This window comes from Parvibaculum sp. (assembly GCF_049651025.1).
Lineage (GTDB): Bacteria > Pseudomonadota > Alphaproteobacteria > Parvibaculales > Parvibaculaceae > Parvibaculum.
Window position 1 is genome coordinate 1 of sequence record NZ_JBASBH010000033.1, and the last position, 46,112, is coordinate 46,112.

A 46,112-nucleotide genomic window follows, 5' to 3' on the forward strand; every position below is an offset into this window, starting at 1 on the left:
TAACGGTTCTGAGCTTCCGCGCCCAATGCATCGCTCACGCCCGCTTCCACGAGGAAAGAGAGCAGTGCGGCTGCCTCCTCGCGCGTCAGCGTTTTGCTGGACTGTTCAAATTGCGTCATGGCGCGAGCGGTTTTGTTCCGGGGCAATCGTGGGTCTGTCTGATCTAATCTAGCACGGCTTGCCTTGATGTTGACCAATCTACGGCGAGGCACCATAAAGTGGCCCGGTTGATAAGACGATCAATGGCTTGGCCATATGGGCAAGCTGCGAGGAGAGACGCGAAATGAGCGAAGAAACTGTCGAACGCGAGTTCATGGAATATGACGTCCTGATCGTAGGCGGCGGCCCTGCGGGTCTTTCCGCGGCGATCCGTCTGCGCCAGCTCGCAGCCGAGCAGGATTTCGACATCTCCGTCTGCCTGATCGAAAAAGGCTCGGAAGTTGGTGCGCATATTCTTTCGGGCGCGGTCATCGATCCGATCGGCCTCGACAAGCTCATTCCCGACTGGAGGGAGCAGGGCGCACCGCTCGACACGCCGGTCGTGTCCGATCATTTTATCTATCTGGGCCCGGCTGGCAGCCTCACCATACCGAGCTTTCTTTATCCGCCGCTGATGAACAATCACGGCAATTATATTGGCAGCCTTGCCAATCTCTGCCGCTGGCTTGCGACCAAGGCGGAAGAACTCGGCGTTGAAATCTATCCCGGTTTTGCCGGTGCCGAGGTCCTCTATAACGAGGACGGCAGCGTGCGCGGTGTCGCCACTGGCGACATGGGTGTCGCAAAAGACGGTCACCACAAGGACAGCTATACGCGCGGCATGGAACTGCGCGCCAAATATACGCTGTTCGCCGAAGGCGCGCGTGGCTCGCTGACCAAGGAACTGACCCGCAAATTCAAGCTCGATGAAGGCCGCGATCCGCAGAAATACGGCATCGGCCTCAAGGAAGTCTGGGAGATCGACCCGGCGAAGCACCAGAAGGGCAAGGTTCAGCACACGCTCGGCTGGCCGCTCAGCGACGACACCGGCGGCGGCTCGTTCCTCTATCACTTCGGCGATAATCTCGTCTCCGTGGGCTTCGTCGTCCATCTCAACTACAAGAATCCCTATCTTTCGCCCTTCGATGAGTTCCAGCGCTTTAAGATGCATCCGGCGATCCGCGACACTTTCGAAGGCGGCAAGCGCATCGCTTATGGCGCGCGCGCCATCACCGAGGGCGGCTTCCAGTCCGTGCCGAAGCTCACCTTCCGGGGCGGCGCGCTGATTGGCTGCTCGGCAGGCTTCGTCAACGTGCCCCGCATCAAGGGCAGCCATAACGCCATGCTCACCGGCATGATGGGCGCGGAAGCGGCCTTCGACGCGGTGAAGGGCGGGCGCGCGGCGGATGAACTGACCGCCTATGCAAAGGCCTATATCGGCAGCCCCGTCTACAAGGACCTGAAGCGCGTCCGCAACGTGAAGCCATTCTTGTCGCGCTTCGGTACCTTTTTCGGCATGGGCTTCAGCTTTGTCGACATGTGGATGAACCAGCTCGGCATCGGCTTGCCCTTCACCCTGAAGCACGGCAAGGCGGATCACGAAACGCTGAAGAAGGCGTCCGAGTGCAAGCCGATCGACTATCCCAAGCCCGATGGGAAGATTTCCTTCGACAAGCTGTCCTCGGTCTTCATTTCGGCGACCAACCACGAAGAAGACCAGCCGATCCATCTGAAGCTCAAGGATCCGGCGATCCCGATCGCCTACAACCTGCCGACCTTTGCCGAGCCCGCGCAGCGCTATTGCCCGGCCGGCGTTTACGAGGTCGTTCTGGATGCGGAAGGCAAGAATCCGCGCTTCCAGATCAACGCCCAGAACTGCGTCCACTGCAAAACCTGCGACATCAAGGACCCGACGCAGAACATCAACTGGACGGTCCCGGAAGGCGGCGGCGGCCCAAATTACCCGAACATGTGAGCGGTATTCACCAACACCCCACATATCGCGGCCACATTTTATAGGCTAAGCTGAACATCAGGGGCCGGCATTCACCGTGGATGCCGGCCTCGTTGTGCCTGCGCTTGGGCGCGGGGGATGCAGCTTTGCGTGTTCAGAGGCTAAAAGGGTGATGGTATCTAAAGGCTATATCCCGTCCTGGCGGGCAATTGCTGCGGCCACCATATTGCTGACGCTTCAGGGTTGTGCCGGGTTGAGCAATCTCACTGGCGGCAGCCGCGGAGGAGAGACGCCTTACGGCGACTATCTGGCCGCGCGCTATGCGAGCGCCGTTCACGAGACGGATGAGGCAAACAAGTATTTCGACAAGACGCTCGCCGTCGATCCCGACAATCCGGTCGTCATCGAACGCGCCTTCATGGTGTCGCTGAATGGCGGCGACATGGGTCGCGCGGTCAGGCTTGCCCGTCGACTTATCAAGATTTCCCCCGATCACCGGATGGGGCGTCTCGTCCTCGCGCTCAACGACATCAACAATCGCGATTACAAGGATGCCCAGAAGCAGATCGGCAGCGCCGAGTCGGGCGTTTTCGTCGCGCTTGTCGGTTCGCTGACGCAGAGCTGGGCGGCCGCCGGAGACGGGGACAAGGATCTCGCGCTTGCCAAGCTCAAGGCTTTTGAGAACAAGCCCGCCTTCGATCTTTTCCGCACCTACCACAAGGCGCTCATCCTCGACATGCTTGGCGATGCCAAGGAGGCCGAGGATTCATACAGGCAGGCGATGGATTCGAGCGGCGGCACCTCCATCCGCATCGTCGAATCCTATGCAAGTTTCCTGTCGCGCCAGGGACGCCAGAACGAAGCGCGCGCCGCGCTCGATCAATATGCAGCCCTCGCGCCCGATCATCCGCTTGTCCGTTCGGCGCTTGCCCGGCTCAACAAGGGCGATGTGCTGAAGCCGCTGGTTTCGACCGCAGCGGAAGGCGTCGCCGAAGCGCTATATGGTTTGGGAAGCGCACTGGCGCAGGATTCCGGCAACGAACTTGCCGGTCTCTATCTCCAGCTGGCAATCTGGTTGCGTCCGGATTTCAACGTCGCGCATACGCTGCTCGCCGATACATATGAGCAGAAAAAGCGCTGGGCCGACGCCATAGCCGCCTATAGCAGGGTGTCGAAGGATTCGCCCCTCTATCAGAACGCCCGCATTCAGACCGCGCTCGATCTGGATCGCCTCGACAAGCAGCCCGAAGCCATTGCCGTGCTGCGCGCCTATGCTGCCGACAACCCCAATGCCATCGAGCCGATGGTTGCGCTGGGCGACATCTATCGCAGCAAGGAGAACTATGCCGAAGCTGCCGCGCAATACAGCCATGCGATAGAAGTGGCGGGCAAGACTGCGCCGTCGCATTGGTCGCTCTATTACGCGCGTGGCATCTGCAATGAGCGTCTCGGCAAATGGTCCGACGCCGAACGCGATCTGAAAACGGCGCTCAAGCTGTCCAGCGATCATCCGCTCGTTCTCAACTATCTCGGCTATTCCTGGATCGAACAGGGCGCGCATCTGAAAGAAGCGCTGGCCATGATCGAAAAGGCGGTCGAGCTTCGCCCCACCGATGGTTTCATCGTCGACAGCCTCGGCTGGGCGCATTACCGGCTCGGGGATTACGCAAGGGCGGTGCAGGTGCTTCAGCGCGCCGTTGAACTCGAGCCCGATGATTCAACCATCAACGATCATCTGGGCGATGCCTTCTGGAAGGTCGGTCGCAAGATCGAAGCGCGTTTCCAGTGGAGCCATGCGCTTGAAATGAAGCCCGAGAAAGACCGCATCGAGGTTCTGAAAGCGAAGCTCGAATTCGGTCTCGAAGCCGGCGAAGCGACGCAGCGGCATCAACCGCCCACCGCTCCGCGCGGCTCCTGACGCTCATGCTGCCCATGCGCGAAAGGGCCCCGGCGAAAATCAATCTCTCCTTGCTGGTGCGCGGCCGCCGCGGCGACGGCTTTCACGATCTCCAAAGCCTCGTTGTTTTCGCCGATTGCGGCGATGTGCTGAGGGGCGAGCTTGCGCCCGCTCTGGCGCTCGACGTTACCGGCCCGTTTGCCGGCGCCCTTGGCGATAAAAGCAACAATCTCGTTCTGCGCGCGGCAACGGCGCTTGGCGATTGCCTGGGGCGAAAGCGCGGGGCGCGGCTGACGCTGGAAAAAAACCTGCCCGTCGCATCCGGCATAGGCGGCGGATCGGCTGACGCCGCTGCTGCCTTGCGCCTCCTCGCGAAACTCTGGGAAGCCTCCGTCGAGCCGGAGGTTCTCGCCTCGCTTGCGCTTCGTCTCGGCGCCGATGTGCCCGTATGCCTCGACAGCCGACCCGCGCTGATGTGGGGCATAGGTGATCTGGTCGTCCGCACGGATGCGTTGCCGCCGTTCTGGCTCGTGCTCGCAAATCCCGGCATTGCCGTTTCCACCGCGCAAGTCTTCAAGGTGCTGAACGCTTCGCCTCTCGATGAACTGGGTATCGGCCCGAAATTGCCCGCCATGACAGGGCTCGACGCGCTCATCTCCTGGCTCACCGCGCATGGAAACGATCTCGAAGCGCCTGCGCAAAAGCTCGCGCCCGTCATCGCCGATGTGATCGCGGCGATCGGCAAGACGAAGGGGTGCCGTCTCACCCGAATGTCCGGCTCGGGCGCAACTTGCTTTGGAATCTATGCAGGTGAGGCCGAAGCGCGCGCTGCCGAAGCGGAGCTTAAGGCGAAGCAGCCTCGCTGGTGGATAGCTGCCGCAAACAGACTTTAGACAATCCATCTCGCTGCAAGTGCAGCCCGAATTGCCACGCTCTCCGGTCCCGCAATAAAGATCAATAAGTCCGGCTGATGCAGAAATCAACGAGATCGATCAGTGCCTGCCGGTAGTCGCTTTCCGGGAAGATCGCCAGCGCGTCTTTTGCAATCGCGCCGTAATGGCGTGCTCGCGCGATCGTGTCGTCAATGGCGCCATGTCGCGCCACAAGCTGTGTCGCATGTTCCAGATCGCCGTCGCGCTGGTCGCCCTCTTGCAAAGTCCGCTGCCAGAAGGTGCGTTCCTGTTCGTCGCCGCGCCGGAAGGCGAGCACGACGGGAAGAGTGATCTTGCCCTCGCGGAAATCGTCGCCGACATTCTTGCCGAGCGACGCCGCGCGACCGCCATAATCGAGCGCATCGTCGACAAGCTGGAAAGCGATTCCGAGGTTGCGGCCGTAGGACTCAAGCGCCGCCGCCTCATTCGGGCTGCGCTCTGCGATCACGCCGCCGACTTCGGCAGCCGCAGCAAAAAGCGCCGCCGTCTTTGCCTGAATGACGCGCATATAGGCGTCTTCGGTCGTGCTCGTGTCCTTTGCCGCTGCAAGCTGCATCACTTCGCCTTCGGCGATGATCGAGGCTGCATTGGCGATGATTTCAAGCGCGCGGAGCGAGCGCGTCTCGACCATCAGGCGGAAGGCGCGGCCCAGCAGAAAATCGCCGACCAGAACGCTGGCCTGATTGCCCCAGAGCATGCGCGCAGTCTTCTTGCCGCGCCGCAAATCGCTCTCGTCGACCACATCGTCATGCAGCAGCGTGGCCGTGTGCAGGAACTCGACGCTGGCCGCAAGCTTGATGTGATCCCGGCCTGTATAGCCGCAGATGCGCGAGGCCGCGATGGTCAGCATGGGACGAAGCCGCTTGCCGCCTGAATTGATCAGGTGGCTCGCAAGCTCGGGGATCATGGGGACGTCAGATGCCATCCGTTCACGGATGAATTCGTTGACATCGTCCATATCCTTGGCGACCAGCGCCTGCAACTGAGCAACGGCGTTCTGGCTACGCCCTCGTTCCTCATCGAGTGGGACAACAACTCCCAATATTCGCTCCTGAAAATACGGGCCGCATATGTGTTAATCTTTCAGTGGAGCATAGGTGGGAGGTGCATTCGCGGCAAGTGTTGCGCATGCGCCGCAAGTGACGGGAAAGAGCATGAAAGAGCTGATCCGGACGAACGATATGGTGCTGATTTCCTATCTCGAGCACCGCCTGCGCGAAGAAGGCATTGAGCCACTGACACTCGACGGCCATATGAGCGTGCTCGAAGGCTCGCTCGGCGTGCTCCCGCGCCGTATCATGGTGGCTGAAGAAGACCACAGTCGGGCATGGGACATTCTGGACGGCGTGAAGCAGGATCGGGATAGGCAATCATGAACGAAGCAAGCGAATCGACTATCGGCGCGGACCTGGCGGGTTCAATTGATGCCGCTCACACCGATGACGGATTTCTCGGCAGCAGGCTTCAAATGCTTCAGCCCGCGAAAGGTTATCGCGCTGGCATAGATGCTGTGCTGCTTGCGGCTTCCATTCCGGCGCGCAAGGGCGAGCGCGTGCTGGAAGCAGGGTCCGGCGTCGGCGTTGCGAGCCTTTGCCTCGCCACGCGTGTTCCCGGCGTCGATGTCTGCGGTCTCGAGCTTCAGGAAGATCTCGTGCGCCTTGCGCGCGAAAATGCGCGGCGCAATGCGCTGCAAACGCGCGCGACCTTCGTCGAAGGCAATGTCGGCATGCAGGTGCGTGATCTTGTCACACAGGGGCTTGAGCCGCAGAGCTGGGACCATGTCTTTGCAAACCCGCCATTTTACGATCCATCGAGCAATTCCTCTTCGCCCGATGCGAGCAAGGCCCAGTCTCACCTGACACTGGGTTCGGAACTTGGCGACTGGGTGCGTTTTGCCTGCACCATAGTGCGCCCGAAAGGTACTGTGAGCTTCATTCACCGTGCCGATGCGCTGGGCGATCTTCTGTCCTCAATTCGCGCCCATCTCGGCGGCATCGAAGTCTTCCCGCTATGGCCCGCGCTCGGCAAACCCGCAAGCCGGGTAATCCTGCGTGGAACGCGCGGCTCCAGAGCGCCGCTGACGCTTCGCCCGGGCCTTGTGCTGCATGACCGTGACGGTCGTTTCAGCGAAAAGGCAGACAGTATTTTGCGCCATGCGGCACCGCTTCTTCTCGATCAACCGACTTGAGTGAATATTTCAGACATGAAGAATTTGATTGCGCCTCTTTTGCCTTCGCCGCTCCGCCGCCGCGCCTTTCCGAATTACACGTCTCCGGCGGTCGTTGCCGTGGTGCGTCTGAACGGCGTCATCGGCGCAGTCTCGCCCCTGCGCGGCGGCATCGACCTCGCATCGGTTGCTGGCGCGCTGGAGGCGGCCTTCACGATGAAGGGCGTGAAAGCCGTTGCGCTGTCGATCAATTCGCCGGGCGGCTCGCCGGTGCAATCCTCACTCATCTATAAGCGCGTGCGTGCGCTCGCCGCCGAAAAAACTCTCCCCGTATTTGCGTTCGCGGAAGATGTCGCCGCGTCCGGCGGCTATATGCTCGCCTGCGCAGCCGATGAAATTTATGCCGATGAAAGCTCCATCATCGGCTCGATCGGCGTCGTCTCGGCGGGCTTCGGTTTCACCGGCCTCATCGACAAGCTCGGCGTCGAGCGTCGCGTGCATACGTCAGGCGAGAGCAAGTCGATGCTCGATCCCTTCAAGCCGGAAAATCCCGATGACGTGGAGCGCCTCAAGGCGCTTCAGCACGACGTCCACGAAAACTTCAAAAGCCTTGTCCGCCGCGCGCGGGGAGAAAGGCTGGCGGAGCCGTCCGATGGTCTTTTCACCGGTGAGTTCTGGGCGGCCTCCGGCGCACTCTCGCGCGGCCTCATCGACGGCGTCGGCGATCTGCGCAGCGTCATGCGCGAGCGGTTCGGAAAAGAAGTTCGCCTGAAGCTTGTCGGTGGCAAAAAGCCCTTCTGGCGGCGTGGAATTGGGCTGACCAGCGCCTCGGCTTCATTTGCCGAACCGTCCCATCTGGGCGAGGGCTTTGCGCAAGGATTGCTCGGCGCGCTCGAAACTCGTTCCATTTGGAATCGTTTTGGCCTTTAATGAGTTGTTACGTCGCGTTGGGCGCCGTTCCCCATATGGAATGTGACCCCTTGGAGGGTGAAAGCATGAGCAAGCTCGTCTTCGCCGCTGTTTTGATGGCGGCCTGCTACACGGCCTATAGAGCCATTCTCCGCGCTGCAGAGCGTCAACGTGACAGCATGGTTCGCGCTCGTGCCCAGTCCCGCGTCGAACCGCGCGACCTCGGCACGCTCCGTGAAGTCGAAGACGGCCTCTATGTGCCGGACAATCGCCGCTAAGCGGTCCGCCCTCTAGCGCTTCGTCATACTGCCCAGAATCGAGCGGAAAATGGCTCGCCCGACCTGCGTTCCAATGGAGCGCGCGACGGATGACGCCATGTTGCTGACCACCTTCTCTGTCGTGGAGGCAGTTTGGCGCGCGCGCGGCGCAGGCTCCGCCCGTTCACGCCTCTGTGCGGGCGCAGATTGATCCCAGGGCGAGGTGGTGGGGACCGATGAGGCGGCGGCAGGTGCGGCCGCCGCTTTCGTCGCTTCGCTGCGTTTCTGCAGCATTTCGTAAGCCGAATCCCGATCGATCGTCTTGTCATAGCGCCCGCGCACCGGGCTTTCCGCGATTATCGCCTGCCGCTCCGCTGCGCTTGCCGGTCCGACGCGGCCCGATGGCGGGGCGATCAGCGTCCGCTCCACCATTGTGGGCGATCCCTTGGCATCGAGCGTGGACACCAGCGCCTCGCCGACGCCAAGCGCGAGGATTGTTTCTTCCGTTTTGAAAGCCGGGTTCTGCCGGAATGTATCCGCGGCCGCCCGCACGGCCTTCTGGTCGCGCGGCGTGAAGGCACGCAACGCGTGCTGCACACGATTGCCGAGCTGCGCCAGCACCTTGTCGGGCACGTCGAGCGGGTTCTGCGTCACGAAATAAACGCCGACGCCCTTGGAGCGGATGAGCCGCACGACGCGCTCGACCGATTCCACCAGAGCCTTTGGCGCATCGTTGAAGAGGAGATGCGCCTCGTCGAAAAAGAACACGAGCTTGGGCTTTTCAAGATCGCCGACTTCCGGCAGTTCCTCGAAAAGCTCGGACAGAAGCCACAGCAGGAACGTCGCATAGAGACGCGGATTATCCATCAGCCTGGTGGCAGCCAGAATATTGACGATGCCGCGCCCTTCGCGATCGGTGCGCATCAGATCGCCGATCTCAAGCGCCGGTTCGCCGAAGAAATTCGCACCCTTCTGGTTTTCCAGCACCAGCAATTGCCGCTGGATCGCGCCGACGGATTGCGTCGAGACATTGCCATATTGCGCGCTGAGCAAAGAGGCGTTCTCCGACACGAAGGCGAGCATTGCGCGCAGGTCCTTCAGGTCGAGCAGCAGCAAGCCCTGCTCGTCGGCAACCCGAAAGGCGATGTTGAGCACGCCTTCCTGCGTATCATTGAGATCGAGCAATCGCGCCAGCAGCAGCGGCCCCATCTCCGAAATGGTGGCGCGGACCGGATGGCCTTCCTCGCCGAACACATCCCAGAAAACCGTTGGAAACCTGTCAGGCACATAGTCGATGCCGATATCCCTGGCGCGCTTCACGAAAGGGGCCGCTCCGTCCCCCGCCTGGCTCAATCCCGAAAGGTCGCCCTTGATGTCGGCGGCAAAGACCGGCACGCCCGCATTGGAAAAGCCTTCCGCCAGTACTTGCAGGGTCACGGTCTTGCCGGTGCCGGTGGCTCCGGTCACAAGCCCGTGCCGGTTGGCGAGACGGAGCAGCAAAACCTCGGGCTTGCCGCTTTTACCGATCAGAATTTCGCCATCCGCCATAAGCAAGCCCTTCTGCACATATATTGGGTCGCTGGACCCGGCCTTTGCCGACTATAAGTGGTCGCGAGCGAACCGGACAATGCCGGGGCGCTTGCTTGACCCCCCATAGGCCATGCCGCTAGGTTGCGCCGCAAAAGAGGGCGCGAGCCCTCACGATTCCGCCGCCCGCAAATATTACTGCCCGCAAAGTCTACTGAAAGCATCGGCTGACAATGACGGCCAAACCCGACAATTCGTTCCAGTCCCTGATCCTGAAGCTCCAGACCTACTGGGCGGGGCAGGGCTGTGTGATTCTCCAGCCCTATGACATGTCGATGGGCGCAGGCACTTTCCATCCAGCAACGACCTTGCGCGCGCTCGGCCCCAAGCCGTGGAAAGCCGCCTATGTGCAGCCCTCGCGCCGCCCCACCGACGGGCGCTACGGCACCAATCCGAACCGCTTTCAGCACTATTACCAGTTTCAGGTCATCCTGAAGCCGAACCCGGACAATCTGCAGGAGCTCTATCTCCAGAGCCTCTATGAACTCGGCATCGACCCGAAGAACCACGACATCCGTTTTGTCGAGGACGACTGGGAAAGCCCGACGCTCGGCGCCTGGGGCCTCGGCTGGGAAGTCTGGTGCGACGGCATGGAAGTCTCGCAGTTCACCTATTTTCAGCAGGTCGGCGGCTTCGACTGCAATCCGGTTGCGGGCGAGCTGACCTACGGGCTTGAACGCCTCGCCATGTATATTCAGGGCGTCGACAACGGCTATGACCTCGATTTCAATGGCGCGACCGGCGAAGACCGCGTGACCTATGGCGACGTCTTCCATCAGGCCGAAGTCGAATTCTCCGCGCATAACTTCGAACATGCGGATACGGAAATGCTGTTCCGCCACTTCGCGGACGCCGAGAAGGAATGCGCCTCATTGCTCGACAAAGGTCTCGCGCTGCCCGCTTACGACCAGTGCATCAAGGCGAGCCACAACTTCAATTTGCTCGATGCGCGCGGCGTGATCTCCGTCACCGAGCGCCAGGCCTATATCGGCCGCGTCCGCGCGCTCGCCAAGGGCTGCGCTGAAGCCTGGCTGAAAACGCCTGCGGGGAGCGGCGCATGAGCGAGCTTCTCCTCGAACTTTTCTCCGAAGAAATTCCCGCGCGCATGCAAGCGCGTGCGAGCGACGATCTGAAGCGCCTCGTCACCGATGCGCTGAAAGCGGCCGGTGTTGAGAGCGCGAATGCGCGCGCCTTTGCGACGCCGCGTCGTCTTGCGCTCGTTATCGACGGCCTGCCGGACAAGACGCCGGACGTGAAGGAAGAGCGCAAGGGCCCCAAGGTCGGCGCGCCCGATCAGGCAATACAGGGCTTCCTCCGCGCCGCTGGCCTCACATCCATCGATCAGGCGACGGTTCAGGAAGACAAGAAGGGCGCCTTCTATATCGCCCTCACCGAGAAAAAGGGTCGCGCCACGGCGGATCTGATCGCGGAGATTGTGCCTGCCGTTGTTCGCGCCTTCCCATGGCCGAAGTCGATGCGCTCAGGCCGTCATGAATTGCGCTGGGTTCGCCCGCTGCATTCGATCCTCTGCATCCTTGGCGGCAAGGTCGTGCCGTTCGAGATCGAGGGCATCGCGTCTGGCGACACGACACGTGGTCACCGTTTCATGGCGCCTGATGCGTTCGCGGTCACGGGCTTTGCCGACTATGAAAAGAAACTCGAAGCCGCAAAAGTGGTCCTCGATCCGGCAAAGCGTGCCGCGTCGATCAAGGAAGGCGCGCTGAAACTCGCCGCCGATGCGGGGCTGAAACTTTTCGAAGACGAAGCGCTGTTGAACGAAGTCGCCGGCCTCGTCGAATGGCCCGTGCCGCTGATCGGCAAGATCGACGATCAGTTCATGGAAGTGCCGCAGGAAGTGCTGACCAGCACCATGCGCGCCAACCAGAAATATTTCGCGCTGACGGATGCGAAGGGCAAGCTCGCGCCGCGCTTCATCGTCATCGCAAACCTGATCGCGGAAGATGGCGGCAAGGCCATCATCAACGGCAACGAGCGCGTGCTGCGCGCCCGCTTCGCCGACGCCCAGTTCCTCTGGGAGCAGGACAAGAAGGTCACGCTTGAAAGCCGCCTGCCGAAACTGGAAGAAGTCGTCTTTCAGGCCAAGCTTGGCACCGTGCGCGAAAAGGCCGAACGCATTGCAAAGCTTGCGCGCGAAATCGCCGCCTTCGTTCCGGGCGCTGACGCGGACAAGGCGGAGACTGCAGGTCGCCTCGCCAAAGCCGACCTCACCTCAGGCATGGTCGGGGAGTTTCCTGAACTGCAAGGCTTGATGGGCGGCTACTACGCTCGCAATGACGACCTTGGCGATGATATCGCCATTGCAATAGCTGAACACTATTCGCCTCTCGGCCCGACCGATTCTATACCGGCGTCGACACTTGGTAAGGTTGTCGCACTTGCTGACAAACTAGACACGCTGGTTTGGTTCTTCGGAATTGGTGACAGACCTACCGGATCCAAAGATCCATTCGCCCTCCGCAGATCGGCTCTTGGAGTGATAAGGACTGTATTGGAGAGTGGAATTCGATTGGATGTCGGAAGTATCGTCGAAAAAGCATGGGAAGCGCTTGCGGACGATTTCTGGAAAAAGCGCCTGTCTCATGGGGAGTACGAACGCGTTCTCGATACATGGGGAGATTGGACGTCAGCGTATATGCGATATGAGGAGAAGCTCGAGTTCTTTCTCGATCCTATTAAAAAGCACGACGATTTTTTCGCGTTTGGATGGGATGTGGAAGCTCAGATTTCTGAGTTCTTCGATGATCGCGTAAAGGTCTACCTGCGTGATCGCACCATGCGTTATGATATCGTTGATGCCACATTGGGAGGAGTGAGCGATCTCGTTCTCTTTGTGAAGCGCGTTGAGGCGCTGTCGTCATTCCTTGCAACAGATGACGGCAAGAACCTGCTCGCCGGTTACAAGCGCGCAGTAAACATTCTCAAGATCGAAGAGAAGAAAGACGGCAAGTCTTTCGACGGCATTCCCGATCCCGCGCTGTTTCAGCAGGACGAGGAGCGTGCACTTTTCGATCGCATTGAAGAAGCGCGCGCCGAGGCGGCAAATGCCGTTGCGCGCGAAGATTTCGAAGCCGCCATGGCCGCGCTCGCAAAACTGCGTGCGCCGGTCGACGCCTTCTTCGAACAGGTCACTGTGAATGCCGACGAATTGCCGCTGCGCGAGAACAGGCTGAAGCTTCTCGCGCAAATCCGCTCGGCGCTCCACACAGTCGCAGATTTTTCGAAAGTCGAGGGGTAGAACCCTCACCCGGTCCTGCCCCCAAGGGGGAGCGGGCAAGTAAGTGCGGACCTCTCTTTACCCTCTCCCCCTCGGGGAGAGGGAAGGGTGAGGGGGTGTCCCAACCAGAGGCGCAAGCGATGACCACGACGAAATGGGTCTATTCCTTCGGTGACGGCAAGGCAGAGGGCGCGGCATCGATGCGCAACCTGCTGGGTGGCAAGGGCGCAAACCTTGCCGAGATGTCGAATTTGGGCTTGCCCGTGCCGCCCGGCTTCACCATCACCACCGAGCTTTGCACAGCCTTTTACGACAATGACCGGCAGTACCCGGACGATCTTTCGCCGCAGGTCGACGCTGCGCTCGCGCATGTCGGAAAGACGGTCGGCGCGACATTCGGCGATAAACAAAATCCGCTACTCGTTTCGGTTCGCTCCGGCGCGCGCGCGTCCATGCCCGGCATGATGGATACGGTTCTGAATCTCGGCCTCAACGATGAGACAGTGCTCGGCCTCGCTGCGCGCGCGGGCGATGAGCGTTTCGCCTTCGACAGCTATCGCCGCTTCATCCAGATGTATTCCAATGTCGTTCTCGGCGTCGATCATCACAATTTCGAAGAGATCCTTGAATACTATAAGGACGAGCATGAGCTGACGCTCGATACTCACTTGAAGGCGGATGACTGGCGCGACGTGATTGCGCGTTACAAGAAACGCGTTACGGAAGAGCTGGGCCGTCCCTTCCCGCAGGATGTGAACGAGCAGCTCTGGGGCGCCATCGGCGCGGTCTTCGGCTCATGGCGCAATGCGCGCGCGGAAACATATCGCCGCCTCCACAACATTCCCGAAAGCTGGGGCACTGCCGTCAACGTCCAGGCGATGGTCTTCGGCAATATGGGCGAGACATCGGCAACCGGCGTTGCCTTCACGCGCAATCCCTCGACGGGCGAACACGCGATCTATGGCGAGTTTCTGGTGAACGCGCAGGGCGAAGACGTGGTGGCGGGCATCCGCACACCGCAATCGCTGACGAAGAAGGCGCGCCTTGAAGCCAAGGACAACAAGGCCTCGATGGAAGAGGCGATGCCCGAAGTTTTCGACGAGCTGATCGCCGTCTTCGCGCGCCTCGAAAAACATTATCGCGACATGCAGGACGTCGAGTTCACGGTGCAGGACGCCAAGCTCTGGATGCTGCAAACCCGCGCAGGCAAGCGTACGGCGAAAGCCGCGCTGAAAATCGCCGTCGATATGGCGCATGAAGGCTTGATCGACGAGAAGCTTGCGATCCTGCGCGTCGATCCCGCATCGCTCGACCAGCTTCTGCATCCGACGCTCGATCCCGATGCCGCGCGCGACGTGATCGCGACGGGGCTTCCCGCCTCGCCGGGCGCCGCCTCCGGCGAAGTCGTCTTCTCGTCCGACGAAGCCGCCGCAGCAAAGAGCGAAGGCCGCAGCGTCGTTCTCGTGCGCATCGAAACAAGCCCTGAAGATATTCACGGCATGCATTCCGCCGTCGCCATTCTGACGACGCGTGGCGGCATGACGAGTCACGCGGCGGTTGTCGCGCGCGGCATGGGCCGTCCTTGCGTCTCTGGCGTCGGCTCGATCCGCATCGACTACAAGGCCGAGCAATTCACCGTGATGGGCGTCACGGTGAAGAAGGGCGACATCATCACCATCGACGGCTCGACGGGCCAGGTCATCAAGGGCGAAGTGCCGATGCTCCAGCCGGAGCTTTCGGGCGACTTCGCAACGCTGATGGGCTGGGCCGACAGCCACCGCCGCATGAAGATCCGCACCAATGCCGAAACGCCGTTCGACGCGGCCACGGCCCGCAAATTCGGCGCGGAGGGCATCGGCCTTTGCCGCACCGAGCATATGTTCTTTGACGACTCGCGCATCGTCGCCGTCCGCCAGATGATTCTGGCCGACGACGCCAAGGGCCGCCGCGCGCCGCTGGAGAAAATCCTGCCGATGCAGCGCGACGACTTCCGCCAGCTCTTTGTCATCATGAAGGGCCTGCCGGTCACGATCCGCCTGCTCGACCCGCCGCTGCACGAGTTCCTGCCCAAGACGCCGGAGGAGATCGAGCAGGTCTCCGTCTCGACCGGCATAGCGGCAGACAAGCTCGCCCGCCGCGTTCAGGACCTGCATGAGTTCAACCCCATGCTCGGCCATCGCGGCTGCCGTCTGGGCATCACCTACCCGGAAATCTACGAAATGCAGGCCCGGGCCATTTTCGAGGCCTCCATCGAGGCGGCCAAGGAGACCGGCGAGCCTGTGATTACGGAAATCATGATCCCGCTCGTCGCCATGAAGGCCGAACTGGACCTGCTGAAGGGCAAGATCATCGCGGTCGCCGCAGCGGTCGAGAAAGAGAAGGGCACGAAGCTCGTCTACCAGATCGGCACCATGATCGAATTGCCGCGCGCCGCCCTCATGGCCCGCCAGATTGCCGAGTCCGCGGAGTTTTTCTCCTTTGGAACCAACGACTTGACGCAAACGACCTATGGCATCAGCCGGGACGATTCCGCTTCGTTCCTGAACGATTACATGGCCAAAAAGGTCATTTCCCAGGACCCCTTCGTCTCGCTGGATACCGAAGGCGTGGGCGAACTGGTGCGAATCGCGGCCGAAAGAGGCCGCCAGACCCGCCCGGACATCAAGCTCGGCATTTGCGGCGAGCATGGCGGCGACCCGGCCTCCATCGCCTTTTGCGAGGAGCTGGGCCTCTCCTATGTCTCCTGCTCGCCCTATCGCGTGCCGATCGCCCGGCTCGCCGCCGCCCAGTCGGCGCTCTCGGTCACGACCGAGCGGGACGTCTGACGGACAAGACCAGCCCCAAAACGGGACTGCGGAAGGGGCCTTTCGGGGCCCCTTTTTGCTGTCCGAAATTAACCATTTTGCGCCCGATTTTCCCCCGTTTTCTCCCGTTTTTCGGCCTGGGCGAGGGGTGAATTCCGGCGGTTCGCGCGCGTGAAAATCTTCTCGCTATAAACTCACATATTCCGTATAGGGAATATTTAATCTCTATGCAGAATGAAAATATAAACCGCATACGGAACATATAAATTCGCCTTCGAAGTGTGTGCTGGAGAGCCTTCAGGTGACGTAGCGTAAACTATTGAAAAATCGATTTCATGCATGGCGCATCGATATTATCTCATCGTCAGCGCGCCACTTTTTTGCCTTATTGCGCGTGAGGCGTCATGAATCGGTCTGTGTACAAATGCACGAGCTGCGACGATTCCACGCAAGATATCGACACATAATCTCGTAATTGCGGGATATTTTCATATTCGTTAATCGCAGAAAACGTCGCTAAACCAACGACATAGAAAAAACACGCTGCGCCAGTGGAACGAAACGGTTGTCGCCTCGCTAGGCATGTGTTAATTCGGCGCCTCGTTAAGTGTGTGAATGCCCAGGTGTCGGGACGGCATCGGGCTCTGGCACGTACAGCAGCGCTGTCCGCAGCGCCTCGGAAGACCCATACGGGGTTAGGCAAAACCGCAAGTTGCGCGGGGGTGCTCCGAGGCCTGATAGAACAACAAAGCGGTCGGATTGGAGAACGATGCGAAGACTTCTGGAATGGCTCGATGTGAGCCATATGCTTTCAGGCACGGCCCATGTCGCGGTTGGTTTATTTTGCCTTACCGTGGTGTCCGGCGCCCTCATCAGCAGCATGACTTCCACGGAAGCCATGACGAGCGTGACGGCGTTGGGAAATGTCGCTGCCGCTGAACCCATGCACGATGCGCGCGCCATGCTGGCGAGCGTCTCCGACACACCCTCAATTGCCGTACCCGCCGTATTCCGCAGCGCGGACGCGACCGCCACCTTGCTTCACAGCGCCGTCGTCGTGTCGCCGCCGGTCCTGAACATCAAGCTGGGCGATCTTGAAAAAGAACGCCGTTGCCTGACGGAAGGCATCTATTTCGAAGCGCGCGGCGAGAGCGCCATCGGCCAGCTCGCCGTCGCGGAAGTTGTTCTCAATCGCGTCATGTCGGGCCGCTATCCGGCCAGCATCTGCGGCGTGGTTTTCCAGGGCGCAAAGTCGAACCAGTGCCAGTTCTCATTCGCCTGCAATGGCGACATGAGGAAGCCGCGCGATCCCGTCGCCTGGCGCAAGGCGCAGCGCCTCGCGCATTACGTGCTTGCAGGCAAGGTGCGCAATTCCATCGTCGGTTCGGCAACCTATTACCACGCCTCTTATGTGAGCCCCTATTGGGCGCCACACATGGTGGAAGTCGCAAAGATCGGCCAGCATATTTTCTACCGCACTGCCGACGCTGTTCCCGATCCGCAGTCGTAGGCAATCTCATCGCATTAAAAAAGGCGGAGCTTGATGCTCCGCCTTTTTGCATTCATGCGCTTCTGTGTCAGCCGTTCGATTTGGCCTGCGCGTCTGCGATCATCTTTGCAATCGGTCCTGTCGTGGCGATCTGTTCACGGACGACTTCGGGCATATTGCCGGCCGCCTTGTCGAGTTCGCTGAGTTCCGGCGGCACGTACCAATGCAGCTTGTCGGACGAGTAGGCTTCCCACACGACCTTCGCCACTTCCATGGGCGGGATGGCGCGGAACATGCCGTCCTTCGGCGCATTCTTGACCGCTTCAGGCGGCAGGATCGGCGTGTCGATGAGACCCGGCAGCACGTCGGCGGCGCGCACGCCATGGCGACGGAATTCGATGGAGAGAGCTTCGGTCAGCCCCTTCACCGCATGCTTGGTCGCGGAATAAACGGCGATGCCCGGCATGCCGTAAGTTGCCGACGATGACGAGGTGGTGAAGCAGAGCGACCCCGGCGTGGCCTTCAAAAGTCCGATGGCCGAATGAATGCCGTTCAACACGCCGACGAAGTTGACCTGCACGACCTTCAGAATGTCTTCGAAAGGCTGCTCGTCGAAGAAGCCGCCCGCGCCGATCCCGGCATTGTTGAAAAGAATATCCATCTTGCCGTCCGTGGCGGCGCCGAATTCCGCGATCGCTTTTTCGTAATCGAGCTTGTCGGTCACGTCGAGACGGCGGATGAGGCAGTTATCGGCCCCAAGTTCCGCTTCGAGCGCTTTCAGCCCTTCGCCGTTCTGATCGAAGGCGCCGACAAACCAGCCCTTCGAGTGAAAGAGCCGCGCCGTTTCCCGGCCCATGCCCGATGCCGCGCCGGTGATGAAGATGGACTTACGTCCGTTCGCGCTTCCCATTGTGCCTCCCATTGGTTTCTTGGAATTTTGCTGTACCGCATTCTAGCGAACGAGGCCCGGGAAATGCCAGCAGGAAGCCAGTGATGAGGCGCCAGAAGGGCCCTGGAAGGCCTCAGGAAGCCGTCAGGGCGTCAAAGTCGAGCCCGAGGTCGAGGCAGGGCGCTGAATGCGTGATCCAGCCGCAGGAGATGAGGTCCACCCCCGCCGCCGCAATGGCCGGCGCAGTCGCCGCCGTCACCCGGCCCGATGCCTCTGTAATGGCTCGGCCCGCGACGAGCTTCACGGCATGGGCAAGCTGCTCGGGCGTCATATTGTCGAGCAGAACGACCTCGACGCCCGTCGCAAGGGCCTCTTCAAGCTGATCGAGCGTATCGACCTCGACCTCGACCTTGACCATGTGCCCGGCCCGCCTCCGCGCCCGTTCAATGGCCTCGCGCACGCCGCCTGCAACGGCGATGTGGTTATCCTTGATGAGAACGGCATCATCGAGCCCGAAGCGGTGGTTCATGCCGCCGCCCGCGCGCACTGCGTATTTTTCCAGTGCCCGGAGTCCCGGCGTCGTCTTGCGCGTGCAGCAGACCCGCGCCTTGGTGCCTTCGATGGCGCGCGCGATCTCGCGCGTTGCCGTGGCGATGCCCGACAGATGCCCGAGGAAATTCAGCGCCACGCGCTCGCCGGTGATGATCGCCCGTGCCGAGCCTTCAATGGCGGCGACAATGTCGCCCGGCATCACGTCTGACCCGTCGGGCAACTGAACCGCGACGCGCAAGTTCGGGTCCATCAGGCGGAACGCCATGCGTGCGCAGTCGAGCCCGGCAATGCGGCCATCCTCGCGTGCGCGGATGACGACGCGTGCTTTTGCCTCCACCGGGATCGTCGCTTCAGTGGTGATGTCGCCCGCGCGGCCAAGATCTTCGGCAAGCGCTGCGCGTACCGCCGGCTCGATCAAAAGCGAGGGCAGGGGCTCGAGAGCGATAAGTGTCATGCACAAGAGCCTTTTTGAGTGGCGACGCTGCTGGAGGCCGCTTCGTCTGAAATGAGCGCCGCATCGGCGAGGGTGAGAAATGTTCTGTGGCGCCAGCTCTCGCGCGGCTCGGGGAAGTCGCTGCGGAAATGCCCGCCGCGGCTTTCTTCGCGCGCCAGTGCTGCGGCCGCAATGAGCTTTGCCGTAGTAGCGAGATTGATGAAGAGATTGATGCTGCCGCTTGCTTGCTCAAGCCGGGCAATCTCGCCCAGCGCATGCGTGAGCCCGTCGCGATTGCGGATCACGCCGACGGATGCCGTCATCAACTGGCGAAGCTGCATCACGAGACGGGGCGACATGGGCGTCGAGGAAACAAGTTCTGTCGTTTCGGTGGCAGGACCGGCATGCCCTAGCGATGCGCCCGCAATATCGCGCGCGATGCGCGCGCCATAGACGACGGCCTCAAGCAGCGAATTCGACGCCAGCCGATTGGCGCCATGCGCGCCGGTTGACGAAACCTCGCCGCAAGCCCAGAGCCCGTCGAGGCTCGTGCGGCCATCCGCGTCCACTTTGATGCCGCCCATGTGGTAATGCGCGGCTGGTGCGACAGGGATCGGATCGCGCACTGGGTCGATCCCCATGCTGACGCAATTTTCGTAAACCGTGGGGAAGGCTTCCGGCAGCCTCGCGCCGAGCACCGCGCGCGTGTCGAGATAGACGTTCCGCCCCGCCGCGATCTCGCGATAGATCGCGCGGGCAACGACATCGCGGGGCGCTAGTTCGGCATCGGGATGCACGGCGGGCATGAAGCGGCGGCCCTGGGCGTCGATGAGGATCGCGCCCTCGCCACGCAATGCTTCGGTGACGAGAGGGGCAGGGTCGCGCGTGCCTGCAATCGCAGTCGGATGAAATTGCACGAATTCCGTATCGGCAAGCACCGCGCCTGCACGCGCCGCAATGGCAATGCCTTGCCCGCGCGCTTGCGGCGGATTTGTCGTCACCGCAAAAAGCTGCCCGACGCCGCCCGATGCGAGCACCGTCGCACGTGCCGTCACGGTGAGCGAGCGCCCCTCCGCGTCATGAGCATGAACACCCGCGACGCGAGATCCGGCCATGACAAGTTCGTAGGCTGAGTAACCCTCGATGATGCGAATGGAAGGCGTTGCCCGCACGGCGGCGACAAGCGCCTCCATGATGGCGCGGCCCGCGCGGTCGCCGCGCACGCGCACGATGCGCCGGTGGCTATGCGCCGCCTCGCGCCCGAGCGACAGCTTGCCCTCCAGATCGCGATCGAAAGGAACGCCGAGCCGCAGCAGGTCTTCGATGCGGTCGCCCGCCTCGCGCGCGATGGAAAGCATCGCTGCTTCATCGACAATGCCCGCGCCTGCCGCAACCGTGTCGGCCGTGTGGGATTCCGGCGTATCGCCCGCATCGACCGACGCCGCGACGCCGCCTTGCGCCCAGGCGCTCGACGCGCCGTCGCCCAGCGGCGCGGCGGCGAGCACCGTCACCGCACGAGGCGCAAGCTTCATCGCCGTGAAAAGCCCGGCAAGACCCGCACCGACGATCAGGACGTCGCCGGCATCGACGAAGTTACGCTGAGACATGGTGCGCCTTGGAGCCCTTGCTGTGGCGTCAGTTCTTGAGATTGATCATCCGCTCGACGGCCAGCCGCGCGCGGCCTGCGATGGCCGGATCGACCATCACTTCCTCACGCATATAGACGAGGCTGTCGAGAATGTTCTTGAGCGAGATGCGCTTCATGTGCGGGCAGAGATTGCAGGGGCGCACAAATTCGACATCGGGGTTTTCGACCGCGACGTTGTCGCTCATCGAGCACTCGGTCACCATGACGACGCGGGCGGGCTTGTTCTTCTTCACCCAGTCGATCATGCCGCTGGTCGAGCCCGAGAAGTCGGCTTCCGCGACAACGGCGGGCGGGCATTCGGGATGCGCGATGATGACGATATTCGGATCGTCCTTGCGATACTGGCGCAGCTCTTCCGGCGTGAAGCGCTCATGCACTTCGCAATGGCCCTTCCAGGCGATGACCTTCACCTTGGTCTGATTGGCAATGTTCTGCGCGAGATATTCGTCGGGAATGCAAAGCACGCGATCGACGCCGAAGCTCTCGACAATCTTGAGCGCATTGGACGAGGTGCAGCAGATGTCGCTCTCGGCCTTCACCTCGGCTGACGTGTTGACATAGGTGATGATCGGCACGCCGGGATATTTCTGACGGAGAAGGCGTACGTCCGCGCCCGTGATCGAGTCGGCAAGCGAGCAACCGGCCCGCACATCGGGAATGAGAACGGTCTTCTGCGGATTGAGCAGCTTCGACGTCTCGGCCATGAAGTGCACACCGCATTGCACGATCACCGAGGCGTCGACCTTGGTCGCTTCCTTGGCAAGCTGCAGCGAGTCGCCCGCAATGTCGGCAACGCCGTGGAAGATTTCCGGCGTCTGATAATTATGCGCGAGGATGACCGCATCGCGCTCTTTCTTCAGCCGGTTGATGGCGTGAATATAGGGGGCGAAGAAGGGCCACTCGATGGAGGGCACAACATGCTTCACCTTCTCGTAAAGCGGCGCCATCTCCTTGGCGAGGCCGGGCGTGTATTCCAGCTCGGGCATGTCCAGTGGCTTGAACGTGCGAGCCGCCGGTTTGCTCAGCGCCGTATCGCGCTGCAATTCGCCTGCGAGTGCCATCTGCCTCATCTCCTAATAATGCTCACATTGAGCATATTATTGGGATCAAAAACGCCGACGCCTCCAGCGAGGGGTCGGGCTCGGATTAAAGATATGCTACGACTGAGCATTATCAAGCGTCAACCGGAATATGACCGGGCGTTGACGCATTTATTTGGGCTGTGGCGCGGCACGAATAACCTAGCGTTTATATGATCTTAGCCAAATATAGCCGCCAAGGACGCCAAGCAGGGGATTTGCCGCAAGTATCAGAAGGCTGGAAATCTGTACCGGCACGAGGAAGATGAGGCACACAACGCCCCAGGCGACATTGAGGCTCGACGACAATGCGCCGTGCAATATGGCCGCCCGTTTGGCCATCGCGGCGGCGAGATAGCCCGCGGCAACGGGCGCGACAAGCGCAAGCATGGAAAGCCATGATGCCTCGAACGCGACTGAAACTTCTGTTTCGCTGGCAGGCGCACCGCCCGTGGCGGAATATTGCGACGCGAATATCGCCGCCAGAACCATGATCAGGATGACCATCAACACAAAGTTGAAGATCGAGCTGACCACGACTGCCTTGAGTGAAATCTCTCTCATCTGGCTCGCATCGCTGGAATATCTCTGTACCGACGATCAACTATTGGCACGGCTCTTTGATGGCGCAAGCCTTAATCCGGGCGCGGGTCGTTCGTTCAATACTTCGCGGCGGAAACGGAATTGCTCGGCGGGGCGGCCGCCTGTGCGTGTCGTCATGCGGCCTGTGCGCTCCACGAGCCCGCCTTTCTCGACAAGGCGGCGGAAGTTCTGCTTGTGGACATGCAGGCCAAGGAGCGCCTCGACCGTCTTCTGCAACTCGTAAAGCGTGAAGGCGGGGGGCATCAGCTCGAAAGCGACGGGGCGGTATTTGAGCTTGGCGCGCAGTCGGCTCATCGCGGTGGCCAGAATGCGCCGATGATCGAACTGCATCGGCCGCCCGAGAACCGGATCACCGGTTTGCGCTTCGCTCGTCATGCGAGCGTTCTGCCGTCCGTCGCGCGCCGCCTCGCGCAACAGGCCTGCTTCATAAAGAAGCTCATATCGCTCAAGCACTTTTTCGTCGTCCCACTGAACGCCGTCGAGGCCGAAGCAGAGCCGCATACGGTCGCGCCGCTTGCCGCGTGTGAGTTCTTCGGGGCTTGCATCGGCCTGTTGAGCCGCCCATTCGCGCAGGAGCGGTGCAATCGTCTGCTCGATCACCGCAGGCTTGCCATCGCGCCAGTCTTCCCAGGGGAAGTGCTGATACCAGTCGCGCCAGGCCGCGCCTTCAAGCTCGCCATCATGCGTGCGTGTCAGCGCCAGATAACCGACGGAAACGACATGCTCGCCAGCTTCTTCAACTTCGAGCGCGTTGCGCCCGCGATCGCCGAACGTATAAAGCTGCTCCACATAGCCGAGCGCCAGATGCGTCTGCTCCTGCACCCAGTCGCGCAGGCCGATATCGAGCGTGCGATGGCGCAAGGGATCGAAGGGACCGAAGGGCAGCGCGTCCCAGCTTTCGGCATTGGCGCCGCTTCCGCTCGCCTGCGGCACGACGAGAATTTTCGGCTGGTCTTCCGAGACGGTAACGATGGCGGCGTTCAGGCCGATGACAACGGCCTTGCTGGCAAGCTCTCCCCGCGAAACCGAGCCGAGAGGTTGCGGCGTGCCCCTTTTCTCTGCGCTGGGTCCACCGGGCTTGCTCATATGTCAGCTCCCTGGATGAACAGGCAGGGCGAAAAGCTCGCCTTCCCACGTTGCCCGCGCGGGCCCCAGGGCCTCCACGGCCGCGCGCATGCGACCCTTTCGCCCGAGAATATCGTCGGCAAGCCGCACCATCAGCCGGTTTGGATAGGCATGAGAGCCCCGTGCGCGCACCAGCCGCGCCAGATCGTCTTCCGGGTGGTTTTCGTTCAGCGTACAGAGCGCAATGAAGGCCGCCGCCGTCGACCGGCTGATCCCGGCCCAGCAATGAACCAGCATCGGGCTCCTCTGATCCCAGCGACGGATGAAGCCGATGAGTTGCGAAACATGCGCCTCGCTCGGGCTCACCAGCATCTCGTTCGGCTCGGCAATGTCGTTGACCGACAGACGCAAATGCCGTGCCGCATCGATGCCCTGCGGCGTGTCGATCATTGTTTCAGGATCGAGCAAGCTGACCAGATGCGACGGACCGACAGTCCGAATGGCGTCCGCAACGCCGCTGAGGGGGCTCACGTAAATCATGGAACAGGAATAGCACAAATCTGTGAAAAGTACCGGCGAAATGCCGCTGCAACAGCAGTTTAACCGATTCGCAGGAGAAAATTATGACGCTGCGCTTACTCGCCCGCCAACTCCGCGAACCGCTTCAGAAACCGCGCTTGAGCCTGCCCGGTCGCCAGAGGTTTCAGCGATACGGGTATAAGGCCGCGCGGCCGCCCGAAAATCTGCGCGCCTTCCTCGTCTGAAAATCCGGCGATCTGTGTCGCCTCGAAAAACGCAGAGGCCTTGTCCGCGCGCTTGATGATGTCTTCGACCGTATGGGGCAGGTCGGCGGGAAGGCCGAAGCGCATATGGATTGCAGCGGCAAGTCGATGCTCGAAGGCCTTGTAGTCGATTCCCAGCGCCGCCTTGAACGGGCTGATCATGTCGCCGATCACATATTCAGGCGCGTCATGCAGCAGTGCGGCAAGACGCCAGCGCTTGGGCCAGCCGGGCCGGATCGTCGTGCAGATATCGGCAACCAGCACGCAATGTTCGGCCACTGAATAGGCGTGCTCGCCAGTTGTCTGTCCGTTCCAGCGCGCAACGCGGGCAAGCCCGTGTGCAATATCCTCAATCTCGATGTCGAGCGGCGAGGGGTCGAGCAGGTCGAGCCGCCTTCCGCTCAGCATGCGCTGCCATGCTCTGGGTTTTCCGTCTTTGCTGCGGCTTGGCACGGCCATGCTTTTCCCTCTCGTTAGGAGCCGGGCAATCTAGGATGGGCGTCGTAAAACTGTAAGCGGTTTTGCAGAAGCCGCGCGGGATTTGCCCTGCCATGCCGAGAGTCATAGACTCGCCAACCGTAACAAGATTTCAGGACAAGCATGGCCGTCGATCCGATTCCCGCGGAACTTCTTTATCGCGCCTGCGATCTCTCTCCGTTCGAATTCAAAACAACCGCAGAACTTGAGGATTTGCCGGGCCTTGCCGGGCAGGAGCGCGTGCTGGAGGCGTTGCGCTTCGGCACGGCGATCCGTCGCCATGGGTATAATCTATTCGTGCTCGGCCCCGAGGGTGCAGGCAAGCACGAAGCCGTGACCAGCTTTCTTGCCGACGTCGCGGTCCGCGAACGCGCGCCGTCCGACTGGGTCTACGTGATGCGCTTTGCCGCGCCGAACCGCCCGATCGTGCTGGAACTTGCTGCGGGCAGCGCTGCGGCGTTGAAGGAGGGCATGGCCCGCCTCATCGACGATCTGAAGGTCACGGTGCCGGGCGCCCTTGAAAGCGAGGAATATCAGAACCGCCGACAGACCATCGACGAGGAATATCGCGAACGTCAGGAACAGGCATTTGAAGGTCTGCGGACGCGCGCCGAGGGTCAGTCCGTCGCGCTGTTGCGCACGCCTGCCGGATTCGGCCTCGCGCCTGTGCATCATGGCGACGACCATCAGGGCGAAGTGCTGAAGCCTGAAGAGTTCAATGCGCTGCCGGAGGCCGAGCGCAAGCGCATCGAAGGTGTGGTTCAGGGGCTGCAAAAGGAATTGGCCGACACGCTCGAGCATATGCCCGCTTGGGAAAAGGAACATCGCGAACGCTTGCGGCTGCTCAACCGCGAAGTCGCCGAGCGCCTTGTGGAGCGCGCAATGCGCGAGTTGCGGCAGCGTTTTGAAACTATGCCGGCAGCGCGCGACTGGCTTGCCTCCGTCGCGACAGATCTCGTGGACAATGCGGGCATCTTCGCTGTCGTCGGAGACGTTGAGCAGCAGCAGGCGGTGATGGTGCAGGGGCCAATGGGCCAGCCCGTGCCGCTGGGCGCGATCAACCCCTTCCGCCGCTACGAGATCAACGTCATCGTCGGCACCAATGGCGTGCCCAAAAAACCTGCCGCCTCGCCCTGGAAGGCCGAACCGCTTATCGATGCGAGTGGCTATATCGGCGGCGGCGCGCCGATCATTTACGAGGATCATCCGACGTTGCAAAACCTCGTCGGTCGCGTCGAGCATATTCCGCAAATGGGCGCGCTCATCACGGACTTCACGCTCATCAAGGCGGGCTCGCTTCATCGAGCGAATGGCGGCTATCTGCTTGTCGATGCGCTGAAGCTGCTGCGCGAGCCGCTGGCCTGGGAGGCGCTGAAGCGCGCACTCCGTCGCCGCAAGATCGTCATCGAGTCGCCCGGCGAATTCATGAGCCTCGTGAGTACGGTGACGCTGGAGCCCGATCCCATACCGCTCGACCTGAAAGTCATCCTCTTCGGCGACCGCTATCTTTATTACATGCTCTCGAATGCCGATCCCGAGTTTGGCGAACTCTTCAAGGTCGCCGCCGATTTCGAAGATGTGGTCGACCGCGAAAGCGAGAACGATCTGCTTTATGCTCGTTTCCTTGCCGGGCTCTGCCGCCGCGAAGATCTGCTGCCGCTTGATCGTACGGGCGTTGCGCGCCTTGTCGAGCGCGCGTCGCGCCTTGCCGAAGATGCGGAGAAGCTCTCGACCGCCGTGCGTCCTATCGAGGACCTGCTGCGCGAAGCGGACTTCATCGCCCGCACGAAAGAGGCAAGCCTTATCACCGCTTTTCATGTCGATGCCGCGATCGATGCGCAGATCGGCCGTGCGGACCGCATGCGTGAACAGAGCCTTGAGATGATCACGCGCGACATCATCATGATCGATACAGAAGGCGAGAAGGTCGGGCAGGTGAACGGCCTTTCCATCCTGTCGATGGGCGCGATCTCCTTTGGTCGCCCGAGCCGCATCACCGCGCGTGTGCGCATGGGGCTTGGCAGCGCGCGTGTGCTCGACATTGAGCGCGAGGTCGATCTCGGCGGCCCGATCCATTCCAAAGGCGTGCTCATTCTGTCCGGCTATCTTTCGGCAACCTTCCTGCCCGAAATTCCGTTCTCGATGAGCGCGAGCCTCGTTTTCGAGCAATCCTATGGCGGCGTCGATGGCGACAGCGCATCGTCCGCCGAGCTATACGCGCTGATTTCCGCGCTTGCCGAAGTGCCCATCGCACAAGGCTTCGCCGTCACCGGCTCGGTCAACCAGCTTGGCGAAGTGCAGGCAATCGGCGGCGTCAACGACAAGATCGAAGGCTTTTTCGACATCTGTATGCGGCGCGGCCTGACAGGCGATCAGGGTGTGCTGATCCCGGCTGCGAATGTGAAGCATTTGATGTTGCGCCAGGACGTTGTCGACGCTGTGGAGCGCGGCATGTTTGCGGTCTATCCTGTGGAGACGATCGAGGGAGGCGTCGAACTGCTGATGGATATGCCCGCCGGAACACGCGGCGCAGACGGTAAGTTCACACCCGGTTCGGTCTATGCGAAGGCGGAAGCCCGGCTTGCCGCCTTTGCCGATAATCAGCGCCGCTACGCGCAGCAGCGTATCGACGATAGTGGGAAAAGGTGAAGCCTGATGGCGGCACGAAAGCCCGATCCGCAATCCACTACCCGTGAGGAAGACGGGAAAGCGCGCTTGCGTCGCCGCATCGTTGTCGGCCTTGATACGAATTTCATGGCCCGCGAGGCGCTGGCGCTCGCCGCGCGTGTCGCCGCTTCGGTGGAGGCGAACCTTTGCGGCGTTTTCGTCGAGGACGAAGACCTGCTGGCCATGTCATGCCTTCCATTTGCTCGTGAAATTTCCTTTTCGGGTGAAGTGCGCGGTCTCGACGAGCGCGGCATGCTCCGCGCCATGCAGGCGCAAGCCGAGACGATGCGGCGGATATTGGAGCGCACGGCAAACGATGCCCATGTTCCGTGGAGTTTCAACATAGCCCGTGGGCGTCCGTTCGCCTCGCTCGCCGCTACGGCGGGCGCGCAAGACACGCTGATCATTCGCGCGCATGCGGCAAACCCGCGTGACCTTGGTCGCGCTGTGCGTGCCGCGACGCGGGATGCGCGTGCTGACGTATTGCTTGCCGGGCACGGTGTTGCGGTGAGCGGCGCTTTCGCCGCGTCCCCCGCCGTTCAGCAAGGTGCGGCTTCATCCATACGTCCGCTTGCCGCAATTGATGAGGGTTCGAGCCTTGGCGAAAACTGCGTCGCCTTTGCCGAGACGCTGGCGCGACGCATCGGTGCGCCGCTTCGCCGTATTTTCGCGCGCGGCTTTGGGCCTGCCGATGTGGCTGCGGCGGCGCGCAATGCCGGGGCCGGATTGATCGTGGTGAATGCCGCCTGGCTCGGCGACGATGACGATGCTGCGCGTCTTTCTGCCGCCGCTGGTTGTCCCGTCTTGCTTCTGGGCAGCGAGCATGACCTAAGTGGTAAGCCTGCGGCGAAAACTGAAGGGTAAAGATCATGTCTGTGCGCAAGATACTTGTTCCGCTTTCTGGTGCTGCATCGGAAGCATCGGTCATCGGCACCGCACTGACCGTTGCGCGAACTTTCGGCGCGCAGGTCGTCGGCCTTTTCGTCCGGGCCGATCCCACCGAAGCCTTGCCCTATCTCGGCGATGGTGTTTCAGGCCAGGTGATCGAGCAATTGATGCAGGTCGCAAAGGAAGGCGCAGACGCTGCCTCCGATCGCGCCCGCACGATGTTTGCCGATGCCGCCGCCAAGGCGAATGTCGCGCTGGTGCAGGATGGAGGCGCCGAGCGGCTGCCCTCCGCACGTTTTCTCGACGTATCCGGCCATCGCGACGACATCGTTGCCGCACATAGCCGTCTCTCCGACCTCGTCGTATTCGGTGAAGGCAATGCGACCGCGGCGGGCGGCAGCACGCTCGAGGCCGCATTGATGAGTGCGGGTCGCCCCGTTCTGATCGCGCCGAAGGCCTGCGCCATTCACGTCGCCGGTGTGGTTGCCATCGGCTGGGATGAAAGCCCCGTGGCTGCTCATGCCGTCACCGCCGCGATCCCCTTTCTCGGCAAGGCAAAAAGCGTCACCATCCTCTGCATCGGCAACAAGGAGCTGGACCCCAAGCCCGGCGGCCTGGTTGCCGACTATCTATCACTACACGGAATATCTGCCGGTGTGCATCTTGTGGAGGCGCAAGGCCGCTCTGTCGGCGGCGCGCTTCTCGATCAGGCCGAAAAAATGGGTGCCGATCTTCTCGTCGTTGGTGGCTATGGCCATTCGCGTCTGCGTGAATTCATCATCGGTGGCGCAACCCAGCACATTCGTTCCCACGCCACGATCCCCGTCCTGATGGCGCATTGAAGCGCGTCGCGCTGCTCGCCAATTGTTACGACAACGAGGAGGAGAATGCCTATGGCTCTTTACCGTGTTCGACTGACGCTCGCTCGCAATGAGGACTATCCCGCCGGTTCGGCGGCGCATGGGTACGACCTTGTCGTGCCGCTCGACAAGGCGATGCGGCTGGATGCGGAGGGCTGGAGGGCAGAGGCCAAGAAATGCGTCGTGCGGCGCTTCTGGGAGGGCGAGCCCGATCAGGTCGGCCTGCTGCGCCATATCGGCCGCGGCTGGGCGATCGACTATGATGCGAAGACGATTGAGGCCGATGAGCCTTTTTTCAAACTCGACCGTCACGAATTTCAGAACGGCGAATATATCTCCGTTACCGAGCAGGACGGAGAGATGCAGACGTTCCGCATCGTCTCCGTCGAACCGGTATAGGTCTCAGGCCCGTTTGCGCACCAGCACGTTGCCGGCCGAATAGCCCGCACCGAAGCTGCAAATGAGGCCGAGATCGCCAGGCTTCAGGTCTTCGCTGTGCTGGCTGAAAGCGATGATCGAACCGGCAGAACTGGTGTTTGCATATTCATTGAGAATATTCGGCTGCTCTCCCGCGACCGGTTCGCGGCCCAGCACCTTGCGACCGATGAAATCGTTCATGCCCTTGTTCGCCTGATGCAGCCACATGCGCTTCAGGTCCTTCGGATCGAGCCCTTCATCGGCCATATGGTCGAGAATGAGCTGCGACACCATCGGCACGACTTCCTTGAAGACCTTGCGGCCTTCCTGCACGAAGAGCTTGTCCTTCGCGCCGATGCCTTCGGGCGCGGTGCGGTTGAGGAAGCCGAAATTGTTGCGGATATTGTTGGAGAACTTCGTCATCAGGCGCGTGCCGAGAATTTCCCAGGCGCCCTTTGCCGTGCAGCTCTCTTCGCGTTCCATCACGATGGCCGTGCATACGTCGCCGAAAATGAAATGGCTGTCGCGGTCGCGGAAGTTCAGATGGCCCGAGCAGATTTCAGGATCGACGATCAACACGCTGTTGACGGAGCCTGAACGCAGCATGTCGTAGGCCGTCTGGATTGCGAAAGTCGCAGAGGAGCAGGCGACGTTCATGTCGAAGCCGAAGCCCTCGATGCCGAGCAGGTCCTGCACTTCGACGGCGATGGCAGGGTAGGGGCGCTCAAGGTTCGAACAGGCGACAAGCACGGCGTCGATATCGGCGGGCGTCTTGTTTGCCCGCGCCAGCGCTTTCTTCGCTGCGTCGACCGCCATTTCGGCAAGGATCGACGGCTCGTCATTGGAGCGCTCGCGCAAGATCGGCGTCATGATCTCGGGGTCGAGAATGCCCGTCTTGTTCATCACATAGCGTGACTCGATGCCGGAGGCCTTGTGAATGAATTCTGCGCTCGATTCCTGCAAGGGCTGCACTTTGCCACTGGCGATTGCGCCCTCATGCTCCGCATTGAATTTGCGAACATAGGCGTTGAAGGATTCGACGAGTTCCTGATTGCTGATTGAGTTCGGCGGCGTGAATACACCGGTCCCGCTAATGACGACTTTGGTCAATTTCTCACCTGGTTATTTTTTCGACCGAACGCAAGCGCCCGCGAGTATTGCCTCTCGCGCCGTCTCCGCTCACAGCCCTCCCTTGGCCATGCCCTAAATTAGGCCAGCGGCGCGCGAGATTCCACTACCTAACGCCAAACTGGACAAGCCAAAGGGCCCGGTGCCCGTAAACGGACCCGGTTTCCCTTCAAATTAACCCTGCTAGTGAGTTCGGCCTCAGGCCGACGCTGCTGTGTCGCCCTTGCGTGCGGTCGCGGCCGCGCCTTCGGTCGACTGGATTTCGCCGCTGATCTTGCCGCCTTGCTCGACCTTCAGCTCGCCATAGCGAACCGTGCCGGTGATCTTGCCGGTGGCATTGATGGTGAGGCATTTCTTGACGGTCAGCGTGCCGTCGAACTTGCCGTTGATTTCCGCCTGCTCGACGGTTGCTTCGCCGCGCACTTCGCCGGTTTCGGTGATGGTGAGCGTGCCGCTCTCGATCGTTGCCTGCACGTCGCCCTCGATGACAAGGCTGTCGCAGGACTGAATCTTGCCCTCAAGCTTAAGACCTCTGCCGACATGCAGATTGGCAGTCGTAGCGCCTGCGTTGTTTTGGGTATGTGTCTGCAACGTACGCACGGCTGGCTTCCTTGCTTCATAAGATGGGGTCACGACACGATTGGCAGATGTTTCGCCCTCGCTCTGTGCAGTTTTTTCGATGATGCGCGCACCTGTCGGCAGCGGCAACGTATCTTTGTCAGACGAATTTGAATCCGTGTCCTTCGGGCGTTTGAACATCGTCCTGGCCTCCCTCCGCGTTTATGGAACAAGTGGCAACATTACCGCCATAACTTGACCTGCTCGCGTCCATATTGTGGCGAAAGAGTGGGACAGGCGAAAGAAACTTCGTTCAACTTCGTTTTGATTTCGCAAGTCGCGCGCATTCGCGATGGCGTGGGCAACTCACCATGTGATCATTGACCATGCCGACAGCTTGCGCGAAAGCGTAAACGATCGTCGGTCCGCAAAAGCGAAAGCCTTTGGATTTCAGAGATTTCGATAGTTTCGCACTCATCTCCGTTTCGGCGGGCACCTGCTTCATATGCGTGAAGGCATTCTGCTGCGGCTTGCCGTCGACGAAATCCCACAGGTAACCCGAAAACCCGCCATCTTGATCCATGATGTCGAGCCAGGCGCGTGCATTGGTAATCGTGGCTTCGATTTTTCCGCGATGGCGGATGATGCCCTCGTTCTTCAGCAGCTTTTCGACCCTGGCTGGCGTGTAGCGAACGACGCGCTCGGGATCGAAGCCGTCAAAGGCCTCGCGGAAATTCTCGCGCTTGCGCAAGATCGTGATCCAGGAGAGTCCGGCCTGAAAACCGTCCAGCACCAGCTTCTCGAAAAGCGCCCGGTCATCATATTCCGGCACGCCCCATTCCTGGTCGTGATAGGAGACATAAAGCGGATCGGTGCCCGGCCAGATGCAGCCGATGCCCTCTGCCTTTTTCGGGTCGGCTTCAGGCATTGTCATCTTCTTCGGCGCCTTCGAGCTCGAATTTCGCCCAGCTCGGCTTGTGCGGCGTGAGGCTCGTTTCGCCGATTTCGAGCGGCGCGCCATTGAGAAGGTCGAGCCTGAGCAGAGCCAGCACGCGCCCGCCTTCCTTGTCGACCGAGAACACGGTACCGACTTCGCGCCCGACCGAGCGGACCGGTGTATGCGGCTTTGGCATCTCGCCTTCGACGGTGCAGGGCAGGAGGCGCTTTCGCACGCTGCCACGCCGCTTGGTGCGCGAGGTCACTTCCTGGCCGACAAAACAGCCCTTCTGAAAATCGACGCCGTTCATTTCCTCGAAATTGACTTCGAGCGGAAATGTGCGGTCCGGCTCGAAATCATGCGCCGCGTCGCCGACGCCAAGCGCGATGCGGTGGCGGTGATACTCGGCAGGTGTCGCGGCCGTTGCGCCCGGCACGGCCGGATTTTCGGCGATGAGACGGTGCCCGAGTGCGGCCAGACGCGGATCGGCGAAAGCGCCCTTCGGTGCCTCGCCGCCCCAGATCGCCGCGACCTTGTGGGTCGCGCTCACATCCTCGATCGTCACCTGGGCGCGCAATTTGTAGAAATTGAGCCGCTTTTGCAGCTCGGCAATCCGCGCCCCGTCGCAGTCGAGCAGCAGCGCGTCCCCCTCCGCGACGATGAGAAAGTCGAAGAGAAATTTCCCCTGCGGTGTCAGCAATCCGGCATAGACGGCACGTGTCCCGTCCACGAGATCGACATTGTTCGTGATGAGGTTTTGCAAAAATGTCCGCGCATCGGCTCCACCGATACGCAAGACCCCCCGCTCTGGCAGGATCGACGCTTTAAGGCTCATGCTCCGCTTCTCAAGGCCGGTACTTCCATAAGGGCCGAGACGCATGGCCCGAAAACGACAGCTTGCCACATTTAGGAACCGGATGCGCGCCTCTCAAGCGGGCTTCCTTGGCAGTGCCGGATCGCACACCTATACTCCGCACCCTTTCCCCTGCCACGGCAAGGTCGGCCTTTCGCGGAATGCGCATTCTTTTCATCACCTCAAATCGCATCGGCGATGGCGTACTGTCGACGGGCCTGCTGGCTGGTCTGATGGAACGCTATCCCGGCGCCCGCTTCTGGGTGGCCTGCGGGCCGCTGGCCGCGCCCCTGTTCCGTAATGCGCCGGGCGTCGAGCGAATTATCGAATTGCGCAAGGAACCGCGCGCCGGCCATTGGCGCAAGCTGCTCCGCGCCACCATGTTCCGCCGTTTCGAGGCTGTGGTCGACCTGCGCGGTTCGGCGACCGCCTTCCTGCTTTGCGCGAAAAAGCGCCATGTCCTGCGCGCCAACCACACGCTGCACAGGGTTATTCACAATGCCAATGTGGCGGGCTTCGACCCCGCGCCCTGGCCTCGCGTCTGGCCGGGCGATGCCGCTCGCGCCCGCGCCCGTGAACTCATTCCCGATGATCGCACCGTTCTCGCGCTGGGCCCCTCCGCTGCGTGGCCGCGCAAGATGTGGCCAGTCGAGCGCCATGCGGCGCTCGCCCGGCGCATGACCGGCCCGGGCGGACCGCTGGAAGGCGCGCATGTGCTGATCGCACTCGCGCCGGGTGAGCGCGATCTCGCCAAACCCATCATCGATGCAGTGCCGGATGCGCGCCGGATCGAGCTTGTCGGCGAAGACCTCAATCTCGTCGCCGCCTGTTTCGAGCGCGTGCGTCTTTATATCGGGAACGATAGCGGGCTGATGCATCTCTCCGCAGCCGCAGGGGCGCCGACACTCGGCCTGTTCGGCCCGACGCCCGATGGCCGCTACGATCCCTGGGGCACCAAAACCGCGCAAGTCCGCGGTCCCCGTTCACGCGAAGAAATTCTCGACGATCTGGGCGAAGGATTCGCCGGTCCGAACGCGATGCAGGATCTGACTGTCGATATGGTTTATGACGCCGCCGTGGCGCTTCTCGCCCGCACCGAACCCCAACCCGAAAAGGTCCTCGCATGAGTCAGACATTCGACCTCATCATCAAGGGTGGAACCGTCGTCAATCATGACGGCATCGGTTTTGCCGATATAGGCGTTCGCGGCGGGCGCATCGCTGCCATCGGCGATCTTTCAGGCGCAAGTGCGGGCGAGGTGATCGACGCGAAAGGGCTTCACGTTCTGCCGGGCGTCGTCGACAGTCAGGTCCATATGCGCGAACCGGGCAACGAGCATAAGGAAGACCTGGAAACAGGCGGCCGTGCTGCTGTGCTAGGCGGCGTCACCTCCGTTTTCGAAATGCCCAATACCTCTCCGGCGACCACCACGCCAGACGCCATCGCCGACAAGGTGCGCCGCGCGCGCAACCGCATGCAGTGTGACTTCGCCTTTTACGGCGGCGCAACCGTCGAGAACACCGATCTCCTGCCCGAGATCGAGCGCGAGCCGGGCTGTTGCGGCATCAAGGTCTTCATGGGATCGAGCACCGGTACGCTTCTTGTTGCGACCGACAAGGACGTGGCGCGTCTGCTCAAGGTCATCAACCGCCGCGCCGCCTTCCACTCCGAAGACGAAGACCGCATGATCGAGCGCAAGCCTCTGGCGCTTGAAGGCAGGCCCGAAACCCATCCTGTCTGGCGCGATGTCGAAAGCGCGGTCCGCTGCACGACGCGGCTTCTCCATCTCGCCCGCGCGGCGGGAAAGCGCATCCATGTGCTGCACATCACAACCGCCGAGGAAGTGCCGCTGCTCGCCGCCGCAAAGGACATCGCGACAGCCGAAGTCACGCCGCAGCATCTCACGCTCTTCGCGCCTGATTGCTACGAGCGCCTCGGCACCTATGCACAGATGAACCCGCCCATACGCACGGCGGAGCACCGTACCGGCTTGTGGCAGGGTCTCGCGCAAGGCGTCTTCGACGTGCTGGGCTCAGATCACGCCCCGCATACGCGTGAGGAAAAGAGCAAGACCTATCCCGCTTCGCCTTCCGGCATGACGGGTGTTCAGACGCTCGTACCGATCATGCTCGATCATGTGAATGCAGGACGCCTGACGCTTCAGCGTTTCGTCGATCTCACATCCGCCAGTCCGCAGCGCATTTTCGGCATGTCCCGCAAGGGCCGCATCGCCGTCGGCTACGATGCCGACCTCACCATCGTCGACATGAAGGCGAAGCGCACCATCACCAATGACTGGATCGCCAGCCGCAGCCAGTGGACGCCTTATGACGGCCAGCAGGCGACAGGCTGGCCCATCGGCACCATCATCCGCGGCCGCCGCGTCATGTGGAACGATGAAATCACAGGCGCGGCAGGCGGCGAGCCGATTGAGTTCGTTGAGGCGTTGCCGCGCGCGTAACCACACTCTCCGCGTCGTCCCGGGACTTGTTCCCGGGACCCATCTTCCTGCTTTGCTTGTGGCATGAACCCCGGGAGCAAGTCCTGGGGTGACATCGGTGTGTGGGAGGCGCAATCTGCTTAATGCACTATCCCAACAAACTCCGTATACGGAAACTCTGCCGGAGTAATCACCCGCTTCGTCGCGATGCGCACCGAATGAAGCGGCCCGTCGAGGTTCTTTTCCCAATAGGCGAGAAACTTGCTCAAGCCCGGATAGCGCGGCGCGAGGTCGTAGTCCTGCCAGACGAAAGTCTGCAAGACGCCGAGATGATCCGGCATGCGGTAAAGAATTTCGGCGGTCACAAGCCGGTAGCCGTCGAGCATGTGTTGAAGCTCTGAAACTTGCGTCACGGAACGAAACTCCTGCTGCGTTCACACAGTCGGCGTGACCGAGACACGGGCTTCGGCCCATTGTGCCGACGCGTGAATCCTAACGAACCGGATGCTGGCCGGTCGATGCTTATGCATGTCGCTTGTTGCGATTTTTCATATCTGTGGCAAAAATTTTGGCACTCGGCATTGCCGATTGCTGCTTCCGCCGCGCAAGGCGCAATGAGCCGCCAACAAACTTCAAAACGTCCCGCCCAAGCCCAGCCTTGACCGGGGGCCGGTTTTGGGTTCGTTTGTGCCCAGCATCACTAAAGTTGAGCCCGAAAAGGGCCGGCAGGGAGCCAGATGACCGACAAATTCCGCGCCATTCGCGTATCCAAGGCCGAGACAGGCCAGAAGACCGAGATCGTCGAGCTTGGGCTTGCCGATCTGATGGACGGCGACGTAACGGTCGCGGTCGATTTTTCGACGGTGAATTACAAGGACGGTTTGGCGCTGACCGGCGCCGCGCCCGTCGTGCGCACCTGGCCGCTCATCCCCGGCATCGATTTTGCGGGCAAGGTCGAAACCTCCACCAACAGTGATTTCAAGCCCGGCGACCGCGTCGTGCTGAACGGTTGGGGCGTCGGCGAGACGCATAATGGCGGCTATGCCCAGAAGGCGCGCGTGAAGGGCGACTGGCTGGTGAAGCTTCCCGACAGTATTTCAAACGCTCATGCCATGGCGATCGGCACGGCTGGCTACACGGCGATGCTCTGCGTCATGGCGCTGGAGAAAAATGGCGTGACGCCGGACAAGGGCGACATTCTCGTGACGGGCGCTGCGGGCGGCGTCGGCTCGGTCGCCATCGCGCTTCTGGCAAAGCTCGGCTATCGCGTCATTGCTTCGACGGGTCGTGCATCCGAAGCCGATTATCTCAAGGGCCTTGGTGCGGCCGAGATCATCGATCGCAATGAACTTTCCGCCCCCGGCAAGCCGCTCGGCAAGGAGCGCTGGGCTGGTGTTGTCGACGCGGTCGGCAGCAACACGCTTGCCAATGCATTGGCGATGACGCGCTACGGCGGCACGGTCGCCGCTTGCGGCCTTGCGCAAGGCATGGACCTTCCAGCCTCCGTCGCGCCTTTCATTCTGCGCGGCGTCACGCTGGCAGGCATCGACAGCGTCATGGCGCCGAAAGCCAAACGCATCGAAGCCTGGTCGCGCCTCGCAAAAGATCTCGATCTCGGCAAGCTCGACGCAATGACGTCGCGCGCGCTGCTGAAAGATGTGCCGCAACTCGGCCAGGATATTCTGGCGGGCAAGGTTCGCGGTCGCATCGTCGTCGACGTTAACGCCTGAGATCGCCTCGGGGGAGGATCTGAATTTGGATATGCTGAAGCCGCCTTATCGCAAGGCGAACTACGTTGAGCGAAAGCTTGAAATAGAACATCGCGCCGACGGTTCGATCCTGATGCGCAATCCTCATCCCCTGCATGATGTGCCGGAAAACCTCGTCGCGCCGCTCCGTAAATGGAGCGACGAGGCGCCGGATCGCGTATGGCTTGCCATGCGCAAGCCGACGCAGAACGGCGTACTCGGCGATTGGGACCGCATCACCTATGCGCAAGCCGTTCAGCGCACCGATGCGATTGCGCAGGCGCTTCTCGACCGCCGCATGAACCAGTCGACACCCCTGATGATCCTGTCGGGAAATTCCATCGAGCACGCGCTGATGACTTACGGCGCAATCCTCGCTGGCGTGCCGGTGGTTCCCGTCTCGCCGTCCTATAGCACGATGAGTTCCGATTTCGACAAGCTGAAATATGTCGTCGGTCTCATCGAGCCGAAGATGATTTTCATGCAGGGTGCAGCGCCTTTCACGCGCGCCCTTGCCGCGCTCGACCTTGACGGCATCGAGCTTGTCACCGTCGACAATTCGGTTGGAACGCCTTACGCCGATCTCGTGGCGACGACGCCAACAGGCGCCGTTGAAAAAAGCTATGCCGCGCTCGATCACGAACAGGTCGCGAAATATCTCTTCACCTCCGGCTCCACCGGCATGCCCAAGGCCGTCATCATGACGACGGGCATGATGTGCGTGAATTCGGTGATGCCTAAAAGCGTGACGCTGGCGGAGGAAGGCGATGAGCCGCCCGTGCTGTTGAACTGGCTTCCCTGGAACCATTGCTTCGGCGGAAACGCGATCCTCAACAACACGACGACCGCAGGTGGCACGCTTTACATCGACGGCGGCCGTCCTGTTGCCGGTGCATTCGCCGAAACGGTGCAGAACCTGCGCGAAATCGCGCCGACCGCTTATTCAAGCGTGCCGTCGGCATATACGATGCTGGTCGAGGAGCTTGAGAAGGACGACGCGCTTGCGACGAATTTCTTCTCGCGATTGAAGACGCTCGCCTATGGCGGCGCGGCCATGAGCCAGGATCTCTACGACCGCATTCAGGAGGTCGCGATCCGCATCACCGGCGAGCGCATTGTTTTCGGTTCAGGCTATGGCGCCACCGAAACCGCGCCTACCATCATGAACGTCCATTGGGAAACCGAGCGCATGGGTCTGATCGGCCTGCCGCTTCCCGGCATCGAGATCAAGCTCGCGCCGGTCGGCCTGAAAATGGAAGTGCGCGTACGTGGTCGTTGCATCACGCCGGGCTATTACAAGAATCCGGAAAAGACGCGCGATGCCTATGACGAGGAAGGCTTCTATCGCCTCGGCGACGGCGCGCGTTTCGTTGATCCTGAAAACCCGGTCGAAGGTCTTGTCTTTGACGGCCGCGTTGCCGAAGATTTCAAGCTCTCGACGGGTACATGGGTGAGTGCCGGCAAGCTCCGCGTCGATGCGCTGAATTCCTCCAGCGGCATTTTGCACGACGCGCTCATCGCCGGGCTCGATCGTTCCTATATCGCGCTTCTCGGTTTTCCGAACCTTCCAACCTGCCGCATGATCGCAGGCGATCAGAGCCTTGCTCTTGAGGATCTGGTGCGCCATCCCGCCGTGCTGGAGCGTCTGGCTGAAGGCTTGCGCGCGCATAACAAGGCCAATCCCGGATCGAGCACGCGCATCGAGCGCGCATTGCTCATGGTCGAGCCGCCAAGCGTCGATGCGGGCGAACTGACCGACAAGGGATATATCAATCAATCCGTCGCACTCGGACGACGCGCGGATCTCGTCAACAAGCTCTATGCTGACCCGCCGGGCAACGACGTCGTCGTCGCCTGACCTGCGGAAAAGGGCACATGCTGGATTTTGGTCTTGTAGCGAGTGGAATGGCCGTCGGGCTTGCTGTTGCAGCCCCGATCGGGCCGGTCAACCTTGTCGTCATACGGCGCACCTTGCGCTTTGGTTCGCTGAACGGTCTCGTCTCCGGCGCAGGCGCGGCGCTGGGCGATGGCGTCTTCGCCGCCATGGCGGCTTTCAGCCTCACGGCAGCGATTGATTTTTTTCTGAAGTATGAATTGGTCCTTCAGCTTGTCGGCGGCATTTTTCTTGTCATCCTCGGCCTTCGCACGCTGATGACCCATCCGCATCTGAACGATCGCGAAGCGGAAAAAATCTCCGGCGTCGCCGCGCGTGTTTTCATCGCGACATTTGCGCTCACCGTCACCAATCCTGCGACCATGCTCGGCTTCATCGCGATCTTTGGCGGCATAGCGAGCTTGAGTTCGGCTGGTCACGGCTATGGCCATGCGGTGACGCTGGTTCTCGCCGTAATTGCGGGCTCGATGCTCTGGTGGCTCGGCCTTTCGCAATTCGTCAGCCTTTTCCGTCAGCGCATGAACGACCGCCTGCTCGAAATCGTCAATCGCGTCTCGGGCATACTCATCGCGGTATTTGGCGTTCTGGTCCTTGCGCGTGTGGTCTACAAGTTTTTCAGCTAATCTGAACAACAACAAAAATCGAAACGGGAGGCAGCAATGTCGAAAATGAATGGTGCGGAAAGCCTGGTGCGCACGCTGGTTGCGTCCAGCGTTGACGTCTGTTTCACCAATCCCGGCACATCGGAAATGCATTTCGTCGCCGCCCTCGACAAGGTCGAAGGCATGCGCGCGATCCTTGGCCTCTTTGAAGGCGCAGTGACCGGCATGGCCGATGGCTATGGCCGCATGGCGGAAAAGCCTGCCTGTACGCTTCTGCATCTCGGGCCGGGCCTCGCCAATGGTCTCGCCAATCTCCACAATGCGCGCCGCGCCCAGACGCCGCTCGTCAACATTGTCGGCGATCACGCGACCTATCACGCGCAATATGATGCGCCGCTTGCGTCCGACATTCAGGGCTTCGCGCGCCCCGTATCCGGCTGGGTGCATTCAAGCCCAAGCTCGCTGACCGTTGCAGCCGACGGCGCGCGCGCCGTGCAGGCCGCGCGCTCGGCCCCCGGCCAGATTGCGACACTCATTCTTCCCGCTGATACAGCCTGGCATGACGCCGATGGTCCCGCGCCTGCGCTGCCCGTTGCAGCACCCGCACCCGTTGCGCAATCGGCGATCGACATCGTCGCGAAGGCGCTTAAATCAGGCAAGAAAACTGCGATCATTCTGCGCGGCGCGGCGCTGAAAAAGCGCGGCCTCACAGCGGCGGGCCGCATCGCCGCCAAAACCGGCGCGCGCATTCTCTGCGACACCTTCGCGCCTCGTCTTGAGCGCGGCGCTGGCATCGTCGCCGTCGAGCGCATCCCTTATTTCGCCGAGCAGATCGTCGACACCTTCAAGGATGTCGAGGAGCTGATCCTTGTCGGCACGAAGCCGCCTGTCTCCTTCTTCGCCTATCCCGGCAAGGCGAGCTGGTGCACGCCCGAGACCGCCGCGATCCATTATCTCGCGCAGGAGCATGAAGACGGCGTCGCCGCGCTTGAAGCAGTGGCCGATGCGCTCGGCGCGCCCAAAGAGCCGGCCCATGTTGCGCCGCTGCAAAAGCCCGCGCTGCCCAAGGGCAAGCTCGATCAGTTTTCCGCCGGTCAAATCATTGCGCATTATCTGCCTGAAGGCGCGATCATCTCCGACGAAGCAGCGACTTCCGGTCTTGGTTCGCAGATCGCGACCGCGACTGCCAATCCGCACGATCATCTTTCGCTCACCGGCGGCGCGATCGGGCAGGGGCTTCCGCTTGCGACAGGCGCAGCCGTTGCCTGTCCCGACCGCAAGGTCGTCTGCCTCCATGGCGATGGCGGTGCGATGTACACGTTGCAGGCGCTCTGGACGCAGGCGCGCGAAAAGCTCGACGTGGTCAACGTCATCTTCGCAAACCAGTCCTATGCGATCCTGAATATCGAGCTGATGCGTGTCGGTGCGGAAAATCCGGGACCGAAGGCGCTCTCGATGCTCGATCTGCACAACCCGTCCTTGAACTGGGTTCATCTTGCAAATGGCATGGGCGTCGAGGCGATACGCGTCGAAACGGCGGAAGAATTCGCCGACGCATTTTCCTCAGCCGTAAAGGCAAAGGGCCCGCGCCTCATCGAAGTCATGCTCTGAGGCGAGCAGAAAAGATTGCGGCCAGCCGCTTGAAGCGTGCTGGCCGCAGATAGTTTTTCAGAATTGAATTTTGTCGAGCGTCGCCGCTCGAAACTCAGTTCATCACGCGGTTTAGCGTGAACTCGCCCTGACGCACGCGGTCGGCAAGACCGCCTGCCATCTCGGCAACAGCTTCCTCGCCATAGGCTTCGACCATATCGGACAGTGCAGCGAAAATCGCCGTTGTCGCGAGAATGTCAGCCGACACACCATCGCTCAGCGCTTCGTCCCAAGCATCGAGGATGTTTTGAAGCGCCATGCGGCGCTGGTCGGTCTCAGTCGGAGCCAGTGAATCGAGACCGTCTTCGTCGGTCGAATTGAACGATGCATCGCCCGGCATATCGGAATCGGCCATCATGCCCTCTGCTTTGCCTCAAAAAGAGGCATCCGAAGGCGCAAACATGCGAGGAACAATCCCGCAGGCTAAACGCCCAAACTCACCCACCCTCTGCTCTTGTAGCACAACCGGCGGGAAAGTCGTCCTTTTCGTATAGGAGGGGTTAACGCGGCGACATTCTGGATGAGCAACGTCAAAAGAGCGCGGCGGCACTTTTATTTGTGCCCGAAAGCGCGGCGGCCAGCCTGTGCGCCTCGTCGAAAAGCGAATTGGCCCTTGCGGCTGCGTCACTGGAGCAAGCCGGATATGCGTCGCGTGTGCCGTAATAGGCATCATTAAAGCGTGAAATCAAAAGCTGGCGCCGCTCTGCATCGACATTCGCGGCATTCAGCATATCGATCATTTTGTTTCGCCATAACGGACCTTCATTCGCGCCGCACACCTCGCGCAAATGGTGAACCGAGCCCAGAATTTCCGCGAGCCGTATAAGCCCGTTCGTCATCTCGTCGGCACGCGTTGGGGCAGGGGCGAGCGTGAGCGCAAGCAGCAGCGCCGTGCCTGCAAGCACAGGCGTCCTGAATCCGGACAATTTGCGTGTCATTCCGCGCCGCATGATCTCCGTCCCGCCAGCAAATGCCGGTCGCAAGGGGTTCATTGCAGGAGCCGCGCCGTATCGGACCGCATCAGCCAGGGGTCGCTTTTCTAGAATGTATAATATTTGACATTCAGTAAGATATTTGACATTTTAGACTTATGGAAACGACGCTTACACCCGCCGCCTGCCGCGTCGCTCGCGCCGAACAGCGTCTGAGCCAGCAGGCGCTCGCCGCTCGCGCCGGTATTTCCCGTGCCACGCTCATCAATTTCGAAGCAGGAAAGGGCAGGCCCCTCAAGGCCAGCATCGCCGCCATCAGTCAGGCCTTGCACAGAGGAGAGAAGTGCGGTTCGCCAAGCCGCCTCGCTAGCGTTCTTCGACGCATTCAGGCGTTTGAGCCCAGCCTTAGAAAGAATGGCGTCGAACACTTGGCGATTTTCGGTTCGGTTGCGCGCATGGAAGACGGGCCGGATAGCGATCTCGACGTCGTGGTGGAAATCGAGCTAGGCCGGAGCTTCGACATTTTTGATCTTGCTGGTATCGCGGGCGATCTCGGACGTTTGCTTGGTCTTCACGTCGATGTCGTGGAGCGCAAAAGTTTGAAGCCGGAGATGCGGAACGAAGTCGAAAGGGATCAGATCCATGCCTTCTAAAACGCCCGAAAAGCGGCTCGGGGATATTCTCGAACAGATAGCGCGGATCGAATCCCATATCGTGGATATGAACTACGATACCTTTGTTGACGACCAGAAGACTTTAGACGCTGTTGAGCGCTGCCTGGAGCGAATATGCGAGGCCGCCCGAAAAGTGGGAGACAGGTACGACGAAAAATACCCTGATGTTCAATTCAACAAGCTGAGGGATTTTGGTTCGATGCTGCGTCACGACTATGACGTCATCATCTCGGACCGCATCTGGGAAGCGGCGACGGAACGTCTTCCAATATTGAAAGCCGCCGTCCGCGCCGAACTCGATCTCTGATCTCTTCCGCCATCCCCAGATAGCAAAACAGCACCCCGACAATCCGGCCCCTGAGAACGGGCCGTTCGTCGATGGTGCTGTCTGCAAACTGGATCAGCGATCAGGCGTCAGAAAATGGCGTAGCCGCCATCGATGACGAAAGTGTCGCCTGAATGATAGGACGAGGCGTCCGATGCGAGATAGACCGCGACGCCGCCGAAATCGCCCGGCTCGCCCCAGCGACGTGCAGGCACGCGGGGGATCACCTTTTCCGCAAACGCCTTGTTCTCTTGCGCATTCGCCGTCATGTCGGTGGCGATCCAGCCCGGCAGGATGGAATTGGCGCGAATGCCGTAACGCGCAAATTCGACGGCGCAGGATTTCATCATCGAGATGACCGCGCCCTTCGTTGCCGCATAGGCCTGATTGCGCGCCGCGCCTTCGATTGCCGCAAGGCTTGCCACGCCGACAAGCGAGCCGCCCGTGTCGCCCGACTTCGCGCGGTCGACCATGTGGCGGCAGCTTTCGCGCAGGGTCCAGAACACGCCGTCGAGATTGACGGCCAGCGTCTTGCGGTACGTTTCCGTCTTCATGTCGACGAATGACGGCGAGCCGAAGCCGACGCCCGCATTGGCAAACACGCTGTCGATGCGGCCAAGCGCCTTCACCGTTTCGCCGATGCCGTCGATCACTTCCTGCTCATTGGCGACATTCACCTTGCGCGTATAAACCTGAACGCTATGCGCCTTCAACTGCGCCTCGGCCTTTGCGTTTTTTTCTTCATTGGTGCCCCAGATCGCGACAGCCGCGCCCGATTGCGCCATAGCATCCGCCATGCCGAGACCGATGCCGCCATTGCCGCCCGTGACGAGCGCCACTTTGCCGCTGAGGTCGAAAGGTTTGTAAGCCATCTTCACTCCCCGAAGGTTTTGAAAGTTTCATTGTTGATAGAAATGCCTGTGGCCGAAACTATAGCACCGGCTGCGCGCGAGGCGAGCGCAAGCAGCGCATTCAGCGGTGCGGCTCGTCCATCTTCAGGCGCGGGCCGGTTGGCGCAGGTGCGGGCGCTTTACCCGGCATCACTTCCCGAAGCTCCGAGCAAACGAAATAGGGCCGATAGCTCATATGTTCGGGGTCGGGCGGTATGGCGCAGGTGAAAATCGATGCCGCCTTCTGCAGCACCAGCGCCGTGCCGAGATTGCCTCTGATCTCATAGCCGTCACGCGCAAGCTCGCCGAGCGAGCGCGGTGTCACGACGAAGGGGCCGGAGCGCGTGCCCGGCGCATAAATGTCTTTGCTTTCCGCCGCGGCAAGCGGGCTCGCTGCGAGAAGAGACAAGGCAGCGAGGGCAAGCGTGGCGCAGCGCATTTTCATGGAAAATCCTTGAGACGAAGCGCGGGCGATCTTAGCGAAAGACCTGCGGCATTCAACCGGCGATCGGCTGCACACTTCAATGCGCGCAGCGCGCGCAAACGCCGGCGATTTCGACCACTTTTTGCTCCACCGTGAAACGTGCCCGTCTGGTCGCCGCCTCCAGTGCCTTGTCGAGCCCGGCATCGACGATTTCCTCCGCCGTGCCGCAATCCCGGCAAATCAGAAACTGGCTGGTATGCGGGCGTCCTGCTTCGCCGCAGCCGAGGTAGGCATTGAGCGATTCGATCTTGTGGATCAAACCTTCCGCCATCAGAAAATCGAGCGCGCGATAAACGGTCGGCGGACGCGCTGCCTTGTGCGTGCGCGCCAGCGCGTCAAGCACTTCATAGGCACCGACGGGCTTATGCGAGCGCCAGACGATGGCGAGCACTTTTTCACGAATGGGTGTGAGCTGCACCGCACGCTCCGCGCATAGCGCCCGTGCGCGCGCCATCGCCGTATCGATGCAGTCGTCGTGATTATGCGCAGCCGCGCCGCGGGATTTCAGCATCGGCACTTTGCGCTCGCTTGCTTTCTGGTCTGGCATAACCAAGATGATACAACATAACAGTGAGCCTTTTCCACCCTGCGCTTCGAGAACACGAAATGTGCGGACGCTACGCGATCACGACGCCGCCACAGGCGATGCGCGACCTCTTCGCCTATATGGAACTGCCCAATTTCCCGCCGCGCTACAATGTGGCGCCGACGCAGCCCGTCCCCATCGTGCGGATGGAAAGTGGAAAGCGTCAGTTCGCGCTGGTGCGCTGGGGTCTCATTCCGTCCTGGGCGAAGGAAATGCCGCAATCGCTGCTTATCAATGCCCGCGCCGACACGATTGCGGAGAAGCCCTCTTTTCGCGGTGCCTTCCGCCATCGCCGCGCGCTCACGCCTGCCGACGGTTTCTATGAATGGAAAGAAATACGCCGTGGCCTGAAGCAGCCCTACCTCATCCGCCGCCGCGACCGTGCGCCCTTCGCCATGGCGGCGATCTGGGACAACTGGATGTCGGCGGATGGCAGCGAGATCGAAACCTGCGCCGTGGTGACGACCGACGCAAACGCAACGCTCACGCCCATCCATCACCGCATGCCCGTGATCATCGACCCGGAGGATTTCGATCTCTGGCTCGATCCCGCAACGCCGCTGAAAGAGCTTGAGCGCCTGATGGTGCCAGCGCCCGACGACCTTCTGGAAGCGATCCCCGTCAGTGCCTCCGTCAATCGCGTTTCGAATGACGATCCCTCGCTCATCGACCCGGCGCTCGTGACTGTCGCCGCGCCCGAGCCGAGGAAAAAATCAAAGACACTCGACGACCGCCAGTCTGATCTTTTCTGATCGCTAAACGCTCCATATTCCAAAGCGTCACAGTGCTCTCAGGAAGGGCCATTCAAATCTCGCTTTCTTGAACCCTCTCCCCTCCGGGG

44 protein-coding genes and 1 pseudogene are annotated in these 46,112 nt (G+C 61.2%); 25 read left to right on the plus strand and 20 right to left on the minus strand.

The features are described from left to right. Positions 1 to 283 precede the first annotated feature (283 nt). The 3 genes from WA943_RS04185 to WA943_RS04195 all read left to right on the plus strand — a co-directional run bounded on the left by WA943_RS04185 (position 284) and on the right by WA943_RS04195 (position 4,723). A complete protein-coding gene (locus WA943_RS04185) occupies positions 284 to 1,954 on the plus strand; it encodes an electron transfer flavoprotein-ubiquinone oxidoreductase (RefSeq protein WP_424468591.1) in 1,671 nt (556 codons plus the stop codon). 151 nt (positions 1,955 to 2,105) lie between these two features. After that, entirely contained in the window at positions 2,106 to 3,851 is a 1,746-nt protein-coding gene (locus WA943_RS04190) for a tetratricopeptide repeat protein (protein ID WP_424468630.1), read from the plus strand. A 5-nt stretch (positions 3,852 to 3,856) separates the two neighbouring features. After that, complete coding sequence (locus WA943_RS04195; RefSeq protein ID WP_424468592.1) at positions 3,857 to 4,723, plus strand: 4-(cytidine 5'-diphospho)-2-C-methyl-D-erythritol kinase; 867 nt, start codon at positions 3,857 to 3,859, stop codon at positions 4,721 to 4,723. 61 nt (positions 4,724 to 4,784) lie between these two features. On the opposite strand, the gene WA943_RS04200 is transcribed toward WA943_RS04195, so the two are convergent. Further along, complete coding sequence (locus WA943_RS04200) at positions 4,785 to 5,804, minus strand: polyprenyl synthetase family protein (protein ID WP_424468593.1); 1,020 nt, start codon at positions 5,802 to 5,804, stop codon at positions 4,785 to 4,787. Positions 5,805 to 5,916: 112 nt separating this feature from the next. On the opposite strand from WA943_RS04200, the gene WA943_RS04205 reads away from it, so the two are divergent. The 4 genes from WA943_RS04205 to WA943_RS04220 all read left to right on the plus strand — a co-directional run bounded on the left by WA943_RS04205 (position 5,917) and on the right by WA943_RS04220 (position 8,116). Then, positions 5,917 to 6,138 carry a DUF2007 domain-containing protein gene (locus WA943_RS04205; RefSeq protein WP_424468594.1) on the plus strand — a complete coding sequence of 74 codons (222 nt, stop codon included), beginning with the start codon at positions 5,917 to 5,919 and terminating at the stop codon, positions 6,136 to 6,138. Next, entirely contained in the window at positions 6,135 to 6,950 is an 816-nt protein-coding gene (locus WA943_RS04210; protein ID WP_424468595.1) for a tRNA1(Val) (adenine(37)-N6)-methyltransferase, read from the plus strand. The genes WA943_RS04205 and WA943_RS04210 overlap by 4 nt, the downstream gene beginning before the upstream one ends. A gap of 15 nt (positions 6,951 to 6,965) precedes the next feature. After that, on the plus strand, positions 6,966 to 7,859 hold the full coding sequence (locus WA943_RS04215; protein WP_424468596.1) for a S49 family peptidase: 894 nt from the start codon (positions 6,966 to 6,968) through the stop codon (positions 7,857 to 7,859). Between the two features lie 65 nt (positions 7,860 to 7,924). After that, on the plus strand, positions 7,925 to 8,116 hold the full coding sequence (locus WA943_RS04220) for a hypothetical protein (protein ID WP_424468597.1): 192 nt from the start codon (positions 7,925 to 7,927) through the stop codon (positions 8,114 to 8,116). A 12-nt stretch (positions 8,117 to 8,128) separates the two neighbouring features. Here WA943_RS04220 and WA943_RS04225 read toward each other — a convergent pair whose 3' ends face one another. Continuing rightward, positions 8,129 to 9,643, minus strand: coding sequence for a helicase HerA-like domain-containing protein (locus tag WA943_RS04225; protein ID WP_424468598.1), 1,515 nt, complete (start codon positions 9,641 to 9,643; stop codon positions 8,129 to 8,131). Between the two features lie 212 nt (positions 9,644 to 9,855). Here WA943_RS04225 and WA943_RS04230 point away from each other — a divergent pair, with 212 nt between their 5' ends. The 4 genes from WA943_RS04230 (at position 9,856) to WA943_RS04245 (ending at position 17,231) form a co-directional block, all read left to right on the plus strand. Beyond that, a complete protein-coding gene (locus WA943_RS04230) occupies positions 9,856 to 10,743 on the plus strand; it encodes a glycine--tRNA ligase subunit alpha (protein ID WP_424468599.1) in 888 nt (295 codons plus the stop codon). Then, the gene (gene glyS / locus WA943_RS04235; RefSeq protein WP_424468600.1) at positions 10,740 to 12,938 is read left to right on the plus strand and encodes a glycine--tRNA ligase subunit beta; all 2,199 of its coding nucleotides are present in this window, start codon (positions 10,740 to 10,742) and stop codon (positions 12,936 to 12,938) included. The genes WA943_RS04230 and glyS overlap by 4 nt, the downstream gene beginning before the upstream one ends. Before the next feature lie 119 nt (positions 12,939 to 13,057). Further along, positions 13,058 to 15,742 (plus strand): pyruvate, phosphate dikinase, encoded by a 2,685-nt coding sequence (gene ppdK, locus WA943_RS04240; protein WP_424468601.1) that lies wholly within the window; start codon positions 13,058 to 13,060, stop codon positions 15,740 to 15,742. A gap of 748 nt (positions 15,743 to 16,490) precedes the next feature. Then, positions 16,491 to 17,231, plus strand: coding sequence for a cell wall hydrolase (locus WA943_RS04245; protein ID WP_424468602.1), 741 nt, complete (start codon positions 16,491 to 16,493; stop codon positions 17,229 to 17,231). A gap of 67 nt (positions 17,232 to 17,298) precedes the next feature. Here WA943_RS04245 and WA943_RS04250 read toward each other — a convergent pair whose 3' ends face one another. From WA943_RS04250 to WA943_RS04285, 8 genes are all read right to left on the minus strand, one after another. After that, positions 17,299 to 18,120, minus strand: a complete 822-nt coding sequence (locus tag WA943_RS04250; protein ID WP_424468603.1) for an SDR family oxidoreductase — start codon at positions 18,118 to 18,120, stop codon at positions 17,299 to 17,301. A gap of 112 nt (positions 18,121 to 18,232) precedes the next feature. After that, positions 18,233 to 19,105 carry a carboxylating nicotinate-nucleotide diphosphorylase gene (nadC, locus tag WA943_RS04255; RefSeq protein WP_424468604.1) on the minus strand — a complete coding sequence of 291 codons (873 nt, stop codon included), beginning with the start codon at positions 19,103 to 19,105 and terminating at the stop codon, positions 18,233 to 18,235. Continuing rightward, a complete protein-coding gene (locus WA943_RS04260) occupies positions 19,102 to 20,691 on the minus strand; it encodes an L-aspartate oxidase (protein ID WP_424468605.1) in 1,590 nt (529 codons plus the stop codon). Before WA943_RS04260 ends, nadC begins: the two co-directional genes overlap by 4 nt. A gap of 28 nt (positions 20,692 to 20,719) precedes the next feature. Continuing rightward, a complete protein-coding gene (gene nadA, locus WA943_RS04265; RefSeq protein WP_424468606.1) occupies positions 20,720 to 21,793 on the minus strand; it encodes a quinolinate synthase NadA in 1,074 nt (357 codons plus the stop codon). A gap of 180 nt (positions 21,794 to 21,973) precedes the next feature. Next, a complete protein-coding gene (locus WA943_RS04270; protein ID WP_424468607.1) occupies positions 21,974 to 22,375 on the minus strand; it encodes a hypothetical protein in 402 nt (133 codons plus the stop codon). A 36-nt stretch (positions 22,376 to 22,411) separates the two neighbouring features. Further along, positions 22,412 to 23,500, minus strand: a complete 1,089-nt coding sequence (locus WA943_RS04275; RefSeq protein WP_424468608.1) for an NUDIX hydrolase — start codon at positions 23,498 to 23,500, stop codon at positions 22,412 to 22,414. Positions 23,501 to 23,503: 3 nt separating this feature from the next. Next, the gene (locus tag WA943_RS04280; RefSeq protein WP_424468609.1) at positions 23,504 to 24,010 is read right to left on the minus strand and encodes a tyrosine phosphatase family protein; all 507 of its coding nucleotides are present in this window, start codon (positions 24,008 to 24,010) and stop codon (positions 23,504 to 23,506) included. A 104-nt stretch (positions 24,011 to 24,114) separates the two neighbouring features. Next, the gene (locus tag WA943_RS04285; protein WP_424468610.1) at positions 24,115 to 24,720 is read right to left on the minus strand and encodes a YfbR-like 5'-deoxynucleotidase; all 606 of its coding nucleotides are present in this window, start codon (positions 24,718 to 24,720) and stop codon (positions 24,115 to 24,117) included. A 141-nt stretch (positions 24,721 to 24,861) separates the two neighbouring features. Between WA943_RS04285 and WA943_RS04290 the strand changes: the two genes are divergently transcribed. From WA943_RS04290 to WA943_RS04305, 4 genes are read left to right on the plus strand one after another with little or no spacing between them, the layout of a single operon-like run. Then, positions 24,862 to 27,387 (plus strand): Lon protease family protein, encoded by a 2,526-nt coding sequence (locus WA943_RS04290; protein ID WP_424468611.1) that lies wholly within the window; start codon positions 24,862 to 24,864, stop codon positions 27,385 to 27,387. 6 nt (positions 27,388 to 27,393) lie between these two features. Beyond that, positions 27,394 to 28,269 carry a hypothetical protein gene (locus tag WA943_RS04295; RefSeq protein WP_424468612.1) on the plus strand — a complete coding sequence of 292 codons (876 nt, stop codon included), beginning with the start codon at positions 27,394 to 27,396 and terminating at the stop codon, positions 28,267 to 28,269. A gap of 5 nt (positions 28,270 to 28,274) precedes the next feature. Then, positions 28,275 to 29,135 (plus strand): universal stress protein, encoded by an 861-nt coding sequence (locus WA943_RS04300; RefSeq protein WP_424468613.1) that lies wholly within the window; start codon positions 28,275 to 28,277, stop codon positions 29,133 to 29,135. Positions 29,136 to 29,186: 51 nt separating this feature from the next. Next, complete coding sequence (locus tag WA943_RS04305; RefSeq protein WP_424468614.1) at positions 29,187 to 29,552, plus strand: hypothetical protein; 366 nt, start codon at positions 29,187 to 29,189, stop codon at positions 29,550 to 29,552. A 3-nt stretch (positions 29,553 to 29,555) separates the two neighbouring features. Here the strand turns inward: WA943_RS04305 and WA943_RS04310 are convergent, their stop codons facing one another. From WA943_RS04310 to WA943_RS04325, 4 genes are all read right to left on the minus strand, one after another. Next, a complete protein-coding gene (locus WA943_RS04310) occupies positions 29,556 to 30,680 on the minus strand; it encodes a beta-ketoacyl-ACP synthase III (protein WP_424468615.1) in 1,125 nt (374 codons plus the stop codon). Between the two features lie 216 nt (positions 30,681 to 30,896). Beyond that, complete coding sequence (locus WA943_RS04315; RefSeq protein ID WP_424468616.1) at positions 30,897 to 31,457, minus strand: bactofilin family protein; 561 nt, start codon at positions 31,455 to 31,457, stop codon at positions 30,897 to 30,899. A 112-nt stretch (positions 31,458 to 31,569) separates the two neighbouring features. Continuing rightward, positions 31,570 to 32,184, minus strand: a complete 615-nt coding sequence (locus WA943_RS04320; RefSeq protein WP_424468617.1) for a DNA-3-methyladenine glycosylase I — start codon at positions 32,182 to 32,184, stop codon at positions 31,570 to 31,572. Then, the gene (locus WA943_RS04325; RefSeq protein WP_424468618.1) at positions 32,177 to 33,028 is read right to left on the minus strand and encodes a YgfZ/GcvT domain-containing protein; all 852 of its coding nucleotides are present in this window, start codon (positions 33,026 to 33,028) and stop codon (positions 32,177 to 32,179) included. Before WA943_RS04325 ends, WA943_RS04320 begins: the two co-directional genes overlap by 8 nt. Positions 33,029 to 33,207: 179 nt before the next feature. Between WA943_RS04325 and WA943_RS04330 the strand changes: the two genes are divergently transcribed. Then, positions 33,208 to 34,173, plus strand: coding sequence for a glycosyltransferase family 9 protein (locus tag WA943_RS04330; protein WP_424468619.1), 966 nt, complete (start codon positions 33,208 to 33,210; stop codon positions 34,171 to 34,173). Then, positions 34,170 to 35,507 carry a dihydroorotase gene (locus tag WA943_RS04335; protein WP_424468620.1) on the plus strand — a complete coding sequence of 446 codons (1,338 nt, stop codon included), beginning with the start codon at positions 34,170 to 34,172 and terminating at the stop codon, positions 35,505 to 35,507. The genes WA943_RS04330 and WA943_RS04335 overlap by 4 nt, the downstream gene beginning before the upstream one ends. Positions 35,508 to 35,626: 119 nt before the next feature. On the opposite strand, the gene WA943_RS04340 is transcribed toward WA943_RS04335, so the two are convergent. Further along, complete coding sequence (locus WA943_RS04340; RefSeq protein WP_424468631.1) at positions 35,627 to 35,872, minus strand: usg protein; 246 nt, start codon at positions 35,870 to 35,872, stop codon at positions 35,627 to 35,629. Positions 35,873 to 36,223: 351 nt separating this feature from the next. Here WA943_RS04340 and WA943_RS04345 point away from each other — a divergent pair, with 351 nt between their 5' ends. From WA943_RS04345 to WA943_RS04360, 4 genes are read left to right on the plus strand one after another with little or no spacing between them, the layout of a single operon-like run. Further along, entirely contained in the window at positions 36,224 to 37,216 is a 993-nt protein-coding gene (locus WA943_RS04345) for an MDR family oxidoreductase (RefSeq protein ID WP_424468621.1), read from the plus strand. A 31-nt stretch (positions 37,217 to 37,247) separates the two neighbouring features. Further along, complete coding sequence (locus WA943_RS04350) at positions 37,248 to 39,092, plus strand: AMP-binding protein (protein ID WP_424468632.1); 1,845 nt, start codon at positions 37,248 to 37,250, stop codon at positions 39,090 to 39,092. Positions 39,093 to 39,109: 17 nt separating this feature from the next. Then, on the plus strand, positions 39,110 to 39,751 hold the full coding sequence (locus WA943_RS04355) for a LysE family translocator (protein WP_424468622.1): 642 nt from the start codon (positions 39,110 to 39,112) through the stop codon (positions 39,749 to 39,751). A gap of 45 nt (positions 39,752 to 39,796) precedes the next feature. Continuing rightward, positions 39,797 to 41,341: an acetolactate synthase large subunit gene (locus tag WA943_RS04360; protein WP_424468633.1), complete on the plus strand. Its 1,545-nt coding sequence runs from the start codon at positions 39,797 to 39,799 to the stop codon at positions 41,339 to 41,341. 94 nt (positions 41,342 to 41,435) lie between these two features. Here WA943_RS04360 and WA943_RS04365 read toward each other — a convergent pair whose 3' ends face one another. Continuing rightward, positions 41,436 to 41,738, minus strand: a complete 303-nt coding sequence (locus WA943_RS04365; RefSeq protein WP_424468623.1) for a hypothetical protein — start codon at positions 41,736 to 41,738, stop codon at positions 41,436 to 41,438. Between the two features lie 172 nt (positions 41,739 to 41,910). Continuing rightward, positions 41,911 to 42,306, minus strand: coding sequence for a TIGR02301 family protein (locus WA943_RS04370; protein ID WP_424468624.1), 396 nt, complete (start codon positions 42,304 to 42,306; stop codon positions 41,911 to 41,913). Positions 42,307 to 42,470: 164 nt separating this feature from the next. Here WA943_RS04370 and WA943_RS04375 point away from each other — a divergent pair. The 3 genes and pseudogenes from WA943_RS04375 to WA943_RS04385 all read left to right on the plus strand — a co-directional run. After that, positions 42,471 to 42,581: pseudogene (locus tag WA943_RS04375) on the plus strand (hypothetical protein); the annotation flags it as partial. Positions 42,582 to 42,740: 159 nt separating this feature from the next. Then, complete coding sequence (locus tag WA943_RS04380; RefSeq protein ID WP_424468634.1) at positions 42,741 to 42,965, plus strand: nucleotidyltransferase family protein; 225 nt, start codon at positions 42,741 to 42,743, stop codon at positions 42,963 to 42,965. Beyond that, positions 42,955 to 43,293 carry a DUF86 domain-containing protein gene (locus WA943_RS04385; RefSeq protein ID WP_424468625.1) on the plus strand — a complete coding sequence of 113 codons (339 nt, stop codon included), beginning with the start codon at positions 42,955 to 42,957 and terminating at the stop codon, positions 43,291 to 43,293. Before WA943_RS04380 ends, WA943_RS04385 begins: the two co-directional genes overlap by 11 nt. A gap of 107 nt (positions 43,294 to 43,400) precedes the next feature. Here WA943_RS04385 and WA943_RS04390 read toward each other — a convergent pair whose 3' ends face one another. The 3 genes from WA943_RS04390 to WA943_RS04400 form a co-directional block, all read right to left on the minus strand. After that, positions 43,401 to 44,183, minus strand: coding sequence for an SDR family NAD(P)-dependent oxidoreductase (locus WA943_RS04390; RefSeq protein ID WP_424468626.1), 783 nt, complete (start codon positions 44,181 to 44,183; stop codon positions 43,401 to 43,403). Between the two features lie 100 nt (positions 44,184 to 44,283). Beyond that, complete coding sequence (locus WA943_RS04395) at positions 44,284 to 44,646, minus strand: hypothetical protein (protein ID WP_424468627.1); 363 nt, start codon at positions 44,644 to 44,646, stop codon at positions 44,284 to 44,286. Between the two features lie 76 nt (positions 44,647 to 44,722). Next, positions 44,723 to 45,196 (minus strand): Fur family transcriptional regulator, encoded by a 474-nt coding sequence (locus tag WA943_RS04400; RefSeq protein WP_424468628.1) that lies wholly within the window; start codon positions 45,194 to 45,196, stop codon positions 44,723 to 44,725. 95 nt (positions 45,197 to 45,291) lie between these two features. On the opposite strand from WA943_RS04400, the gene WA943_RS04405 reads away from it, so the two are divergent. Further along, the gene (locus tag WA943_RS04405) at positions 45,292 to 46,023 is read left to right on the plus strand and encodes an SOS response-associated peptidase (RefSeq protein ID WP_424468629.1); all 732 of its coding nucleotides are present in this window, start codon (positions 45,292 to 45,294) and stop codon (positions 46,021 to 46,023) included. The last annotated feature ends 89 nt before the right edge of the window (positions 46,024 to 46,112 follow it).

What these genes read in the sequence shown, in the direction of transcription:
- WA943_RS04190 (WP_424468630.1), top strand. Translation starts at nt 2,106, where the DNA reads ATGGTATCTAAAGGCTATATCCCGTCCTGGCGGGCAATTGCTGCGGCC.
- WA943_RS04210 (WP_424468595.1), top strand. Translation starts at nt 6,135, where the DNA reads ATGAACGAAGCAAGCGAATCGACTATCGGCGCGGACCTGGCGGGTTCA.
- WA943_RS04230 (WP_424468599.1), top strand. Translation starts at nt 9,856, where the DNA reads ATGACGGCCAAACCCGACAATTCGTTCCAGTCCCTGATCCTGAAGCTC.
- WA943_RS04185 (WP_424468591.1), top strand. Translation starts at nt 284, where the DNA reads ATGAGCGAAGAAACTGTCGAACGCGAGTTCATGGAATATGACGTCCTG.
- WA943_RS04305 (WP_424468614.1), top strand. Translation starts at nt 29,187, where the DNA reads ATGGCTCTTTACCGTGTTCGACTGACGCTCGCTCGCAATGAGGACTAT.
- WA943_RS04270 (WP_424468607.1), bottom strand. Translation starts at nt 22,375, where the DNA reads ATGAGAGAGATTTCACTCAAGGCAGTCGTGGTCAGCTCGATCTTCAAC.
- WA943_RS04315 (WP_424468616.1), bottom strand. Translation starts at nt 31,457, where the DNA reads ATGTTCAAACGCCCGAAGGACACGGATTCAAATTCGTCTGACAAAGAT.
- WA943_RS04385 (WP_424468625.1), top strand. Translation starts at nt 42,955, where the DNA reads ATGCCTTCTAAAACGCCCGAAAAGCGGCTCGGGGATATTCTCGAACAG.
- WA943_RS04345 (WP_424468621.1), top strand. Translation starts at nt 36,224, where the DNA reads ATGACCGACAAATTCCGCGCCATTCGCGTATCCAAGGCCGAGACAGGC.
- WA943_RS04355 (WP_424468622.1), top strand. Translation starts at nt 39,110, where the DNA reads ATGCTGGATTTTGGTCTTGTAGCGAGTGGAATGGCCGTCGGGCTTGCT.
- WA943_RS04195 (WP_424468592.1), top strand. Translation starts at nt 3,857, where the DNA reads ATGCTGCCCATGCGCGAAAGGGCCCCGGCGAAAATCAATCTCTCCTTG.
- WA943_RS04350 (WP_424468632.1), top strand. Translation starts at nt 37,248, where the DNA reads ATGCTGAAGCCGCCTTATCGCAAGGCGAACTACGTTGAGCGAAAGCTT.
- WA943_RS04285 (WP_424468610.1), bottom strand. Translation starts at nt 24,720, where the DNA reads ATGGCCGTGCCAAGCCGCAGCAAAGACGGAAAACCCAGAGCATGGCAG.
- WA943_RS04215 (WP_424468596.1), top strand. Translation starts at nt 6,966, where the DNA reads ATGAAGAATTTGATTGCGCCTCTTTTGCCTTCGCCGCTCCGCCGCCGC.
- nadC (WP_424468604.1), bottom strand. Translation starts at nt 19,105, where the DNA reads ATGACACTTATCGCTCTCGAGCCCCTGCCCTCGCTTTTGATCGAGCCG.
- WA943_RS04275 (WP_424468608.1), bottom strand. Translation starts at nt 23,500, where the DNA reads ATGAGCAAGCCCGGTGGACCCAGCGCAGAGAAAAGGGGCACGCCGCAA.
- WA943_RS04325 (WP_424468618.1), bottom strand. Translation starts at nt 33,028, where the DNA reads ATGAGCCTTAAAGCGTCGATCCTGCCAGAGCGGGGGGTCTTGCGTATC.
- WA943_RS04295 (WP_424468612.1), top strand. Translation starts at nt 27,394, where the DNA reads ATGGCGGCACGAAAGCCCGATCCGCAATCCACTACCCGTGAGGAAGAC.
- WA943_RS04340 (WP_424468631.1), bottom strand. Translation starts at nt 35,872, where the DNA reads ATGCTCGACGGCTACCGGCTTGTGACCGCCGAAATTCTTTACCGCATG.
- WA943_RS04365 (WP_424468623.1), bottom strand. Translation starts at nt 41,738, where the DNA reads ATGATGGCCGATTCCGATATGCCGGGCGATGCATCGTTCAATTCGACC.
- nadA (WP_424468606.1), bottom strand. Translation starts at nt 21,793, where the DNA reads ATGGCACTCGCAGGCGAATTGCAGCGCGATACGGCGCTGAGCAAACCG.
- glyS (WP_424468600.1), top strand. Translation starts at nt 10,740, where the DNA reads ATGAGCGAGCTTCTCCTCGAACTTTTCTCCGAAGAAATTCCCGCGCGC.
- WA943_RS04220 (WP_424468597.1), top strand. Translation starts at nt 7,925, where the DNA reads ATGAGCAAGCTCGTCTTCGCCGCTGTTTTGATGGCGGCCTGCTACACG.
- WA943_RS04225 (WP_424468598.1), bottom strand. Translation starts at nt 9,643, where the DNA reads ATGGCGGATGGCGAAATTCTGATCGGTAAAAGCGGCAAGCCCGAGGTT.
- WA943_RS04260 (WP_424468605.1), bottom strand. Translation starts at nt 20,691, where the DNA reads ATGTCTCAGCGTAACTTCGTCGATGCCGGCGACGTCCTGATCGTCGGT.
- WA943_RS04335 (WP_424468620.1), top strand. Translation starts at nt 34,170, where the DNA reads ATGAGTCAGACATTCGACCTCATCATCAAGGGTGGAACCGTCGTCAAT.
- WA943_RS04400 (WP_424468628.1), bottom strand. Translation starts at nt 45,196, where the DNA reads ATGCTGAAATCCCGCGGCGCGGCTGCGCATAATCACGACGACTGCATC.
- WA943_RS04360 (WP_424468633.1), top strand. Translation starts at nt 39,797, where the DNA reads ATGAATGGTGCGGAAAGCCTGGTGCGCACGCTGGTTGCGTCCAGCGTT.
- WA943_RS04290 (WP_424468611.1), top strand. Translation starts at nt 24,862, where the DNA reads ATGGCCGTCGATCCGATTCCCGCGGAACTTCTTTATCGCGCCTGCGAT.
- WA943_RS04405 (WP_424468629.1), top strand. Translation starts at nt 45,292, where the DNA reads ATGTGCGGACGCTACGCGATCACGACGCCGCCACAGGCGATGCGCGAC.
- WA943_RS04390 (WP_424468626.1), bottom strand. Translation starts at nt 44,183, where the DNA reads ATGGCTTACAAACCTTTCGACCTCAGCGGCAAAGTGGCGCTCGTCACG.
- WA943_RS04320 (WP_424468617.1), bottom strand. Translation starts at nt 32,184, where the DNA reads ATGCCTGAAGCCGACCCGAAAAAGGCAGAGGGCATCGGCTGCATCTGG.
- WA943_RS04300 (WP_424468613.1), top strand. Translation starts at nt 28,275, where the DNA reads ATGTCTGTGCGCAAGATACTTGTTCCGCTTTCTGGTGCTGCATCGGAA.
- WA943_RS04205 (WP_424468594.1), top strand. Translation starts at nt 5,917, where the DNA reads ATGAAAGAGCTGATCCGGACGAACGATATGGTGCTGATTTCCTATCTC.
- WA943_RS04330 (WP_424468619.1), top strand. Translation starts at nt 33,208, where the DNA reads ATGCGCATTCTTTTCATCACCTCAAATCGCATCGGCGATGGCGTACTG.
- WA943_RS04250 (WP_424468603.1), bottom strand. Translation starts at nt 18,120, where the DNA reads ATGGGAAGCGCGAACGGACGTAAGTCCATCTTCATCACCGGCGCGGCA.
- ppdK (WP_424468601.1), top strand. Translation starts at nt 13,058, where the DNA reads ATGACCACGACGAAATGGGTCTATTCCTTCGGTGACGGCAAGGCAGAG.
- WA943_RS04395 (WP_424468627.1), bottom strand. Translation starts at nt 44,646, where the DNA reads ATGAAAATGCGCTGCGCCACGCTTGCCCTCGCTGCCTTGTCTCTTCTC.
- WA943_RS04245 (WP_424468602.1), top strand. Translation starts at nt 16,491, where the DNA reads ATGCGAAGACTTCTGGAATGGCTCGATGTGAGCCATATGCTTTCAGGC.